The organism is Candidatus Acidulodesulfobacterium acidiphilum, assembly GCA_008534395.1.
Lineage (GTDB): Bacteria > SZUA-79 > SZUA-79 > Acidulodesulfobacterales > Acidulodesulfobacteraceae > Acidulodesulfobacterium_A > Acidulodesulfobacterium_A acidiphilum.
On sequence record SHMQ01000009.1, the window covers coordinates 1 to 57,671 of the forward strand.

At 35.7% G+C, this 57,671-nt stretch carries 49 protein-coding genes (1 of these 49 running past the window's edge); 1 reads left to right on the forward strand and 48 read right to left on the reverse strand.

Translation table 11 applies throughout. The annotated features are described in order from the left end of the window. Window positions 1–181 precede the first annotated feature (181 nt). The 45 genes from nuoH to EVJ48_04375 form a co-directional block, all read right to left on the reverse strand. Window positions 182–1,168: an NADH-quinone oxidoreductase subunit NuoH gene (nuoH, locus tag EVJ48_04155; protein ID RZV39540.1), complete on the reverse strand. Its 987-nt coding sequence runs from the start codon at window positions 1,166–1,168 to the stop codon at window positions 182–184. 14 nt (window positions 1,169–1,182) lie between these two features. Continuing rightward, window positions 1,183–3,306, reverse strand: coding sequence for a 2Fe-2S iron-sulfur cluster binding domain-containing protein (locus EVJ48_04160; protein RZV39541.1), 2,124 nt, complete (start codon window positions 3,304–3,306; stop codon window positions 1,183–1,185). A gap of 9 nt (window positions 3,307–3,315) precedes the next feature. After that, window positions 3,316–5,223: a dihydropyrimidine dehydrogenase subunit A gene (locus tag EVJ48_04165; GenBank protein ID RZV39542.1), complete on the reverse strand. Its 1,908-nt coding sequence runs from the start codon at window positions 5,221–5,223 to the stop codon at window positions 3,316–3,318. A gap of 13 nt (window positions 5,224–5,236) precedes the next feature. Further along, on the reverse strand, window positions 5,237–6,436 hold the full coding sequence (gene nuoD / locus EVJ48_04170) for an NADH dehydrogenase (quinone) subunit D (protein ID RZV39543.1): 1,200 nt from the start codon (window positions 6,434–6,436) through the stop codon (window positions 5,237–5,239). A gap of 19 nt (window positions 6,437–6,455) precedes the next feature. Further along, window positions 6,456–6,989 carry an NADH-quinone oxidoreductase subunit C gene (locus tag EVJ48_04175; GenBank protein RZV39544.1) on the reverse strand — a complete coding sequence of 178 codons (534 nt, stop codon included), beginning with the start codon at window positions 6,987–6,989 and terminating at the stop codon, window positions 6,456–6,458. Between the two features lie 19 nt (window positions 6,990–7,008). Beyond that, window positions 7,009–7,521, reverse strand: a complete 513-nt coding sequence (locus EVJ48_04180; GenBank protein ID RZV39545.1) for an NADH-quinone oxidoreductase subunit B — start codon at window positions 7,519–7,521, stop codon at window positions 7,009–7,011. After that, window positions 7,512–7,892: an NADH-quinone oxidoreductase subunit A gene (locus EVJ48_04185; GenBank protein RZV39546.1), complete on the reverse strand. Its 381-nt coding sequence runs from the start codon at window positions 7,890–7,892 to the stop codon at window positions 7,512–7,514. Before EVJ48_04185 ends, EVJ48_04180 begins: the two co-directional genes overlap by 10 nt. A 151-nt stretch (window positions 7,893–8,043) precedes the next feature. Next, window positions 8,044–9,609 carry a leucyl aminopeptidase gene (locus tag EVJ48_04190; GenBank protein ID RZV39547.1) on the reverse strand — a complete coding sequence of 522 codons (1,566 nt, stop codon included), beginning with the start codon at window positions 9,607–9,609 and terminating at the stop codon, window positions 8,044–8,046. Between the two features lie 25 nt (window positions 9,610–9,634). Continuing rightward, window positions 9,635–11,542 (reverse strand): acetate--CoA ligase, encoded by a 1,908-nt coding sequence (gene acs, locus EVJ48_04195; protein ID RZV39548.1) that lies wholly within the window; start codon window positions 11,540–11,542, stop codon window positions 9,635–9,637. 39 nt (window positions 11,543–11,581) lie between these two features. After that, window positions 11,582–13,369, reverse strand: coding sequence for a methyl-accepting chemotaxis protein (locus EVJ48_04200; protein ID RZV39549.1), 1,788 nt, complete (start codon window positions 13,367–13,369; stop codon window positions 11,582–11,584). 122 nt (window positions 13,370–13,491) lie between these two features. Continuing rightward, window positions 13,492–14,838: a sigma-54-dependent Fis family transcriptional regulator gene (locus tag EVJ48_04205; protein ID RZV39550.1), complete on the reverse strand. Its 1,347-nt coding sequence runs from the start codon at window positions 14,836–14,838 to the stop codon at window positions 13,492–13,494. A 1-nt stretch (window position 14,839) separates the two neighbouring features. Then, complete coding sequence (locus EVJ48_04210) at window positions 14,840–15,994, reverse strand: PAS domain-containing protein (protein RZV39551.1); 1,155 nt, start codon at window positions 15,992–15,994, stop codon at window positions 14,840–14,842. Between the two features lie 61 nt (window positions 15,995–16,055). Beyond that, window positions 16,056–17,321: a transcription termination factor Rho gene (locus tag EVJ48_04215; GenBank protein RZV39552.1), complete on the reverse strand. Its 1,266-nt coding sequence runs from the start codon at window positions 17,319–17,321 to the stop codon at window positions 16,056–16,058. A 24-nt stretch (window positions 17,322–17,345) separates the two neighbouring features. Then, window positions 17,346–18,350, reverse strand: a complete 1,005-nt coding sequence (locus tag EVJ48_04220; GenBank protein RZV39553.1) for a GGDEF domain-containing protein — start codon at window positions 18,348–18,350, stop codon at window positions 17,346–17,348. Between the two features lie 114 nt (window positions 18,351–18,464). Continuing rightward, complete coding sequence (locus tag EVJ48_04225; protein RZV39554.1) at window positions 18,465–19,100, reverse strand: dephospho-CoA kinase; 636 nt, start codon at window positions 19,098–19,100, stop codon at window positions 18,465–18,467. Window positions 19,101–19,139: 39 nt separating this feature from the next. Beyond that, window positions 19,140–19,895 (reverse strand): peptidoglycan editing factor PgeF, encoded by a 756-nt coding sequence (gene pgeF / locus EVJ48_04230; protein RZV39555.1) that lies wholly within the window; start codon window positions 19,893–19,895, stop codon window positions 19,140–19,142. Next, window positions 19,892–20,839: an RluA family pseudouridine synthase gene (locus EVJ48_04235; protein ID RZV39556.1), complete on the reverse strand. Its 948-nt coding sequence runs from the start codon at window positions 20,837–20,839 to the stop codon at window positions 19,892–19,894. Before EVJ48_04235 ends, pgeF begins: the two co-directional genes overlap by 4 nt. Then, window positions 20,830–22,377 carry a 2,3-bisphosphoglycerate-independent phosphoglycerate mutase gene (locus tag EVJ48_04240; protein RZV39557.1) on the reverse strand — a complete coding sequence of 516 codons (1,548 nt, stop codon included), beginning with the start codon at window positions 22,375–22,377 and terminating at the stop codon, window positions 20,830–20,832. Before EVJ48_04240 ends, EVJ48_04235 begins: the two co-directional genes overlap by 10 nt. A gap of 68 nt (window positions 22,378–22,445) precedes the next feature. Further along, window positions 22,446–23,816 carry a tetratricopeptide repeat protein gene (locus EVJ48_04245; protein ID RZV39558.1) on the reverse strand — a complete coding sequence of 457 codons (1,371 nt, stop codon included), beginning with the start codon at window positions 23,814–23,816 and terminating at the stop codon, window positions 22,446–22,448. Between the two features lie 122 nt (window positions 23,817–23,938). Further along, on the reverse strand, window positions 23,939–24,331 hold the full coding sequence (rsfS, locus tag EVJ48_04250; protein RZV39559.1) for a ribosome silencing factor: 393 nt from the start codon (window positions 24,329–24,331) through the stop codon (window positions 23,939–23,941). Beyond that, window positions 24,294–24,971, reverse strand: a complete 678-nt coding sequence (locus tag EVJ48_04255; GenBank protein RZV39560.1) for a nicotinate-nucleotide adenylyltransferase — start codon at window positions 24,969–24,971, stop codon at window positions 24,294–24,296. The genes rsfS and EVJ48_04255 overlap by 38 nt, the downstream gene beginning before the upstream one ends. Before the next feature lie 39 nt (window positions 24,972–25,010). Next, on the reverse strand, window positions 25,011–26,321 hold the full coding sequence (locus tag EVJ48_04260) for a glutamate-5-semialdehyde dehydrogenase (GenBank protein RZV39561.1): 1,311 nt from the start codon (window positions 26,319–26,321) through the stop codon (window positions 25,011–25,013). Between the two features lie 11 nt (window positions 26,322–26,332). Then, window positions 26,333–27,523, reverse strand: a complete 1,191-nt coding sequence (gene proB, locus EVJ48_04265) for a glutamate 5-kinase (protein ID RZV39562.1) — start codon at window positions 27,521–27,523, stop codon at window positions 26,333–26,335. Between the two features lie 74 nt (window positions 27,524–27,597). Continuing rightward, window positions 27,598–28,629: a GTPase ObgE gene (gene obgE, locus EVJ48_04270; GenBank protein ID RZV39563.1), complete on the reverse strand. Its 1,032-nt coding sequence runs from the start codon at window positions 28,627–28,629 to the stop codon at window positions 27,598–27,600. 453 nt (window positions 28,630–29,082) lie between these two features. Beyond that, a complete protein-coding gene (locus EVJ48_04275) occupies window positions 29,083–29,340 on the reverse strand; it encodes a 50S ribosomal protein L27 (protein ID RZV39564.1) in 258 nt (85 codons plus the stop codon). 51 nt (window positions 29,341–29,391) lie between these two features. Then, on the reverse strand, window positions 29,392–29,706 hold the full coding sequence (gene rplU, locus EVJ48_04280) for a 50S ribosomal protein L21 (GenBank protein ID RZV39565.1): 315 nt from the start codon (window positions 29,704–29,706) through the stop codon (window positions 29,392–29,394). An 82-nt stretch (window positions 29,707–29,788) separates the two neighbouring features. Further along, complete coding sequence (locus EVJ48_04285; GenBank protein ID RZV39566.1) at window positions 29,789–31,231, reverse strand: hypothetical protein; 1,443 nt, start codon at window positions 31,229–31,231, stop codon at window positions 29,789–29,791. Between the two features lie 15 nt (window positions 31,232–31,246). Further along, window positions 31,247–33,223 (reverse strand): ABC transporter ATP-binding protein, encoded by a 1,977-nt coding sequence (locus EVJ48_04290; protein RZV39567.1) that lies wholly within the window; start codon window positions 33,221–33,223, stop codon window positions 31,247–31,249. 17 nt (window positions 33,224–33,240) lie between these two features. Next, a complete protein-coding gene (locus EVJ48_04295; GenBank protein ID RZV39568.1) occupies window positions 33,241–34,443 on the reverse strand; it encodes a hypothetical protein in 1,203 nt (400 codons plus the stop codon). Between the two features lie 78 nt (window positions 34,444–34,521). Further along, window positions 34,522–35,325 (reverse strand): LpxI family protein, encoded by an 804-nt coding sequence (locus EVJ48_04300; protein ID RZV39569.1) that lies wholly within the window; start codon window positions 35,323–35,325, stop codon window positions 34,522–34,524. Between the two features lie 19 nt (window positions 35,326–35,344). After that, on the reverse strand, window positions 35,345–36,115 hold the full coding sequence (locus EVJ48_04305) for an acyl-ACP--UDP-N-acetylglucosamine O-acyltransferase (protein ID RZV39570.1): 771 nt from the start codon (window positions 36,113–36,115) through the stop codon (window positions 35,345–35,347). 119 nt (window positions 36,116–36,234) lie between these two features. Then, on the reverse strand, window positions 36,235–36,717 hold the full coding sequence (fabZ, locus tag EVJ48_04310) for a 3-hydroxyacyl-ACP dehydratase FabZ (protein RZV39571.1): 483 nt from the start codon (window positions 36,715–36,717) through the stop codon (window positions 36,235–36,237). A 6-nt stretch (window positions 36,718–36,723) separates the two neighbouring features. Beyond that, entirely contained in the window at window positions 36,724–37,776 is a 1,053-nt protein-coding gene (gene lpxD, locus EVJ48_04315) for a UDP-3-O-(3-hydroxymyristoyl)glucosamine N-acyltransferase (protein RZV39572.1), read from the reverse strand. 54 nt (window positions 37,777–37,830) lie between these two features. Next, window positions 37,831–38,358, reverse strand: a complete 528-nt coding sequence (locus EVJ48_04320) for an OmpH family outer membrane protein (protein ID RZV39573.1) — start codon at window positions 38,356–38,358, stop codon at window positions 37,831–37,833. 52 nt (window positions 38,359–38,410) lie between these two features. After that, entirely contained in the window at window positions 38,411–41,155 is a 2,745-nt protein-coding gene (gene bamA / locus EVJ48_04325; GenBank protein RZV39574.1) for an outer membrane protein assembly factor BamA, read from the reverse strand. Window positions 41,156–41,315: 160 nt separating this feature from the next. Next, window positions 41,316–42,014 (reverse strand): ABC transporter ATP-binding protein, encoded by a 699-nt coding sequence (locus EVJ48_04330; protein ID RZV39575.1) that lies wholly within the window; start codon window positions 42,012–42,014, stop codon window positions 41,316–41,318. Between the two features lie 54 nt (window positions 42,015–42,068). Then, window positions 42,069–43,304: a lipoprotein-releasing ABC transporter permease subunit gene (locus EVJ48_04335; protein RZV39576.1), complete on the reverse strand. Its 1,236-nt coding sequence runs from the start codon at window positions 43,302–43,304 to the stop codon at window positions 42,069–42,071. 43 nt (window positions 43,305–43,347) lie between these two features. Further along, window positions 43,348–44,835: a lysine--tRNA ligase gene (gene lysS / locus EVJ48_04340; protein ID RZV39577.1), complete on the reverse strand. Its 1,488-nt coding sequence runs from the start codon at window positions 44,833–44,835 to the stop codon at window positions 43,348–43,350. Between the two features lie 186 nt (window positions 44,836–45,021). Beyond that, a protein-coding gene (locus EVJ48_04345) for a peptide chain release factor 2 (GenBank protein ID RZV39578.1) occupies window positions 45,022–46,156 on the reverse strand; the annotation gives its coding sequence in 2 pieces (ribosomal slippage) (window positions 45,022–46,059 and window positions 46,061–46,156; 1,134 coding nt in all). Between the two features lie 41 nt (window positions 46,157–46,197). After that, window positions 46,198–47,775, reverse strand: coding sequence for an apolipoprotein N-acyltransferase (gene lnt / locus EVJ48_04350; GenBank protein ID RZV39579.1), 1,578 nt, complete (start codon window positions 47,773–47,775; stop codon window positions 46,198–46,200). A gap of 2 nt (window positions 47,776–47,777) precedes the next feature. Next, window positions 47,778–48,620 carry a nucleoside triphosphate pyrophosphohydrolase gene (locus EVJ48_04355; GenBank protein RZV39580.1) on the reverse strand — a complete coding sequence of 281 codons (843 nt, stop codon included), beginning with the start codon at window positions 48,618–48,620 and terminating at the stop codon, window positions 47,778–47,780. Window positions 48,621–48,650: 30 nt separating this feature from the next. Then, on the reverse strand, window positions 48,651–49,358 hold the full coding sequence (locus tag EVJ48_04360; protein ID RZV39581.1) for a phosphatase PAP2 family protein: 708 nt from the start codon (window positions 49,356–49,358) through the stop codon (window positions 48,651–48,653). A 4-nt stretch (window positions 49,359–49,362) separates the two neighbouring features. After that, complete coding sequence (gene ybeY / locus EVJ48_04365; GenBank protein ID RZV39582.1) at window positions 49,363–49,929, reverse strand: rRNA maturation RNase YbeY; 567 nt, start codon at window positions 49,927–49,929, stop codon at window positions 49,363–49,365. Beyond that, complete coding sequence (locus EVJ48_04370; GenBank protein ID RZV39583.1) at window positions 49,844–52,162, reverse strand: HDIG domain-containing protein; 2,319 nt, start codon at window positions 52,160–52,162, stop codon at window positions 49,844–49,846. Before EVJ48_04370 ends, ybeY begins: the two co-directional genes overlap by 86 nt. Next, complete coding sequence (locus tag EVJ48_04375; protein ID RZV39610.1) at window positions 52,149–52,988, reverse strand: PhoH family protein; 840 nt, start codon at window positions 52,986–52,988, stop codon at window positions 52,149–52,151. Before EVJ48_04375 ends, EVJ48_04370 begins: the two co-directional genes overlap by 14 nt. Window positions 52,989–53,366: 378 nt before the next feature. Here EVJ48_04375 and EVJ48_04380 point away from each other — a divergent pair, with 378 nt between their 5' ends. Continuing rightward, window positions 53,367–54,524, forward strand: a complete 1,158-nt coding sequence (locus EVJ48_04380) for a hypothetical protein (GenBank protein ID RZV39584.1) — start codon at window positions 53,367–53,369, stop codon at window positions 54,522–54,524. Here the strand turns inward: EVJ48_04380 and murJ are convergent. The 3 genes from murJ to leuB form a co-directional block, all read right to left on the reverse strand. After that, entirely contained in the window at window positions 54,521–56,077 is a 1,557-nt protein-coding gene (murJ, locus tag EVJ48_04385) for a murein biosynthesis integral membrane protein MurJ (GenBank protein RZV39585.1), read from the reverse strand. The two genes, EVJ48_04380 and murJ, sit on opposite strands and share 4 nt — an antisense overlap. A 66-nt stretch (window positions 56,078–56,143) precedes the next feature. Beyond that, window positions 56,144–57,187, reverse strand: coding sequence for an aspartate-semialdehyde dehydrogenase (locus tag EVJ48_04390; GenBank protein ID RZV39586.1), 1,044 nt, complete (start codon window positions 57,185–57,187; stop codon window positions 56,144–56,146). A 128-nt stretch (window positions 57,188–57,315) separates the two neighbouring features. Beyond that, window positions 57,316–57,671 carry the 3' end of a 3-isopropylmalate dehydrogenase gene (gene leuB / locus EVJ48_04395; GenBank protein ID RZV39587.1) on the reverse strand. The gene runs 724 nt beyond the window's last position, so the window shows 356 of its 1,080 coding nt (coding positions 725–1,080); the start codon falls outside the window, past its right edge; the stop codon is at window positions 57,316–57,318.

Consider the following 57,671-nt stretch of genomic DNA (forward strand, 5'->3'; position numbering starts at 1 on the left):
CGTCGCCGTTAACGTTAAGATGAGGAAAAGCCCTGAATCTTTCGGCTATCCTTAGATGCTCCTTTGGATACTGAAACGTTACGGGTTTTTGAAAAAAAGTTTTAATAGTCGTTTTAAGACCTATTAAAAAATTTTTAGAAATCTCCAAAATAGACTTTTCTTGTTTCCTGGTATTCATTTGTTATCCTTTAAGCAAAACCATTACGAATCCTGTCACTATTATATTTGCAAGAGCTATAGGAAGCAGAAACTTCCATCCGAAATCCATAAGTTCATCATATCTAAGTCTTGGATATGTCCATCTCAGCCATAAATAAATAAGTATTATAAAAAACACTTTTATCAAAAACCATGCAACCGGCGGTAAAAAAGGTCCCTGCCAGCCGCCCAAAAACAATGTTGTAATTATCGCACTGTTAACCACCATTTGGGCATATTCCCCTATGAAGTAAAAAGCAAATTCCATACTGGAGTATTCAGTGTGAAAACCTGCTACAATTTCACCTTCTGCTTCTCCTATATCGAACGGAACCCTGTTCATTTCAGCAGTAGAAGCAATCAAATACAACAAAAATCCGACAGGTTGATACACTATAAACCACATATGCGACTGTTCGGAAACTATTTTTGACAAACTTAAGTCTCCTGCAATCATTATTATACCCACTATTGAAAGAACAAGTGCTATTTCATAGCTTATCATCTGGGCGGCAGTTCTTATACCCCCAAGGAGAGAGTATTTGCTGTTAGACGCCCAACCTCCTATAACTACCCCGTAAACACCTAATGATGTCAGTGCAAGAATGAAAAGTATTCCGACATTTACGTCCGTTATTTGAAGAGGAACCGTATGTCCCATAATTTGTATGGGAGCGCCGAACGGAATAACCGCAAAAGTAGTTAAGGCCGGTATTACTACTAATATTGGGGCTAAAATAAACAAAAACTTATTTGCGTCTTGGGGTATAATATCTTCTTTGAAGAATAGTTTTATTCCATCCGCTATAGGCTGTAAAAGCCCGTGAAATCCGGCCTCCATAGGACCCATCCTGTTTTGTATCCTTGCTGCTATTTTACGTTCTAAGAGCGTTAAATAAGCAGCGGACAATAGCAGTCCTGCAAAAACTATTAATATTTTAATAACTTCAGCAATTAGCCAAAAAAGCATGTTTATAATACCCGTTAATAATACAGTTTTGTTTTATCGTTATAGTAAAATTTACTTCTACCTTTAATTTTATTGTAATATATCACGTTTCCGTTTTTAATGGAATTCAAAAAATCTTCTGTTTCGTTAAAATTATAAGCAATATTCATATTTAACGAAATTTTGGTAAATATATCGGTTAAATTATATCTGTAAATGCCAAAATTAAATTCGTTATTAACGTTTACAATTTTACCTTCGAAATTTTCATAATATGTATTTTCTTCCTCCAAAAAGTCTTTGACCGGCATAACCACATCCGCCATAGCAGACAAAAGGCTCGTTTTAGAAGAAAAAACGGTTAAAAATTCTAAATTGGAACTGTAGCGTATTATTTCTTTTCCGTAATCGTCGTCCTGCAAGTCTCCGATATATACGAGATTTTTAATTCTGCCTTTATCCATGCCTTCTATTATTTCTTTAAAACTGTAGGCATCGTCTAAAGGATAAACGCCTGCATGTAACAACCCTCTATAGTTTGAAGACTTAATTAGAGGAAACAAATAAACCGACTTTTCCAGCTCACGTAGAAATTTAACAATTTCCTGCAATATTAAAAAATCATTACTCATATTCATAGAAGACATTATGGAGTCGCCAATTACAAAAGATATACAACCTGCATCCGATATAACTTCTACGATAGATTTGCATACTTCGTCCATATCGGTTTGTTCTTTATGCAAGCCCATTTTCATTTTATTTAAATATGTATTAAAATAAGAACCGTCAATATCTTTTTTAGAGCAGGCAACGTCCTCAAATCTGGAAAAAGAACGAACTTTTTCTGCTTTTCCCGTTTTTGGATTTACTATAAAAAGTCTTCCTCCATGCTCTCTGCGCGTTTTTAAAATATCATATGCCGCAAACGGAATCTCATCTTCTATACTGCCAAAATATAATATAACTTCAGAATTTTTAATATCGTTTATATTAAAATTTTCTTCGGTGGGAAATAATTTTTTAAAATCAAATAAATTTTTTCTATATAGTTCTGAAGCGGCAATATCAAAATTCTTTATTTTTAAAGTATTCTTAATAAATTCTAAAGATGCTTTACCAGCGTTAATTGAAATATTCGGCGAAATCAAAACAGCTAAAGTCTCTTCTGCTTTATTAGCTTGAATAGCCTTCATTTTCAGACCAAACTCTTCTGTAGCTTTTTCTAACACAACTTCTTCCAATACAGTTTTTTTCTTGATATATGGATTAGCAATATAATAACTTTCGCAATCGCCGTTAATTGCAGGATAGAAAAAACCGGATTTGCAAAGATATCCTCCGAAAGGGGCATCCGTCCTGACTAAAGATTCATCGTGCGCGTATCTGTAATATTCTATTCTGCAGGCAGCCGAACATTTATCGCAAATCGACGAAAACGGATTTTCCTGCCAGTATCTTTCTTTAAATTTTGAAGGTTTTGAAACTAATGCGCCTACCGGACATACTTCAACGCAGTTGCCGCAATAATAACAGTCTAAACGGTCTGGTTCAACGGAAATTTCTTCAAAAGAACAGCCTTCCGCCGGTTTAGAGCCAAGCTGTGTTTTAGTGTCGGTTTTAAGTCCTATATAACCGTTATTCCCCTTGTCTTTCATCTGAAGAAACGGATTGCCGTACATATCGCCGCAAACTCTGATGCACCTAGAACACAAAACGCATCTTGTGGCATTATATTCTATCAAATCGCTTTTAAAAATTTTAGTCCTATCCGGATAAATTTTTTTATCTTTTTGAGTAGTTACCTTGAATTCAAAAGTTAAATCCTGTAAAAGACAGTCTCCTGATTTGTCGCAGACGGGACAGTCAAGCGGGTGATCCAATAACAGTTGCGAAATAAGTTCTTTTCTTATTTCCCATAATTTTTCTGTTTCAGTATATATTTCGTATCCTTCTTTAACTTTGGCGACGCAAGAAGGCAGAGGATTTTTTAAGTCTTTAACTTCCACGACGCAAACTCTGCATGAACCTATAGGTTTGATTCTCTTTAGATAGCACAAAACCGGTATTTTGATTCCCGCTTGAGAGGCAGCTTCTAAAATAGTCAACCCTGACTGAGTTATAATTTTTTTTCCGTTTATAGTAATTTCTATATCCATAATGATGTCCTAATCCTCAAACTTAACAAGCATAAGATAATAGCACCTCATACATCTTGTCGCTTCGTAAACCGCATCGTCGTTCGTAAATCCTTTATCTGCTTCTTCAAAACTTTTTATACGTTCTTTCACCGGCTTAATTATCTGTTTAGGCGCAAAATTTCCAGGTGGCATATCTGCATTTTTAATTACTTCGTTTTTATCGTAAACGCCTATAGCCTCAAATAGATTTTCAAAGAGACAGTCGTCTGTCGGAGTAAAAGTTCCTGTTCTTATGTATTGGTCAATTCTTCTGGCTGCGTTTTTTCCGTCTCTGTTTGAATCGACTATACTTATAGGTCCGGTTAATGCGTCGCCTCCTGCAAAAACACCCGGCATATCCGTCATAAACGTAAATTTGTCTGCTGCGATTGTTCGTCCTTTAATTATGTTTATTTCAGGTACGTCTTTTAAACAATCGAAATCCGGCACCTGACCTATTGCCATAATAAAATCATCCGTTTCTATATCAAAATCGGAATCAGGTATTTCAATAGGGCTTTTCCTTCCGCTTGCATCTTTTTCTCCAAGCTTCATTCTTCTGCATCTTACGCCTGTAACTCTGCCGTTTTCATAAAGAATAGCAGTCGGATTAGTCAAAAATTCAAACTTAACTCCTTCTTCTATTGACGTTTCAAGTTCGTCGTATGCCGCAGGCATCTCTTCTTTACTTCTTCTGTAAACTACGGTAACGTCTTTATACCCTATCCTTACAGCCGTCCTGCAGCAATCTATAGCGACGTTCCCGCCTCCTTCTATAATAACTTTTTTACCTATATCGATTTTTTCTCCAAGATTAACCTTTCTTAAAAATTCTACTCCGTCGAAAAAGCCTTTCAAATTATCGTTTTCGCCGGGCAGATTAATATTCTGTCCTAAATGCGCTCCTATTCCAAGGAATATGGCTTTAAATCCCTGTCCGAAAAGCTCTTTTATAGTAAAATCTTTCCCGAGTTTGCTGTTTAACTTATATTCTATTCCTGTGGAAAGTATATAACCTATTTCCGCATCTAAAAAATGTTTTGGAAGCCGAAATTTAGGAATTCCAACGTTCATCATACCGCCAAGGACAGGAAGAGCTTCAAATATAATAGGTTTATACCCCATTAATCTCAAGTAATAAGCGCAGCTTAAACCTGCGGGACCAGAACCGACTATAGCAACCTTAATATTATTATCTTTTATTTTAAAATCAGGTTTGTGATTAGAATAAAAAACTTCGTCTGCCGCAAATCTTCTTATTAAACAAATTTGAATAGAATCGTCTATATTTGCCCTGCGACAGTTATCCTGGCACGGATGAAAACATGTTCTTCCCAATATTCCTGCAAGCGGCGTGTTTCTTCTTGCCGACTGCAAGGCGTCTTCATACCTGCCGTCCCTGACTCTTTCTATCCAGTTAGGTATATCCAATTTTGAAGGACATCCGTTAATACAAGGTGCGGTGACGTGAGATATATAGTCGCCTCTTTTTATTATTTCTTTATTTTTTATTACTTTTTCAAAGTCTTCCCTGTAATTATCTATAAGCTCTACTACCGAAGTGGGTCCTATAGTTCCTACGGTACACTTAGAAGAAGACATAATCCAGTCGCACTGGTTCTTCAACCTATCAAGATCTTCAATTATGGCTTTTCCGCTGCAAATATTTTCTAAAATTTCCGACGCTACTGCAGTTCCGTGCGAGCAAGGAGTGCACACTCCACATGATATTTTCTGCAGTTCCTGCATATAACATCTGGCAAGGTCAACCTTATTATCATTTTCGTCCAATAAGGCAACACCCGTCCAGTTTAATACAGACGATATTTTTTTATGACCTGAGCGTTCAAAAAATTTCAGGTCTAACCTGTCGCTTAATTTGTCTATTATTTTCATAATTAATTTATTTTTATCTGTCAACTTCGCCGAGCAATATATCGACGCTTCCCATTATCGCAATTAAATCAGCTATCATATGCCCTTTAGTCATCTCGTTAAGAGCGCTTATATTACAAAACGACGGCGGCCTGACTCTCATTCTGTAAGGATAGCCGGAGCCGTCTGAAACTAGATAAAAACCTAATTCTCCTCTGGGATTTTCTATAGAAACGTAAGCTTCTCCTTTTGGAGGTTTAATTCCTTCCATACCGAATTTAAAATTAAAAATCATACCTTCCATAGTAGTCAATGACCTTTTCTTAGTCGGTTTAACGTATAAGGGATATTCGTCATGGCTTAAATATTCGCCTTCTGGAATATTTTCTACAGCCTGCGATATTATCTTAAGGCTCTGCCGCATCTCCTCTATCCTAATTACGTATCTGTCGTATGTATCGCCGTTATCGCCTATCGGCACTTCAAAATCAAAGTCTTCGTAACTGGAATAAGGATTTACTTTACGTACGTCGTATTTAACTCCGCTGCCTCTGAGAGAAGGACCAGTAAGTGCAAAATTTATCGCGCTTTCTGCCGAAATTATTCCCAAATTTTTTGTTCTTTCAAGCCATATTTTATTTTTAGTAAGAAGCGCTTCATACTCATTTACCTTATCTGGAAAAATCTTTATAAAATCTCTGGTTTTCTCAATGAAATCACTATGAAAGTCCATTGCAAGACCGCCTACGCGGAAAAAAGAAGGCGTCATTCTTTGACCAGTAATTGTTTCTATTATATCTAATATTAATTCTCTTTCGCGGAAACAGTATAGAAACTCGGTTAATGCACCCAAATCTACCGCATGCGTCGCAAGCCAGACGAGATGAGAGCTTATTCTGGTAAATTCGGCTAAAATAACGCGGACATATTCGGCTCTCTTAGGCGCTTTAACTCCACAAAGCTTCTCTACCGCCAATATATAGCCGAGATTGTTTGAGGCGCCCGCTACATAATCCATTCTGTCGGTAATAGTTTCAGCCTGATGATAAGTTTTATATTCTGCAAATTTTTCCATGCTGGTATGCAAATAACCTATTATAGGCTCTGCATGAATTATAGTTTCTCCATCCAATTGAACTAAAACTCTGAGAACTCCGTGCGTAGCCGGATGAGAAGGCCCTATGTTCAATACGAACTTATCATTTTCAATTAAAAAATCTTTCTGCGCAATCATAGTTAAATTATTTACAGTATTATTTAATTTGTTCTAAATCTACATAACCGGGAGCATCCATTTCAATATCCTTCGGTTCAGGTCTCTGCCTTAAAGGATAATCTTTAAGCAGCGGATGGCCGACCCAGTCGTCGGGATTCAAAATTCTTTTTAAATCAGGATGGTCTTTAAATTTAAGCCCAAACATATCGTAAACTTCTCTTTCAAACCAGTCTGCCGAATTATAAACTGAAGTCAAACTAGGATACTCAGGTTCATCTATTTTACTCCAAATTTTTACGAAAACTCTAAAATTATTTTTTATAGAATAAAAATTGTAAATAACCTCTATTCTTTCAGCTCTTTTGGGATAATCTACCGCAAATAAATCGGAAAGCATATCGAACTCTAATCTTGCATCGTTTTTTAAAAATAATGCAAATTGTAACAAATCTTCTCTTTTAATTCTTATATGGGTATCGCCGTTAACAATGTCTGAAGCGATAATAGATTTCGGCATTGCTTCTTTAATAACGGTTAATGCAAACATTATATCCATATCGTAGTCTTTCATTAGTATTTACTTATATTAATTAATATTTTTTATTGCTGTCTATATGTAATTTAGGCGGCTCTTCATGCTTTAAAGTGCCTTTTTCTATTTTTTCTTGAAGTTTTACTATTCCGTAAATAAGTGCTTCCGGACGCGGTGGGCAGCCTGGTATATATACATCTACAGGAATAATAGTATCGACACCCTGAACAATACTGTAAACATTAAAAAGACCACCCGAACATGCACAGTCGCCCATTGCAATAACCCATTTAGGATTAGGCATCTGATCGTAAACTCTTTTAACCATCGGTGCCATTTTATATGAAACTCTGCCTGATACTATTATTAAATCCGACTGTCTTGGACTTGACCTGAATATTAAACCCAATCTGTCGAAATCGTATCTTGATGATGCAACCGTCATCATTTCTATAGCGCAACATGCAAGCCCGAATGTTGCAGGCCATATCGACCATTTTCTGCCCCAAGAAACAATTTTATCCAATGAAGCGGTAATTATATTATCGCCGAGATGCTCTTCTATTCCCATTTAAGCGCTCCTTTTAACCATACGTAAAGCAGACCGATTACTAAGATTACTATAAATAAAAACATTTCTACAAACCCAAGTATTCCAAGATGCGAAAATATAACCGCCCAAGGAAACAGAAAAAGGGCTTCTATATCGAAAAGAAGAAAAAATATAGCTATTAGATAAAACTTTACGTCGAATTTAACGTGGGGTTCGCCGGTCGGCTCGACGCCACATTCATATGCTTTTAATTTGCCGGACTCATATGTCTTTTTTCCGATAAAATTAGATATTAAAATGGTAAAAACCGCAAATATAATTGCTATAACAAGCATTATAAATATGGGCAGAAAAGAAATTAAACCGTTATTGTTTATACTATTATTCATTTAATTAATAGTTAAGATCATATAGTTTAATGTTATTAATCTAAACTTTTTGAGTATATCATATGATATACTCAAAAATCAAGTTATAAAATTATAATTTATAAAAAAAATTTAAATAAATATATACATATGCATATATTTATATTTACTATTATAATTTATGCTGATTTAAATAATAAAGTAAAGTCCTCACTCCGACCCCTGTACCGCCCTTTGGATTATAATTAAAACCCGTTTTGGTAAAAGCAGGTCCGGCTATGTCTATATGACACCATTTAGCCTTATCGGGAACGAATTCTTCCAGAAACATTCCTGCCGTAATCGCCCCGCCGTATCTGTTGCCTACGTTTTTTAAATCTGCAATCGGACTTGAAAGTTTTTCCTTCATGTTATCGTCGAAAGGAAGTTCCCACATTCTTTCTCCGGTAATTTGGCTTACCGATATTATATTGGATATGAGGTCTTTATCGTTTCCCATAACTCCGGAAGTGTATTCTCCAAGCGCAATTACGCAAGCTCCTGTTAAGGTAGCAAGGTCTATAATTTCGTCAACGCCTAACTCCGACGTGAAACTTAAAGCGTCCGCCAAAGTCAGTCTACCTTCAGCATCCGTATTATCTATCTCTATAGTCTTGCCGTTTAAAGCCTTAACTATATCGTCGGGTCTTTGCGCTCCGCCGTCGGGCATATTTTCGCAAGCCGCAATAATACCGTGAACTTCTAACTCTAAATCGAAATTTTTAATATGCTTCATAATACCGAGCACGGTGCAAGCCCCCGATTTATCGCTTTTCATGGTAGTCATAAAATCAGCCGGCTTCAACGAAAGTCCTCCGCTGTCGAAAGTAATGCCTTTTCCGATTAAGGCGATTTTTTTGATATTTTTACTCTTAGGCTTATTTTTCGGCTTATACGTTAAATGAATAAATCTTGGAGGGTTTTTAGAACCGCGCGCTACTCCGTAAAATGCATTCATTCCTTTTTTGATTATCTCTTTTTCGTTAAATATTTCGCAATCTAAACCGCTTTCTTTAGATATTTTCGTTGCTAAATCTGCTAAATATTCGGGGGTTACGACGTTACCCGGCTCATTTACTATATCGCGAGCAAAATTAGCGGCAGACGCCGTTTTTTTACCGAAATCAAAACCTTCATCTGCAGTTTTAAGATTATCCTTAGAAGCTTTTAAGCCGTTAAAATGAATATTTATAACTTCAGGGTATTTTTCATCCTTGCCTGTTTTTGCCTTTCCTTTATCGATTAAAGCGCTAGACATATATTTTTTAAACTCGTACAAACCTAATTCGGCTCCCTCCGATATTGCCGCTGCCGAATAAAATAATCCTTTCTTTATATAGTATTCGCCGCTTAATTCCGGTATTATTACCGTTATTTCATAAGATTTGTTTGTCTTAGCAGTTTTAGCCGCCGCCGCAATAAAACTTCTTAAAGAGTCGTAATTAAATTTGTCCTTTTTATCTAATCCGTAAATTAATGAATAAACAGGGGATTCTATAAGAACGCTCTTTCCTTTTTTTGCTTTAAAATCTAAGCGTTTAAGTCTTTTATAAATAAATTCTAACTTCTTAAAATTTCCAGATTTTAAAAAACTATTTTCTTCTCCCTGAAAAACTCCAAAAACAAAAATATGATTTAATTCGCCTGATTTGCTTTCAGATAAGTTTTTATCGATTGAATCTGTTATTTTAAACTTCATTTTTTACCCTCCTAATTTTATTTTACTAATCTTCCTCGATGGTCGATAAATCTCCTTCGCTTATGCCCATTTCCCTAGCTTTTAAAACCCTTCTCATAATTTTACCGCTTCTCGTTTTAGGAAGAGAATCGACGAACTCAATCTCGTCCGGTTTTGCAATAGGGCCAAGCGTTTTCCCGACGTTAGCTTTAATATCGTCCATAAGAGCATCGGTTTTATCTATGCCGGGCTTCAACACTACGAAAGCCTTTATCGAATTGCCTTTAACATCATGGGGCTTGCCTATTACCGCAGACTCCGCGACCGCTTCGTGGGTAATTAAAGCGCTTTCTATCTCGGCTGTTCCCAACCTGTATCCCGAAACTTTAATGACGTCGTCTATTCTGCCCATAACGTAAAAATAGCCTTCTTTATCTTTCTTTGCGGTATCTCCTGCAAGATATACGCCGTTAAATTTAGAAAAATAAGTTTCTTTATATCTGTTTTCGTCTTTATAAATAGTCCTCATCATTGAAGGCCAAGGCTTTTTAATTACCAAATAACCGCCCTTGTCAGGTTCTTTGACGCTATTGCCGTTTTCGTCGAAAATATCTGCGTCTATTCCAAGAAAAGGTTTTCCGCATGAGCCCGGCTTTAGAGGCAAAGACGGCACAGGCGTTATAAGAAACATACCGGATTCGGTCTGCCACCACGTATCCATAATAGGACATTTTTCTTTGCCTATGTGCTTATAATACCAGCGCCAAACCTCAGGATTTATTGGTTCGCCGACGCTTCCGAGAATTTTAAGAGAACTGAGATTATGCCTGTTTGGCCAGTTTTCCCCGAATCTCATAACGCCTCTTATAGCGGTAGGGGAAGTATAAAATATATTTACGGCGTGTTTTTCGACTATCCTCCACCATCTGTCGGGGTAAGGATAATAAGGCGAACCTTCTACCATAAGCGTCGTAGCTCCGTTAATCAAAGGTCCGTAAATTATGTAGGAATGTCCCGTTATCCAGCCCGGGTCGGCGGCGCACCAGTAAGTATCTGTATCGTTTATATTAAAAACGTATTTTGAAGTTATATATGTTCCTACGGAATATCCGCCGTGAACATGCAATATGCCTTTAGGCTTTCCTGTAGTTCCCGACGTATAAAGTATAAAAAGAGGATCTTCCGCATCAAGCTCTTCCGTTTTAAGATAAGGGTTAGCTATGGGCAGTTTCATAAGTTCGTCGTAATAAAAATCCCTCGACGTATCCATAAAAACTTCTTTGCAGGTTCTTTTTACTACGATAACGGTTTGAACGACCGGAGCTTTAGTTACCGCTTCGTCGGCTATTTTTTTAAGCTCTACGACCTTACCGCCCCGGAAGGCTCCATCTGCTGTAATAAGCAGCTTACTCTGAGCATCTAATATTCTGTCTTTTAAAGCCATTGCCGAAAAACCTGCATAAACTACGCTGTGTATTGCCCCTATTTTTGCGCATGCCAGCATGCTTATGGCGATTTCAGGTATGTTTGGAAGATAAATAGTAACCGTATCGCCTTTTTTTATTCCAAAACTTTTTAAAACGTTTGCAAACTTATTTACCTCTTTATATAAAGAGAAATAAGTATAAACCCTTTCTGTACCGTCTTCGCCTTCCCATATTATCGCCAGCTTATTTTTTCTAAACGTCGTTATATGCCTGTCTAAAGCATTATAGGCTATATTGGTTTTGCCTCCCGTAAACCATTTATAAAAAGGAGGATTTGATTGATCTAACACTTTATCCCAGTGTCTGAACCATGACAACTGTTTTGCAGTCTCGTCCCAGAATTTTTCGTTTTCATTTATGGAATATTCATGAAGTTTTTCATAATCTTCAACATAACTGTTTTTTAATGTTTCTTTAGACGGAAAAAAGATATCCTTCTCCTGAGACAGACTGTCAAAAGTACTCATAAAGTAAATCCCCCATAAAGTAAATTAATTTTTATTAAATTAATATTTAAATTTCTTTAATATACCGATTAATTTTTCGAGTTCTCCGTAAATAGAAGCAGCCTCCTTTGCCGTATTAGAAGATTTTTCGGAATTAGACACCGACAGAGTGGAAACCGTCTCGATATTCTGGGAAATCTCGTTGGTAGCCGCAGTCTGCTCTTCCGAAGCGGCGGCTATGGAACTTATCTGGTCCGTTAAAACCACAATATTTTTTTCTATGCTGTCAAGCGATTCTCCGGCTTTTGAAGCATAACCGACCGATAAATCTACTTCGCTTAAAGTCTTATCCATAGAAGTTTTAGTATTTTGAGTGCTTTGCTGCATCGTCTGGACTTTCGCTGCTATTTCTTTTGTGGCCTTCACGGTTCTTTCGGCTAATTTTCGTACTTCGTCCGCTACTACGGCAAATCCCCTGCCGGATTCTCCGGCGCGGGCAGCCTCTATAGCGGCATTAAGAGCAAGCAGATTAGTCTGGTCGGCTATATCGTTAATAACCGATATTATTTCCCCTATTTCAAAGGAACTCTGCTCTAATCCGTTTATCAAACTGCCAAGTTGCTGAGTAAGCACGGCAACATTTTTAATGCCGGATATTGATTTTTCTACTATATCGAAACCGCTCTTTGCGCTGTCGGATGCTTCTTTTGCAACGGAACTTACATTCTGGGTATTTTTTGCAATTTCCTTAATGGTCTGCGACATTTCTTCCGAAGCCGCCGCAACATGGGTTGCAAGCTCCGCCTGCTCCTGGGCTTTAGCACTTATTTCATCTACGTGCCCCTCTATAGTTGTGCTTACGTCTACTATTGTCATAGCTTCTTCGGTAATAGACTGCACTATTTCCCTTATATCTATAATAAATTTATTAAATTTATTGGTAACAGCCGTTATTTCGTCATAAACCGAATTTTTAAAAACATTACAACTGGTACAAATTTTACTGCCTTCTTCTCCATATCTATCTTGATGAACATCCCAGCATCTGTCTTTTAATTCATTTTCTTCTAGCTTGCAAGCTTTGCTTCTTCTAAGCTTAATTTCGTTATTTTCCAAATAATCCATTTGTATTAACTTACTTAAATCTCCATCGCCCCTGACAATTTCGTTAAGCTTGTCATAAAGTTTTCTTATAGGCTTTTCAAAAATAAATTTTAAAGCAAGAAAAATTATTATTACAAAAAGAATAATGAAAATAATTGAAATAGTAATCATATTTCTCATAAAAATATTCGAAGCGTCAACCGCGTTTTTTAGAGAATACACAAGTTCGACGCCGCCTAAAACGGTTCCCTGCTTGACGGTATGGCACATAAGGCAGTCTATGCCCCTCGACATCTTTTTTGCAATAAAAGGAACGCCTATTTTTAAATATTCCTGTCCGTTTTTTTTGAAAGGTTTTATTATCTCTTTTTTTGAGGCGAGTATTTCTTTGTCGAATTTAGTTTTAGGCATCTCCTGTTTTAAACCGGGTCCAAATTCTTTATTGACGGGATTGCCCCTTACTAACTTAAAATATTTAATTCCCTTGATTTTCCTGTATATTTTAAATAATTGGCGCCTGTCGGATTTATTTGCAATGGTACCGTTAAGCATCATGGCGTTCAAACTGGAAAGCATTGTTTTTGCCGTAACTATCGCATCTAAAGAAGTAGTTTTTACGGACATCTTATTTTGAAAATATAAAGCATAATAAGTTAGCGCAAAAAGCACCAGCATAGATGTTATCGTAGTTAGGAAAATAAGTTTAGTTTTAATAGAAGTCTTCTTAATTATAGATAAATTCATACAGGCACACTCTCCTTAAGGTATAACAAATTATTTTATTAAAACCACAGTGTTTATATTTTAATCCAATAAAAAAAAATATGTTACAATTATTTTTTAAAACAATAAATAAACTTAATTAGTTAAATTTTTATACCGGCAAGTTTCCTGTAAACCGACCTTTCGCTTTCGCCTATAATATCGGCTATTTCAGCTCTCGTATGCCCCTTGGAAAGAAGATAGCTTATGTATTTCTCTTCTATTTCTTTAATTGGTATTTTTTTTACAAACATTGCAAACTCGTCTCCGCAGTTTAAATTCTTGTTTCCGGCAATCTCTATTTGAATAGCGTCGTCCGTAATTTCTTCTTTACCTTCGGATAAAACTATAGACCTTTCTATTACGTTTTTCAGTTCCCTTACGTTTCCAGGCCAAGCGTAATCCATTAACTTATTTAGCGCAGATTGTGAAATAGGTTTTGAATACTGAACTTTATTTTCTTTGGTCATAAAGTAGTGCGCTAAATAAGGAATATCTTCTTTTCTTTCCCTTAAGGGCGGAAGTTCTATAGTAAAGCCGCTTATCCTGTAAAACAAATCTCCTCTGAATTTCCCCTCTTCTACCATCTTTTTTAAATTTTTATTCGTTGCCGTTATAATTCTGCTATCAATAAAAATATTTTTCGACGAACCTACCCTCCTGAAACTTTTAGTATCTATTATCCTTAAAAGTTTAGCCTGTATTATACCGCTTACTTCGCCTATTTCGTCTATAAACAGCGTGCCTTTGTCCGCATATTCAAGAAGTCCTTTTTTAAGAACATCTGCGCCAGTAAAAGAACCTCTTTCGTGTCCGAACAGTTCGGATTCGAAAAGATTTTCTGACAAATTGCAGGAATCTACTATTATAAACGGTTTATCCCTCCTTGAAGATAGCCTGTGTAGAAGATTTGCGCTAAGTTCTTTGCCAGTTCCTGATTCTCCCGATATTAAAACGTTTAAATTAGATTTTGCCGCTACTGTAATATCGTCGATAACCTTAGCGGCGGCTTTAGATTTTCCTATAAAAAATTTTTTAAATATTTCTCTCTTAAAATAAGAGGCGTAATTTTTAAGCTGTAATTTTTCTACCAGTTTTTTTAAGGTTATACTGAGCTCTTCTAGACTTAAAGGTTTTACTAAATAGTCGCATGCCCCGATTTTCAAAGCCGATACCGCCGAATCGACACTGCCGAATGCGGTAAGAATTATAATCTCTATGTCTTCCGACCTTGACTTTACGGTTTTTAATAATTCTATGCCCGTTTTTCCGGGAAGTTTTAAATCCGATATAATAATATTAAAAAAATCTTTTTCCAATCTGTCTATAGCTTCTTCGGCCGAATTTGCGGAATCAACGTCATAACCTTCGTTTTTTAAAAAATCGGAGAGAATTTTTCTGTAATTGATATCGTCATCGACTATAAGTATAGAAACTGAGTGGTTGTCCATATTAAATTTCTTTATTTTCCGAAAAATTTTTATTAATTGGAATTTTTATAGTAAATTTGGTTCCGTAATCAAGTTTTGACCTGACCTCTATTGACCCGCCCAGAGATTTAACAATGCTCATAGATATAGACAGACCAAGCCCTGTGCTTGCAGAGTTTTTTCTTTTAGAAAAAAACGGGTCGAAAATTTTTTTAATATCTTCCTGCGCGATACCGCAGCCATTATCGACTATTATTATATAAATATAATCTTTTATTTTTTTTGTTATAAAATATACTATTCCTGTTTCTTCGCGAACGGCTTGCACGGCATTTAAACCTATATTTAATAAAACCTGCCTGAGTCCGGCTTCTGAAAAACTTATAAGCGGGATATTGCCGGCAAGGTTCTTTTTTATCATAATATTCTTTTTCCCCGCCGTGAAAGAAATAAGCGCAAGCGTTTCTTCTATTGAATTGTTTACGTCGACTATATCGCCGGCATTGGAAACCGGACGGGATAAAGTAAGGAGTTTTTTTGTAATATCTTTGCATCTTTCAATTTCATCCTTCATTAATTCAAAATATTTCTTTATATCGCATCCGCCTTCTTTCATTATATTTGCAATATCCTTATTTTGAATAAGTTCGGAATTACCGGCGCATATTTTTATCATGTCTATAGATGCAAGTATATTATTGAGCGGATTATTTATCTCATGAGCGACTCCTTCCGCAAGAAGTCCTACTTCGGACAAACGCTGGGAAAGATTAAATTTTAAGTGGGCGTTGGAACCGTTTCCGAGGCATCTCAAAACCTCTACGGCATATCTTTTTCCGGTTTTTTCGTTCGTATAAGGTGCAGAATTTATCTCTACGGCAATTTCCTTACCGTGTCTTCCGTAATGGCCGTGTATAACTTTTACGGTCTTGCCTTTTTTAATAACTTCTTCTATGGAGCAGGATTCAAGCAGTGGATCGCAAGGTTCATCCCTAAAATGACTAACCTTATAACAATATCCTCCTATTATTTCGGAAGCCGGCATGTCTGAATCATTTATAAAACGCTTATTTGCATATACTATTTTATAATTTTCGTCTATAACGATAATACCGTCGCTTATATTATTTAAAATATCGGCGGCATTTATCGGCATATCGGCATTTTCTTTAAACATACATATAAAGTACAATAATTCAATTTTTGGATACGTAATTGAATTTCATTTCCTCAGCCTATCATTGATTCATTAAATTTAAAAAGTCGGCGTTGGATTTCGTATTTTTTATTTTGTCTAGCAAAAACTCCATTGCTTCGGGAGTATCCATAGTTGACAGTAGTTTTCTTAATATCCATACCTTTTTTAAATGGTCCTTATCTACAAGAAGTTCTTCTTTTCTCGTGCCTGATTTATTTATATCTATTGCCGGAAAAATTCTTTTTTCAGAAAGTTTTCTATCTAAATTGACTTCAAGGTTACCCGTTCCCTTGAATTCTTCAAAAATTACTTCATCCATCCTTGAACCGGTGTCTATTAAAGCCGTAGCTATAATAGTCAAGCTTCCGCCTTCTTCTATATTTCTTGCCGCTCCAAAAAATCTTTTAGGTTTATGCAGCGCATTCGAATCTACGCCTCCGGATAATACTTTTCCCGAAGACGGTATAGTAACGTTATATGCCCTTGCAAGCCTCGTAATAGAGTCAAGCAAAATAACTACGTCCTTTCCTGCTTCCACCAATCTTTTTGCTTTTTCTATAACAATTTCCGCAATTTGAATATGCCTCTGAGGCGGTTCGTCGAAAGTTGAACTTATAACCTCTCCGTTAACCGATCTCTGCATATCGGTAACCTCTTCCGGTCTTTCGTCTATTAAAAGCACCATAAGAAAAATCTCTTTGTGATTCGCATTTATTGCGTGCGCAATATCTTTAAGCAGCATGGTCTTGCCTGTTCTCGGAGGAGCGACTATCAGCCCTCTTTGCCCTTTACCTATAGGAATTAATAAATCCATAAGCCTTGTAGACATATTCTTCGGGTCGAATTCAAGATTTATTTTTTCTTCGGGATATAAAGGCGTCAAATTATCGAATAATATCTTTTCTTTCGCAATTTCCGGATCCTCGAAGTTTATACTCTCTACTTTCAAAAGCGCATAAAATCTTTCGCTGTCTTTGGGCGGCCTTATAATTCCGCGTATAGTATCGCCGGTTCTTAATCCGAATTTTCTTATCTGCGACGGAGACACATAGATATCGTCAGGACCATGAAGATAATTTGCTTCAAGCGATCTTAAAAAACCGTATTGATCAGGTAGAATTTCTAAAACTCCTTCTCCGGAAATCAATCCGTTTTTTTCCGCCTGCTGATTCTTTTCAGTTTCTGCTTGAAGCAGAGCGTATATCAGATCCTGCTTGCGCATACCAGATGCGCCTTCTATATTGTAATCCTTGGCTATTTGCAGCAGTTCGTTAATTTTTTTTACCGATAACTCCTTAATGTTCATAAAGAACTCCTTTAAAAATTATTTTTATATAACAGCCCATCTTTTTTCTCTTTTTGCATCTATTCGACGACCTTCGGCAATATCGAGAATAGTTCTTTCGTTACTGCCGTCCCCGGGAAATTCTGAAACGCCGGCATTCAACGATAAAATTTCCTGACCGTCTTTTTTAAAAGAATCTTCGGTTTCGTCGAATACTTTTTGAATTATCGTATTAACCTCTTCTTTTCCGATATTTGGAAATAATATTATAAATTTATTGCCATACCTTGATGCAGTATCGAATGCTCTCATATTTTTTTTGATTATATTTGCTATAATAGAAATATTTTTATCGCCCGCCGCATGCCCGCTGACGGAATTTAACTTGTTTAGCTGATTTATGGAAATTAATCCAACGGATAACTTACTGCCGTCCTTTACCGCTTTTTGCATTTCCTGAAACAGTTTTTCATGAAAATACTTAAAATTATTCAGTCCCGACACGTAATCTACCTGGGAACAATCCCTCATTACTTGGATAGACCTCTCCGAGTTTAAAATATATGCCAGAATGGCAAAAAAGGTATCAAAAACTTTAGCTTTATCAAAACAACAATTTTTAAAACCTTTAATGGAATATGTTATAACAAAATATGAGTCCGAATATGGCGTCTTAAGTTCATAAGCATAAAGTTCCGAAACGTTTTCATGCTCAAATAAGACTTTGTATTCATCGTATTTTTCCTTTTCTTTTTTGAAATCTATAAAAAGTCCTCTTTTCAAACGGCTTAAGTTTTCGATAATTTTATAAGGTGGATTCTCGTTAATTTTTTTAATAAAAAAATTGGAATAGCCTCTCGATATTTTAACGCTTTCGCCGGAATCGTATTTTTTGTGCAAAAACATAATGGCGGCTGCGCCAAAAGAATATTCGAATGCAATATTTACGAAATGCATAATCTCTTCTTTCGTTTTTTTTTGCGAAGCAAATTCCATAAGTTCTTCTATTAATTTATATCCTATATCTTCACAATTTTTATTCTCTTCCATAAGCTAATGTCTCCTTTTCTCATTCTAAATTATATTCAAAAAGCAAATATGTCGATTATTTACGTTATTTTTATGGAGCTTATTTAATTTTATTTATTATTTTATTTTTAAGTATTATATCTTATTGGAAACAGGTATATTTATCGAGATAGATTTTAGTTTATCTCCGTATATATTTTTCAAAAATTTAACAAAATATTCAATTTGAGGAATTAAAAAGTTAAATCCGAAATTATTGTTTATTATAAAATCTGATTTTTTAATTTTTCCCTTCTGATTCAATTGATTTTCATCTCTTTTTACAAAGTCTTCTATATCGAATTTTTTATAAGACCGCATGAGCCTTTTTGAAAAATCGCAGGTTACTACGACTAATTTATCTAAATTTTTATAATATCCCGATTCTATGATAACTGCTCCTTCAATAACGGCTGCGCTTTTACCGCTTTCGGCAAGAAATACTTCTATATTTTTCCGTAAAGCAGGATAAACTATATCTTCTAAGATTTTTTTCTTTGAAATATCCGAAAAAATTATGCCGGCAAGTATCTTACGGTCTATATCATAATCTTTATTTAAGATTTTATTTCCAAAAAAATCAACAATTTTTTTATACTCAAAGCTATTTTTTTTATAAATTTTTTTTGCCTCTTCGTCAAGATTTACCGTTAAAAAACCAAAATCCTTAAATAAATTAAGAACGGCAGTCTTGCCGGAGCCTATAGAGCCGGTCAATCCTATTTTAATCATCTATTTTTATTATTTATAAAGTTCCGTAATACTTAATCTTTAATTTGCTATCGAGATAAAAGAAACCTGCCTTTTATCGGTCTTATTGCGTCTGTAACTAAAAAAATCTTCGTTTTCAAGAGTGCATTTATTTATGTCGTAAACATTTTTGCCGCTTAAGCCGTTTAAAATTAATTCATTTTTAATATATGCTTTTAAGTCGAAAAAAATTTTACCTTCATCGGCGTTTTGTTTAAAAAATTTAATATTTAAATTATTTTGTTTTAAAAATAAATTCAAAAAATCTTCTTTAACTTCATAGCATTTTTTACATATCGAAGGACCTATAACTGCCAAAATTGAACCTGCGTTTATATTGAATCTGTTCGTCATTATATATAAGGCATTTCTTACTATCCCGCCGTAAGTGCCTTTCCAACCCCAATGCACGGCGCCGACGGCTGCAACGGTTTTTCCTGTAAAGCATGCGAAAAGCACCGGCACGCAGTCTGCCGTCCTTATACACAAAACTATGCCTTTCCGTCCTGTAAAAACGCCGTCTGCATCTCCGTAATCAAAAAAATTGCGTATATTTTTTTCGTTTTCTTTAAATTTTTCGTCTAAAACGTTAATATTTATACCGTGAGTCTGTTTGACTTCATATAAATAATCTTCGGAAACGATATTTAAAAACTCTTTTCTTGCCGATCCGCTTGCAGGATTCGCAGGATTAAAATCGATAGAACCGTTCAGAAAACCATATTTGACGCCAAATTCTTCAAGATTCAAATCGTTTTTATTTAACTTATAAATCATAATAGCGTATTTTTATCGTCTAAATCATCTAATAACCAGAGCATATCGTTAGGAAAATTTGCTTTTAACACAATTTTCTCTCTATTCGCCGGGTGCGGAAATTCCAGCATGTAAGCATGAAGCATCTGTCTTTTGACAAAATTTAAACTTTTATATCTGTTTTCTATATCCTTTCTTTTATAAAGTTTGTCTCCTACTATAGGATAACCTGTCCCAAAAAGAGAGACTCTTATCTGATGCGTTCTTCCCGTTTCAGGCAAAACCTTAAGTAACGTCGCAACACCTCTTATATATCTCATATTTTCATAGCGGGTAAGGCAGTGTTTCCCCGTTTCTTTTTTATCCATTGCCATTTTAATCCTGCTTCCGGCATCCCTTTTTATAAACCCCTCTATACATCCGCATTTTTGAGTTATAATGCCGTAAACCGCCGCAAAATAAGTTTTTTTAATTTCCCTATTTTTAAAACTTTCCGCAAGAGCATTATGCGCAAAATCGTTTTTAGCTATAAGCATAATACCCGAAGTATCTTTGTCCAACCTGTGAACTATCCCGGGTCTTTCTACTCCTCCTATTCCTGAGAGATTTGATATCTTACCAATTAAAATATTAACAAGGGTATTGTCGTAATTCCCTTTTCCAGGGTGGGACGAAATGCCTGCAGGCTTATTTACTGCCGCAATATATTCATCTTCATAAATTATTTCTATATCTCTGTCGAATATCTTTATTCCCGGTTTAATTAATTCAGGTTCCTTAAAAACTATCAGACTACCTTCTTTTAATAAATAGGCAGGTTTTTTTACTGCGGCTCCGTTTACTTCTACCGCACCGCTTAAAATCAGCTTTTTAATGAAAGTTCTTGTTTTATCGGAAAATTTTGCAGATAAAAAAACATCCAATCTTACTGCCTGTCCTTGATAAATAAACGAAACTATTCCCATAAAACGCGGCCGGTCATTTCGGCCGGCACTTCTAATCCTATTAACTTTAAAATGGTCGGCGCAATATCTGCAAGCCTACCCGGCTTTAAAGGTGAAATTTTCTTAAAATCGTTTGAAACTATAACGAACGGTACAGGATTGAGAGTATGATTAGTCATAGGCTCTCCGTTATCGTCTATCATGGTTTCCGCATTGCCGTGGTCTGCAGTTATGACGCATATGCAGTCTTCGAGGCTTAAAATTACGGGTATTATCTCACTAATTACCGAATTGACCGCCTGAACCGCTTTTATGGCGGCATCGTAATTACCGGTATGCCCTACCATGTCGCAATTTGCAAAATTACACACTATTAATTCATATTTATTTGATTTTATCTTTTCTATAAGTGCGTCTTTAATTTTAAACGCGCTCATTTCGGGTATTAAATCATATGTTTTAAATTCTCTCGGAGAAGGTATAAGCAACCTTTCTTCGTTTTTAAAAGGCTCCTCTCTGCCGCAATTAAAAAAATAGGTTACATGAGCATATTTTTCGGTTTCCGCTATCCTGAATTGGTTAAAACCGCAATTCGATATAACCTCTCCCAGAATATTTAAATAATTTTGAGGTTCTATCATATATTTATTTTTAAAAGAGTCATCGTATTTAGTCATAGTAATAAAATTTTTGACGGGTTTGAACTGTCCTCTGGAAAAATAATTAAAATCGTCAAAAGTAAGCGACATAGTAATCTCTTTTGCCCTGTCTGCCCTGAAATTAAAGAAAAAAACGCCGTCGTTTGCTTTAATTCTGCCGTCGTTTTCCGCGCCGTTATCAATTACTATCGCCGGCATAAATTCATCCGTAATACCATTGTCGTAAAATTTCTTTACGGCTTCCAACGGATTGCTGATTTTTTCTCCTTTTGCCTGAGTCAGCAAATTAAAAGCGACTTCAACCCTGTCCCAGCGTGTATCCCTGTCCATAGCATAGAACCTTCCGCAAAGCGTCGAAATAAATACTTTACCTGCATAAGGCTTTATATGCTCCATTAGTTTGTTAAGAAAAATCGGCGAACTTTGCGGCGGAGAATCCCTGCCGTCCAAAAAAGGATGAATATAAATTTTTTTTATTCCGTTTTTATAAAAAACGCCCGTCAGGTATAATAAATGATTTAATTCTGAATGCACGCCGCTTTCGGAAAGAAGACCTATAAGATGAACCGTGGAATTCCCCTTTTTTATTTTTTCGATAAATTCCGATAAGGCGTCGTTAGTTTTAAGTTTATCCTCTTTTATAAGCAGGTCTATTTTCGTTAAATCCTGCATGATTACACGACCCGCGCCTATGTTGGAATGTCCGACCTCGGAATTACCCATAGTATTTTCCGGCAATCCAACATCCAGACCGTGCGCCTTTAAAGTAGTGTACGGATAATTTTTAAAAAGTTTTTCGATAAATTCAGGTTTAGCGTTTATTATTGCATTTCCTTTAATCTTTTCGGATATTCCGAAACCGTCCATTATTATCAAAACGGCTTTTTTAAAATTTTGCATTATTTGTTACCTATTAAGAGTTATATTATTCATACGCACGGCCAATACATAAAATTCCAAAACGTTATCTATCCAAGTATAGAAGAAATATTTTTTTCATCGTCTTTGGCTGCGACTTCATATAACGTGCCGGCAGTTTTAATATTATAAGTGTTCCATTTATTGCAGGAAGGACATATAGACGAATAATTATAAGATGTATAACCGCAGTTGGAACATACAAAAGGCAGTTTAACGGGATAGTTATTTTTAAGGGCTTTTCTAAAGTTTACCGATGCGTCGTTATATTTTCCTCTTTTAAAATAACATTCTGCGAGCAGTAAATTTAAGGCGTTATCCTTAAAAATATTAGCCGGAATTAAAGATAAAGTTTCTATAGCGTCGTCTATCATCTCCAACCTTATATACAATTTTCCTAGAAAAAGCCTGTATTCCCATCTTTCAGGATTGTCGTAAATAAGCTCCTGATAAAATCTTATTATATTTTCGGGGTGATTGGTCTTAATCGAAACATCCTCTATTTTTATTGCGATAGCTAAATTAGACGTTTTAAGAAATGCCTTTTCCCATAATTCAAAAGCTTCGTTTATTTTTTCTTTTTTTATTAAAGCATCACCCAGAGACAAATAAGCCGGCACAAAATTTTTGTCCTGACTAAGCACTTGATTGAAACGCTTCATTGATCTTACCGTATCGTTTTCGGTTTCTAGAAGATATTTGCCGAATTCATATTTTAACCCCAGCATAACCTGTTCTTCTTTTTTGTTTATATCTTTATCTTTAGACTGGGAAAGAAAAAGTTTGGACATTCTGTATGCGTTTTTCCATTCCTCTTTTTTTATAAAAATATCTTTTAACTGGGATATGGCGTAAAGATCGTCTGATGAATATTCAAGCGCTTTATTGAAATAAAAAACGGCTTTATCGTACTCTTTATTAAGTTTATAAAGATTACCTGCTTCATTTAGCGCGGTAACATTTTCTTTTTCTATTTCTAATGCTTTATTCAAGGCATTTTCCGCTTCCTTAATCTTTCCTTTATGTTTATATATTTTTACAAGCAGAAGATACGCCCCTATATTATTCGGATAATTAATTGAATACTTTTTTATTAAATCTATTCCCTTATCGTACTGTCCTTTAATGTATGCTTCAAACGCTTTATTTACGGAATTGTCAAGCTCGGTTTTTATATACTGCTTTCTTTTATAAAATATATTTTTAATCTGAACTATAGAATCTTTTAAAACGTTTATTATTAAAATAATCGCTATTCCTATCAGGAATGCGGCGAATATGTAAATTATAAGATAATTATGGATAACGTAAAGTTTCCCCGGGGCATAATGGAGAGGAATCCTCTGAGGATTAAGGGCATAAAGATATTCAAAAAATGCGACTAAAATAAGAATCGCTACTATGACGGTTATTATATACATATTTGACGTCTGCCTTTTTTCTATATATTTATATACATCATTTATTACGGTTTATTTGCCGCATATACACTCATAGCCCTTATTCGTTTACGTTTAAAAATAACTTTATAACGTTTATATTTTTAATTAACGTTTAAGGTTTCGCCGAACGAAGATTCCACTATTAATTCTTTAGCCTCCGGCCACAAGCCTTCTATATTATAATAATTTCTCAAGTCGTCGTGGATTAAATGAACCATAATACCGCCGTAATCGATGACTATCCATCTTGCGCCCGGCGTAGAAATTCCTTCCTGTCCAAGAGGTTTTTGTTTGAAAGAAGACAGCAGGTTATCGGCTATCGTGTTAAGGTGTCTGTCCGAAGAACCGCTTGCCACGAATATAAAATCGGTAATGCTTGAAATTTTTCTAACGTCTAAAACTATTATATCACGGGCTTTTTTTTCCAAAAGAAAATTTATTACGGCCCTTACGTCTTTATTTGTTCTTTTTAGCGGTTTTCTGTTTTGATTCATATAGTTTATTTTTTATTATATAATTAATAACGCCGTTTGGCAACAAAAAGAGGTTTGAAATATTATTTTTAAAATTATTTCTTATAACGGTAGAAGAAATATCGAGTTTAGTCGTATTAAAAAAATAAACCGCTCTTTTTTCGTCTATAACGATTTTTTCCTCTTTTAAATCAACTTCGGCATCTTCTTTTAAATTATCGGGTAAAAAATCGATTAGCTTTACTAAATTTTTAAAACCGTATTTCGGTCTGCCTGCTACTATAAAATCTATCGTTCTCAATATCGCTTCGGCATTCTTCCAGCTTTTTAATCCTAAGAAAGCATCTGCTCCTGCTATAAAATATAAATCGTCGTCTTTATATTTTTTTTTAAGCTCTACTATCGTATCGTAAGAATATGAAAATCCGCCTCTTTTAATTTCTATATCCGAAACTTTAAATTTTTGCTCGCCCTTTATAGCTATTTCCGCCATTTCGAGTCTTTTTTGCGGATGAGCTTCGGCGTTAATATTTTTATTGGACGTTATATTTGTAGGAACGAATATAACCTGGTCCAAAAATTTTTCCGCTATTTCTTCGGCCGCCCTTAAATGGCCGTAATGTATAGGATTAAAGGTGCCTCCGAAAATTCCTATTTTCATAATTTAAATTTTTTCGCCTTTACTTAAACTGACTTAACCTTAAGTTCTTTTCTGATAATTCCCGAATACTACGAATTTAGTGGTAGTAAGTTCTTTTGCCCCCATAGGTCCGTATGCGTGAATCTTAGAAGTAGATATGCCTATTTCCGCGCCCAGCCCAAGCTCGAAACCGTCGTTAAATCTGGTGGAAGCGTTTACAAGTACGCAGGATGAATTTACTTTTTTTATGAATTCAAGCGCTCTCGTATAGTTTTCCGTCATTATGGATTCGGTATGGTTGGAACCGTGAAGCCTTATGTGTTTTATGGCTTCGCCGATATTTTTAACGGTTTTAACCGCCAGCGTAAGATTGAGGTATTCCGCATCCCAGTCCGCATCGGCGGCCGGAATTATAAAATTATACCTGCTTTTAAAAATATTCATTATCTCGCCGTCAACTCTTGTTTCAACCTCATTCCTTTTAAGTTCGTCAAGCATTGCAGGCATAAAATCGTTCATAATATCGGAATGGACTAAAAGCGTTTCTAAGGCGTTGCAAACCGAAGGCCTCTGAACTTTTGCGTTAATTATAACGTCTATCGTTTTTTTTATATCGGCGTATTTATCGACGTATATATGGCAGACTCCCTTGTCGTGTTTTATAACCGGAATTTTAGAATTTTCGGTTACGAAAGAAATAAGCCCTTCGCCGCCCCGCGGTATTATAAGGTCTATATATTTTCTGAGCGATATCATTTCGGTTATAGCAGATCTGTCGATATAAGGGATTATGGACACGGTTTCCGGGGGAAGACCATTAATCCTGAGGCTTTCAGAAACTATCGAAGCAAGCATTTTATTGGAATTTATAGCTTCCGAACCTCCCCTTAATATTACCGCGTTGCCGGACAAAAGGCACAAAATAGAGGCATCTATGGTAACGTTAGGTCTCGATTCGTAAATTATTCCTATTACGCCGAGCGGTATTCTCATCCTGCCGACCATTAGCCCATTAGGCCTTACCGCCATATTTTCTATTTCGCCTACCGGATCTTTAATCTTCATTACGTCGTCGATAGAATTAAGCATCGAAGAAAATACTTTGCCGCTAATAAAGAGCCTGTCTATCATCGGTTTGCTTAATCCCGCCGCCTTTGCGCTTTCTACGTCCTTCTCGTTTTCGGCTTCTATTGCTTTCCTGTCTTTTATCAAAAGATCTTTTAGCGTGGATAAGACGCTAAGTTTCACGGCGGAACCGGCTTCCGCTATTTTGCCGGAGGCATCGCGCGCCTTTTTGGCGATTTCTTCGATAGAAACGGTTTTATTATTATTTTTATTTGTATCTATATTAATTCTATCATTATCTGTCATATTTACTCCTTTTATATATTTGCGACCATCTTGTCCTTATGCACGACGAGGGAAGAAATGTTGTCTTTTCCGAATTTAGCTTCTATCTCTTCAGAGCTTAACCCTTTTATTTTTTTAATATCGTCCGAATCTAAATTGGATATGCCTTTAGACAAAACCGTTCCTTTTTCGTCCAATACGTAAACTCCGTCCCCTTTTTTAAAATCGCCTTTTATTTTTATTATTCCGCCGGCAAGAAGGCTTTTGTTTTGATGCGCAATAGCTTCCACTGCCCCTTTATCTACGATTATTTCTCCGGCTTTTTCCATTCCAAATAAAAGCCAGTGCTTTTTTTTGTTAATTTTATTGCCGCGCGAAGAAACTACCAGCGTTCCGCACAATCTGCCTTTTGCTAAAGAATCCAAGCTTTTTTTATCTTTGCCGGAAGCTATAACGGTGTCTATACCCGTGCTTGCGGCGATAAAAGACGCATAAAGCTTAGACTTCATACCTCCCGTTCCATGAGCGCTTTTAGACCCGTCTTTAAAATTTTTTATATAATTTTCTATGTCGCTTATAACTTTAACGGGTTTTGCGTCCGAATAAACGGCTGGATTTTTATCGAAAACCCCTTTTACATTCGAAAGAACTATAAACAGGTCGGCGCAAACTAAGTTCAAAACAAGCGACGACAAATAGTCATTGTCGGAAAACTTTATCTCCTCGTAAGAAACGGTATCGTTTTCGTTTATTATAGGAATCACTCCGTTGCCGAGCAGTTCATTTATAGTATTTCGTGCATTAGTAAACCTTTTTCTGACGGAAACGTCCTCTTTGGTTAAAAGAATCTGCGCCGTTTTAAGTCCATATTTTTTAAAAAACGAATCGTAATTTTTCATTAAAACCGGCTGACCGCATGCGGCAAAAGCCTGTTTTTGGGGAATGGAAAAACTGCCGGTTACCGGTTTTATGTCAAGCAAATCTTTTCCGGCGGCTATGGCACCCGAAGAAACAAGTATGACTTCTTTTTTCTGCAATATAAGCGAATGAACGAAAGCGCAAATTCTTTTAAAAGAATGAGGCGACAGTTTTCCTTCTTCGTCCAAAAGAACCTGAGTGCCTATTTTGATAACTATTCTTCTTTTAGAATCGAGATATTTTTTAAAATTATCTTGGATGCCTTTAATTCCTTTAGTTTCGGTAGGTTCGTTATTTTTTTTCACTTATATATCTAATTGCAATTGCTTATTTAATTTATTATAAGATAACAATATGATAATTTTATAATATCTCATAATTATACCGCAATATTTTTTTTATTTAAAATTAAATTTAATTCGTTTTTAAGTTCCTCTATTCCCGCGCCGTAAGCCGCCGATATAAAATACACCGGAATATTTTGTTCGGAAAAAAACTTGGTTGTTTCTTTAATAATTTTATTTAATGTCCTTTTGTCCGTTATCAGGTCTATCTTATTTACAGCCGCTATCCGTTCTTTTTTGAGAATATTTTCGTCGTATTCGGTTATTTCTTTAACTACCGCTTCATATGAAGCCTTAATTTCTTTAAACGTTCCTATTTCGATAAGATAAAGCAGTATATTGGACCTTTCTATATGGCTTAAAAACTTAAGCCCGAGACCTGCGCCTTCGGAGGCGCCTTCTATTATACCCGGAATATCTACTATAGTCAGCGTTTTAGCAGACTCTTCAGGATTATCTCCGGCATAAACGCCAAGGTTAGGGGTTTTTGTCGTAAAAGGATACGGCGCTATTTTTGCATGCGAACCGGTAAGTTTAGATATAAGGGTGGACTTGCCGGCATTTGGAAAGCCGACTAAGCCTATGTCGCCCAAACTTTTAAGAACGAGGCGGACTTTTCTGGTTACGCCCGGTATGCCCGGCTGGGCAAAACGGGGTCTTCTCTGCGTTGACGACTTAAAGAAGGTATTGCCTTTTCCGCCGATACCGCCCCTGAGCAGAACCGTTTCTTCGCCGTCTTTAATAAGGTCGGCCATTACTTCGCCTGAATCGAAATCTACGACCGTAGTGCCGACCGGCACTGTTATCAAGATATCATCCCCGTCTCTGCCTTTTTTGTTATTCCCCTGACCGTTTCCGCCCTTTTCGGCAATATATCTCGGTTTATACCTGAAATCCAATAGGCTTGTTATATTATGAGAAGCCTTAAATATAACGTCGCCGCCTTTTCCTCCGTCGCCGCCGTCAGGTCCGCCTTTAGGGATAAATTTCTCCCTCCTAAAGCTTACTGCGCCCCTGCCGCCGTTTCCTGAAGCAATCGTTATTATAGCGTTATCGACGAATTTCATTATAAAATTTTTTTATGCCGTTATTAATGGCAATTTTTTAAATATTTAATTATTTTATTTAATTATTGAATTATTGAAATTAGTTTCAGCGTTAATTTTGAGAATGATAATGATATAGATATAAATAATATATATAAATATAAATTTATTATAACGCATTTATTGCTATATAAATCGCATATGGAATAGAGATAACAATAGCGCAATAAGAAAATGCCGAGAGAAACACTGCCGCCATATTTAATATATATTCGGGATATTGGATTATTTTTTATACTTTATTCTTATTTGGAAAAATTCGGTTTATATATATGTATGGTTAATGATTAAAGAAAGGAATGTGAAAAGCCGATATCTGTATTACTGCGGAATATTTTAACGAAGTAAAGTTTCTTAAGTCAAATTTTATATATCGCTTATATATACTTATATATAAACAACTTAAACTTATAGTTATTCCGCAGGTATAATACTGACGAACTTTCTGTTATTTTTTCCTATATGAAATTTTACGAAACCTTTTATTATAGAATAAAGCGTGTAGTCTTTGCCTTCTTTAACAAATTTTCCCGGATGAAAAGACGACCCTACCTGACGAACTATAATCTCGCCCGGTTTAACTAACTGGCCTCCGAATCTTTTTACTCCCCTTCTTTGTCCCTGACTGTCTCTGCCGTTTCTGGAACTTCCGCCTGCTTTTTTATGCGCCATAATATCACCTTTTACTTAAAAAATAAATAATATATAATATAAGTTTATAATTTATGCTATGCCCGTTATCTTGACTTCGGTAAAATTCTGCCTGTGTCCTCTTTTCTTTCTTTCGTCTTTACGGCGTTTCATTTTGAAAACTACTATTTTTTTTGCCCTGCCGTTTCTTACGACCGTTCCCTTCACGCTTTTATCCTTCAAAACCTCTTTATCGGTAACCAATAAGTCGCCGTTTTTAATTGCTATAGGCGTAAAAGTTATCTCTTCGCCTTTTTCTTTTCCTACCGTTTCTATTCTTAAGATGTCTCCCTGCGAAACGACGTATTGCTTTGAGCCGGCATTAATAACGGCATATTCTTTACTCATAACAAATCCTCTTTAGCTTAAAAATTTAAGGAAAATTAAACCACACATATAAACTTGAATTATTAATTTTAATAGGTTTTGATTATTTTGTCAACGATTTTTTTGCCTTTTTTTTATCCTCGCTTTTTAACGACAGCAAATAGCCTTTATAATTCAGATACTCAAGGTTCCTAAGGGAAACGCCTTTATTGCGGGCTATAAGGTTTAAACCGTTTTTTCCGGCAGAATCGGCAGATTTATCGTTAAACAGGTAATCGGCCAACGCGTTATATAATTTCAAGGGAGAATCAATCTGTCTTCCGGCGGAATTCTTTATAATCTCCTCCGCCGCTTCCGAAAAATTTTGAACGTATCTGCCAAAAATTACCGGCTTCCCAAAAATTAAAGGTTCGAGAAGATTATGCCCGCCTGACGGAATCAAGCTTCCGCCTACGAAAGCGGCATCGCATATGCCGTAAACCATCAAAAGCTGTCCTATAATATCTACTAAAATGACGACGACTTTGTTTTCGGACAAACCGCAACTATTATTATCTTTAATATTTTTAATATCTTTAGAGTCGTAATGAGAGGAATAAATTGAAGAAAGCTTATAGAGTTCTATTTCGGGTAAGTAATTATTTAAAAGTTTGTAAACCTCGTCGAATCTTTCAGGATGACGCGGAGCGACAAAAAGAAAAATTTTATTTTTATGGTTAAGCTTGTTTAATTTTATTACTGAATCGGCAATTAACTCTTCTTCCCTTTTATGAGTGCTTCCAGCCGCTATAATTTTTGCGTATTCCGAATTATTATTTTTATATTCTATGAATTTTTTGAGTATCGCGGTTTTTTCGTTTATATCTCCTGCAATAAGGGATGCATCCATGTCGAATTTCATATTGCCGGTTTGGTGCATATTTTCTTCCTTAATTCCAAGAGACGCAAATCTTTTGCAATACATATCGGATATACATAAAACAGAATCTATCTTTTTAAAGATATAACCAAAAAAGAATCTGAAACGGATATAATTTTTATAAGACTTTTCCGATATTCTTGCGTTTATTAACGCTATGGGAATATTTTTTTTATTAAGAATATTAAATAAATTAGGCCATATTTCAGTTTCTACCGAAATAAACAAAGACGGTTTTATCAGTTTCAAAATACTGCTTACGGAAAAAAGAAAATCGTAAGGAAAATAAAACGTTAAAACGTTACCGTTGTTTTTATAAAGATTGTCCGCAAAATCGAAACCTGTTTTCGTGGTAGCGGAAAGGTATATTTTCTTGCCGTATTCCGACTGCAATAAATCGATAAAATTTACCGCCGCCCTCATCTCCCCAAGCGAAACGGCGTGGATCCAGACTCCTTCCTGAAAAGCCTCTTCCTTTAAAGGCTTGAAAGCGGAAGGGAAAAATTTATATAAGTAGCCTTCGCTTCTTTTATTTTTAGCGAGATTAAAAAAAGTTAAAGCTATAAAAAAAAATGGAAATAAAAACAATAAAATAATATTATAAACTGTGAATAAAACTTTTTCCATACATATAAATAACGGCTATTCCATCTGTTTTAAAAGAAGATTTTTATAAATTCCGTCCAATTTTATTAAATCCTCATGGCTTCCGCTTTCGGCTATTTCGCCTTTTTCGAGGACATAAATCGTATCTGCATGTTTTACGGTGGATAGCCTATGGGCGATTATAAGGACTATTTTATTTCTGCACAAACCGCCATATAGTCTGCCATGCGAATCTGCTTTACCTGAACCTGATATTTGATTTATTGTTCCTTCGTCTGCGTTTGAGGTTTTGTTAACAGCTTCTCCGATGCCATCTTCTTCGTATCCGAACAGCGCCCGCTGGATTTTCTTTTCCGATTCTCCGTCCAAAGAAGAAGTAGCTTCATCAAGTATAAGTATGGGTGCGTCCTTTAGAAACGCCCTGGCGATTAAAATTCTTTGCTTTTCTCCGCCGGAAAGCCTTAATCCCGCTTCATCTACTATCGTGTCGTATCCCTGGGGAAGATTTTTAATAAATTCGTCCGCAAATGCCAACTTTGCGGAGTTTACTATTTCTTCCATACTTTTGCCGCTCGTTCCGTATTCTATATTAAATTTTACGGTTTCGTTAAAAAGAACGACGTTCTGGGAAACGTAAGATATGGAATCCCTTAAATCTTTTAAATTAAACTCTTTTATGTTTATTCCGTTAATGTCGATTTCGCCGGAAGACGGTTCGTAAAAACGCGGAATAAGCATCGATATCGTACTTTTGCCGGCTCCCGAAAAACCCACTACGGCGGCTATCTCGCCTTTATTGATTTTTATGTTTATATTTTTAAGGTCGAAATGCTCGTCGCACGCTTTTCCTCTTTCTTCGTTTGAGCCGCCGGAAATATCGTTTTTTATATTATCTTTGGCATTATTTTTATCATTATCTACGTTATTGACTGTATCGCCTTGTCCGCCGCAAAAGTCGTAACCGAAATATAGATTTTTTATTTCAAGGATGTTTATATCTTTTGGAACTGGCTTATTTCCTCCGGTTTCCTCCTGCTTTTCGTCTAATATGCCGAATATTCTGGTGCCGGCGGCTATGCCTTCCTGAAGGCTGTTGTTAAGCCTCGACAAACTCTTTACCGGCTCGTAAAGAAGGAGGATAGCAGTTAAAAAAGAAAAGAAATTGCCCGGCGTATATCCGAATTTTATAACCTGAAGTCCGCCTATAAATATTATAACGGCAACCGAAATTCCGCCTATAAGTTCTACGAACGGCACTGTAAGCCCCCTTATTTTCGTCATCCTCATAAAAAATCTGTAAAGATTGTCGGAGAGCTTTTTAAATCTCTTTATTTCAAAATCTTCCATATTATAGGCTTTCACCATTCGCAAACCTGAAATGGTTTCGTCTAAAAACTTCGTTATGTTTCCCATTTCGTTCTGCGTATCGGTGCTTGTCCTGCGCGCTTTTTTTCCCAGAAGCGTTACCGGAAATATTACTAACGGAAACAAAATCAAAACGGCTATGGCAAGATAAAAATCCATATAGAATACGACGATTAAAAGAACTATCATAGTAAGAATATCTTTCATAACGGCGCTGACGGTGTCCGATACCGTTCTTTGAATGATATTTATATCGTAGGTTATTCTTGCGATAAGTACGCCCGTAGGTATTTTATTTAGCTTTGAAACAGGCAGTTTTACTATTACCGAATAAACTTCGTCCCTGAGCGACCTTATTATATTCTGCCCTACCGACCCCGTATAGTAAAACTCGGCATAGTAAAAAACATTTTTTACTAAAAAGATTAATATTACGAGCAAGGGTATAAGTATAAGTTCGGTATAGCTTTTAGTAATAAATATATTATTAATAAGCGGTTTTACTATATAAGCAAGCGCTCCGGTAAGAGCGGAAACTATAGCCATGCTTATTACCGCCATAATAAGCTTTTTCTTATAAGGCAGGATGTAAGGAATAAGTCTTTTTAAAACCGATAAATCCTTTTTCATATTTTTTTTATTAAACATTTTAATTTTACAGGAAATTATCCTATTATTCCTATTATTTTATCATAAATTATGCCTGCCGACGCATCAAAAGGATCGACGCCGGCATCTTCTAATGTAGAAACTACGGAGGATATTTTTTTTAGCGCATTTTCTCTGTACTCTTCGTCTTTTAAAAATTTATCGGCTTCCTTAAAAACGTTTTCGGGGTTAAACTTAAATTCTATCAGTTCGGGAGCAACCTCTTCTCCCGCAAGTATGTTTATGAGTCCTGCATATTTTATTCTCACTAATATTTTAGCAAGAATATAGGTTAAATAGTTTAAATAATAAAATATTATTACGGGCTTGCCGTAAAAACAGGCTTCTAAGGAAGCGGTGCCGCTTGCAGTTATTATTAAATCGCTCGAAGACAGGGCAAAACCTATTGAATCGGTAAATATATACATATCTTTTTTTAAGGCTGGACTGTTTTCTACCGCATCTTTAAAATAGGAAAAATCAATCCCTTTTCTGAACGGAAAGATAAAGAAAGCTTCTTTATAAGCCGATTTTATCCGTAAAACGGAATCGATTATCCTTTGCGAGTGATATTTAAGTTCGGTTTTCCTTGAGCCGGGCAGAAAAGATATAATCGGATATTTTCCGTTCAAGAGTTTTTGCATTTCGGCATCTTCGGATAAATTTGCAGACAAAACGTCTTTTTTGTTTAAGATATATAAAGGGTTGCCGAAATAATAAGACTCTATGCCCTCTTTTTTATAAATATCCTTCTCGAAAGGAAAAATAGTTATAACGAATTTTATATATTTTTTAATAAATTTTATTCTGCCGTAACGGGATGCCCATATTTTAGGAGGTATAAAATAAACTGCGGGGATTTTAAGCTTATTTGCCAATTTTGCGATTTTAAAATTAAAGGAGGGAAAATCGACGAGAATAATTGCATCTGGTTTGTTAGACTCTATCCATAAATATAAATTTTTTAACACTTTTTTTATCGTTTTTAACTTTAAAAGCACTTCGGTGAAACCCATAACCGATAATTCTTTAATATCGGCTATCAACTCGGCGCCGGCGCCGGCGCTGTTTTTTCCGCCCATTGCGTAAATATCGACGGATATGCCATCATCGTCAAGTTTCTTAATCTTTTCAATCTTTTTAAGCGACGATATTAGTCCGCCGGCAAAAACGTCGCCGGAGGGTTCGCCCGAAACTACTAGTATTTTATGTATTTGCATGATATTTGTTTATAACTGCAACCTTTAATTATGAACTATATAAGGATTAACATATATTGCGGGGTTAAAAACGACGGCTTAAAAAATATATACGGCGATATCTTCGGAATCGGCCTTCTTAATAAATTCATCTTTCCTGATGACTATAGTATTGCGTTCAAAAGCAAGGCAAGTCGCGTTTACCGAAATTATCGATTCTAAAGTATCGAGTCCTACTGCCGGAATGTCGAATCTTAAATCCTGGTTTGGCTTATTAACTTTTACGACTACGGCGCCCCCGTTTGCAAGTTTTCCGCCCCTTATTATCGCTTCGTCCGTGCCTTCTATGGCTTCGAGAGCCATTACCGATTTATCTTTAACTACCGCCGTCTGCCCAATATCCGCCCCTGCAATCAGCATTGCCGCGTTTTTTCCGAACTCTATATCTTCTTTTTCTTTTTTATTGGGCGGCCTCTTAGATGCGGCTCCAGACGGCAAAAAAACTGAAGAGATATATTTCGTCTGAGGAACTATGGTTATTCCTTCCTTTTCCAAAAATTTGCAAATAGCATTAAGTATGGTGTCGTCTTTTTTGTCTTTAAGGGACAAGAAAAGGGTTATTGCCTTGATATCAGGTTTGACTTTTTTAAACATAAGGGTTTTTCTGACTTTACCGGCCATTATAACTTCGCTGACGTTTTCGGATTTAAAAAAATTAACTAATTTGCCGAGCTGTCCGACGCTGACGTAAATAATCTTGTCGGCGCGATATGCAAGTGATTTGTCGGCTTCTTCTTCGATTGCGCAAACCTTCACCGAATAACCAGCCGATTTTAATTCGTCGATGTATATTAGCGGAAACTCGCCGTAACCTGCGATTATACCTATATTTTTATTTTCCATATTTTAAAACTTCCGCTATTTATCTGGTAATACCTCTTCTGGAATCGGATATAAACGAAGTGAATTTTTTTATTTTTTCGGTTTTTCCTATTTCCTGCTCTATTCTTTCTATAGCAATTTTAACCGTAGCTTTCGACCTATAAACAATTTTATATGCATTTTTTATCTGTTCTATCTCTTCTTTGGTAAAGCCTCTTCTTTCCAATCCTATTCTGTTAATTCCGTAAATTTTTGCCCTGTCGCCGGAAGCAACGAGATAAGGAGGAATATCCTGTACGACCATGGAACCGCCCGCTATAAGAACGGATTCGCCTATGCGGACGAACTGATGAATTGCGCAAAGACCGCCTAGTATCGCATAATCCTGAATTTCTATATGTCCTGCAAGGGTAGCGTTATTCGCAAAAATATTCCTGTTGCCTATAGTACAGTCGTGAGCTATATGCACGTGCATCATGAAAAGATTACCTTCGCCCACTACTGTAACTCCGTTGCCGGTTACGGTGCCGGGATTCATAGTTACGTATTCTCTTATTATATTGTTATCGCCTATAATAAGTTTAGTATTTTCGCCTTTATACTTAAGGTCTTGCGGAACCGAACCTATAGAAGCGAATTGAAATATTTTATTTCCGTCGCCGATCGTAGTGTTGCCTTCTATAACGACGTGCGGCGCAATTTGATTATTTTTGCCGATTTTCACGCCGCTTTTTATAATAGTATAGGGTCCGACTTCGGTCGATTCGTCTATTATGGCTCCTGGATAAATTATTGCAGTTTTATCTATCATATTTTAATTTCGTATTCCATTTTTATTTTTTTATTGTTTCTATTTAATATCGGGGACAGAATTGAATTCTGTCCTGATACATTTTGCGTTAGTGTCCGAATTGAATTCCTGCACTACATTTATTTCGGCATAAATGTTGCCATTAGTTCTGCTTCGGCGCAGATATTTCCTTCTACTTCGGCTTTGCCTGAAAAAACCCACACGAACTGTTTTCTTTTAATAAGTTCGACTTTTAAATACACCGAGTAACCGGGTAATATAGGTTTTCTGAATCTGGCCTTATCTATTCCCATAAAATAAGTTAATTTGTTTCTTAAATCGTCATTTTCTTCCGTTTTATAAGCTAAAATGCCGCCCGCCTGAGCAAGAGCCTCTAATATTAATACTCCTGGCATAACCGGATAACCCGGAAAATGCCCCTGAAAAAAAGGTTCGTTTATAGTAGTATTTTTAACGGCGATAATAGATTTGCCTTTTTCTAACGATACGACTTTATCTATCATAAGAAAAGGATATCTGTGCGGTAAAAGATTTAAAATTTCTCCTATGCCTATTATTTCGCCGTCTTTCAAAACGCTTTTCTTTTCTTCTTTTTTTTCCATTTTTTTTCAATCCTTAGTTTTTGAAATTTCCTTTAATTTCTTATATAATTCCGGAAGTTTCTTAAAAAGCACTACCGAGTTGCGCCATTCTTTTATAGGAAAAGCGGGCGAACCGGATAAAATCTCGCCGTCTTTTATATTGCCCGATATTCCCGACTGAGCCGCTATCATAACGTTGTTTCCGACTTCGATATGTCCGGCTATACCGACCTGTCCGCCTATAGTAACGTTATCGCCGATTTCAGTACTGCCCGCAATTCCTGTTTGAGCCGCTATAACGCAATTTTTACCTATTATTACGTTGTGGGCAACCTGAACTAAATTATCTATTTTTGTTCCCGCTCCGATTTTGGTAAAATCTACTGCGCCTCTGTCTATAGTTGTATTAGCGCCTATTTCTACATTGTCCTCAAGCTCTGCATATCCAGTATGGATTATCTTAACGTAACCGGATTTGCCTCGTGCAAAACCAAAGCCGTCGCTGCCTATAACGGCTCCTGCATGTATTATACAGTTATTGCCTATTTTAGAATCGTCATAAATCGTAACGTTGGGGTATATTAGGACGTTATTGCCAATATTTACTTTATTTCCGATATTTACGTTAGACATTATCCTGCAATTATCCCCTATAGAGCTGCCTTCGCCTATATAAACTCCTGGATAAATTACGGTATTTTCACCCTTTTTTGATGTTGCTCCTATATAATATCTATTTTGGAAGTTTTTCCTGATATCATTGTAATCTATTTTATTTTTTTCGTCGATAAAATTTTTAAAAATTTGCGTAGCTTGTGCAAAAGAAAGGTATGAATTTTTGGAATCTAAAATTATAAACTTAACTTTGGAAGGTAATTCACTTTTTAGAGACTCATAATCCATAATAACAGCGCAAGCTTTGGTATCAATGAGCTGCTTTAAATATTTATGTCCGGCGGCAAAAGAGATTTCGTTCTCTTTTGCCGCTTTAAGCGAACCTATTCCTGAAACGTCTATATCGTTGATATCACCTATAACTTTGTTAAAAGATAAAGAAGATATTAAATCTTTTAAAAGCATAAATATAAATAAATATTATAAATTTCTGAAAATTAGTTAAGATTTTATTTTTATTTATTTTGCATTTATCTGCCGTAAAACTTGATTGGTTATATCTATTGAATTAGCTCTGTAAACTACGCTTGGTCTGTCTATGACTAAAATATATCCTTCTTTTTTTGCAATAGAGTTAATAATCGACGTGGCTTTATTGACTATTCCCTTTAGCAATTCAAATCTTTTTTCGGACATAACGCCCCGAATATGTTTTTCCTGAGCGGAATAGTTTGATATATCCGTTTCAAATTCTCTGGTTTTTTTTGTTTTTTCCGCGGCGGACATTATAGAACCGTTATTTTTTAAATCAGCCTGAATTGCCGCAATTTTTTTTCTCATGGCAAGAAGCCTTCTGCTATATTTGGAAGCTAACGCTTTTAATTCACTGTTTGCAGCTTTTCCTTGGTTGGACATTGCAATAACTTTCTGCATATTAACGACTGCAATGCTTGAACCTGCCGCATTTGCTTTGACTGAGCCAAAAATGATAGTTGCCGCTAACATTAAAAAAACTGCTAAACTTAAATTGAAAATAATTTTTTTCATAAAAAATCTCCTTATTTATATTTAATTTTATATTTGCTGCCTTTTCTCATTTCTAAATACCAGGAAGGCCTTCTCCAAGACTAAACTGTATTCTTGTAGAATTATTACCGTTAATGGGCGACCCAAGTATCTTGCCGTAAGTGATAGTAATGGGTCCAAACGGAGAATACCAGTTAAAACCAATACCTGCCGCCTGAACTAAACTTATAGGAAAGACTGGCTCGCTTTGCAGCCAAGCATTACCTGCATTCCACCACAAAAATCCGTAAAATTTCATCCGTTTTAGAATAGGTATAAAATATTTTGCCTGAACGGTAAACATTTTAGTGCCGCCGACTAAATTTCCGTCTTCCGACGGACCTACCGAGTCATACATAAAGCCCAAAAGAGGATAATTGTTCATTATGCCGCCGACAAAAAACCGTTGGTATATAGGAAGAGGGTAAGAAGAGTTAGTTCCCGTTATATAGCCCAACTGAGCCCCTTGCATAAAAGAAGTTCCCCACCACAACGGAATGTAATGATTAGCCTGAATTACGTATTTAACGAAATCGTCGTTTCCGCCTATAGGAGGTCCGGCATAACTTACTCTAAAACTGTCCATATCGCCTGCCGTGGGTACTATAGGATTATTTAACGTATTATAAACCGTCGTCAAAGAAACTTCGCTTGTAGTAACCTTCCCCTGCGGTAAAATATTTGTAAGACCCTGTATGATAACGGAATTATCCTGCTCTAACAAGTACCTAAAATATTCCGTCAATACGTTGCCGTATAAAGGATAACCGAAAGTTACCGAACCGCCGACCGAACGGTATGCAAACTCGTAATACAGAGAGTTAAACGTATCGTACAAAGAAAGGCTTGCCGACAACGGTCTTGCGAAAATATACGTAAGATACGGCTGAAGTACATTAAAACTGTACGACTGATAAGGACCGCCCGCCTGAACGTTAATAGATGCGGAAATTCCGGTTCCGAACAGGTTGGATTCCGATATAGACGATATAGCCATAAAAGACGTAGCCGAACTGTAGCCGCCCCCTATGGTAAATTTACCGGTACTCTGTTCTTTTACATGCACTTTGACGTTTAATATATTCCTGCCCGGCACTTTTTCCGTAGTTATGGTAACATGCTTGAAATACATCAAGTTTTTTAAATTCTGCCTAGATATTTTTATTAGCTTAGGATTGTATTTCTCGCCGGGAAAAAGCACGAGCGCCCTTAAAATAACGTAACTGTATGTAATATCGTTTCCGGTAATAGTAATCTTACCGAATTTGGCGATTTTACCTTTGTGAACTATCAAAGATACCAATACCGAGCTGGTCTTGCGTTTTATCTTAATAGACGGCTGTACGTTTGCAAAAGCATAACCCTTATAGGTAAAGTATTTAGTTATGCTTAAAATTTCTTTTTCTATATTTTTCCTGTTAAATATCGACCCCGGCTTTGTTATTATAAGTTTTTGCACGGCCTGATATTCTTTGGAATTTTTCTTGGTTCCTTTTATCGTAAGATTAACTTTAGATACCCTGAATTGAGGTCCCTGCACTATCCTTATGATAATAGTTACGTATTTTTTATCTTTTGAAAATATAAACAGAGGTTTTTTTACGCTGACTTCAATATATCCGTGATTATAATAAAAACTTAAAAGTTTAATAATCTGCGTATTTAATCTCGCTTTTTTAAATTTTCCCGCCCCCGTTATCCATGTAAGAAGGTTAACCGTCTTAATGCCCATAACCGATGCAAGCTTTCCGGAAGTAAACGATGTATTACCTCTGAATTCAACTTTGTTAACCATTACCGGCTGATTTTGTTTTATTGCAAAATCAACGGATACGTAGTTTCCCGGAAGAATTTTCTTCTTCACTTTTACTTTAGCGTTATAATAGCCTTCGGCAGAATATACAAATTTTAATATTTTTAACGCTTTATCGATTTCATACGAACTGTATGGTCTTTCCGGTTTTACGTTTATAATTTTTTTAATTTTTTTAACGCTTACGGAACCGTTCCCCGTGTATTTTATAGACTTTATAAGAGGTCTTTCCGATACTATAAAGGTTATTATAAGCTGATTTCCATGAGGCTTAACGTTGACTAAAACATTTTTAAAATATCCGGTTTTATAAAGTTTTTTTACGCTGTCGTTAATTTTTTTAATAGAATATTCCCCGCCTTTATTAACTTCAATGCGATTCATTATAAAACCTTTACCTACTCTAACATTTCCTTTGACTCTTACGGCATATATAATTTTATTAAAAACAGTCTTTTTGATAGTCTTATTTTTTTCAATATTGCCGAATATAAAATTAGATACTTTTAATGACAACAAATTGACGTCTTTATCGAACTGCATTGTACCGCTACCGGATAAATTAACGGTTTTAGACTTATAAACATTCGATACGTCTATAAACATAGCATGGACGGTAAAATTAGAACCGAATCTCGAAATACTTCCCGTTATAATGTAGTTTGAATGATAAACTATGCCGAGCTTTTTTATCCGGACTAAGTTTATTTTTTTATCGTAGTTAAAGTAAGGTTTAGTTTTTAATTTAGTATAAGCAAAAACAAAATAAGGCTTTCCTGAATTTAAATATTTTTTAAAACTTTCGGCAAAAGATTTTTTTATGGATGTTAATGAGGGGGAGCCTTTCTGATAAAAAAAACCCGTCCAGACGTTTTTATTGTTCAGTGCCGCATAAGCGTTAATAGAATTTAAAATTAAAACGCCGGCTATAATAATTCCTAAAAATACTTGCTTAAAAAATTTCATTTTAATAAACTATCAAATATTAGAATTTATGTCAATTGAAAAAGGTGTCAGATTAATTTTGCGCATCATCTTTTATCTTTAATTATTTTTTTTCGTATACGCAAAATAAAATCTGACACCTTTTTCCAAATTGGAAAGCCAGAATTCAATTCCGGCACCATCACAAATTGACCTCTTCTATTAACCCGTTGGAAATTTTAATTTTACGGCTCATCATGGCGGAAAAATTTGCGTCATGAGTAACTATAGCAAGGGTTTTCCCATATTTTTTATTAAGTCCGATAATTATTTCATGAAGTTTTTCGGCATGTCGCGGGTCGAGATTGCCGGTAGGTTCATCCATTAATATAACCTCGGGAGAGCATACGAGCGCCCTTGCAATTGCCGCTCTCTGCTGTTCGCCGCCGGAAAGCATATAGGGTTTAAAATTAAGTCTTTTTTCAAGACCCATTTCGCAAAGATAATCCTTAGCAATTTTAAACGCCGCATTTTTGTTTTCTTTCCTTATCAGTAACGGCATTGCCGCATTTTCTAAACAGCTGAACTCATTTAAAAGATAGTGAAATTGAAAAACGAAACCTATATTTTTATTTCTGAAACGGGCAAGATTTGCGTCGGAAAGAGAATAAACGTCGGATTGTCCGAAATATTCGATACTGCCCGAATCAGGCTTAAGAAGCGTTCCCATGATATGCAGAAGAGTGCTTTTTCCGGTACCGGATTCTCCGGTAATAGCAACGGTATCGCCTCTTTTTATTTCAAAATCGGCTTTGTTTAAAATATTTACGGTTTCATTTCCGGCCTTAAAAATCTTGACTATGTTTTTTAATGAAACGGCTGAATTGCTTTGTATATTCATAATTTACAATTTTGACGGGGCAGAATTCAATTATACCCCCGTAGTTATAATTCGCTACTCGTATCTGACGCCTTCGGCCGGGTCTATTTTACCCGCTTTATAAGAAGGATATAAGGTTGCTATAAAACTTAAGAATATTGAACAAAAACCTATAACTACAAATTCGCCGGCTGTCATCCTAACGGGAAGCGCGGTGATGTAGTAAACCGACGACGGCAGGCTTATTATATGATACGTTTCTTCCAAATATCCTATTATAAATCCGGATATGAGTCCTAGGGCGGTTCCTATAGACCCTATAATAAGACCCTGCGCGATAAAAATAATCATTATATCTTTAGACGAAGCTCCTATGGATTTTAATACCGCTATATCTTTTCTTTTTTCCATAACGACCATTATAAGGGTTGAGATAATATTGAACGCCGCCACTAAAACTATAAGGAACAGGATAACAAACATCGTAAGTTTTTCTAATTTTATAGCGGAAAATAAATTTTTATTTAATTCTTCCCAGCTTAAAGCGTAATAAGAAGATGCCGCCGTACCCGCGTTTAATTTATCTGCAATTTTTTTCGCAAGCGCATTAGCCGAACCCAATCTGTTTAATTTAACTTCAAGTCCGGTAACTGTGTTTGACGAAAGTCCTATAAAATTCTGGGCGTTTTTGACGGATATAAAAGAAAAAGTTGAATCGTAATTATACATTCCGCTGTTGATTATACCGCAAACGGTAAATCTTTCGGTCTTAGGCATAACGCCGAAAGGAGTGATGCGCCCTTCAGGCGAAATGATAGTAACCCTGTCTCCGACCGAAACTCCGAGATTTTGCGCTAAAACTTTGCCGAGAACTATTTCGTTTTCGTTTTTAGCGTTTAAACCGGACAGACTGCCTTTTATCAAATATTTTTTTAAATCGGTAACTTTTTCTTCGGAATTTACGTCTATGCCTCTTAACACACTGCCGGTAGAGGTGCTTGACGAAGTTATCATAACGTCCGTGTATATAAAAGGAGAAACGTCTTTTACGCCTTTAACCGAACGTATTTTTTTTACAGCGCTTTTATAGTTGTTTACAAAGCCGTTATAATTTAAAACTATGACCTGCGACTCTATGCCTATTACTTTTTTTTCTAAAGCATGGTCGAATCCGCTCATTACGGATATAACCACGATAAGAGCCATTACTCCTATAGTTATTCCCATTATGGATATTAAACTGAGCAGGGATATAAAAGAATTATTCTTCGGCTTTAAATAATGCAGGGCTATTTTAGTATGAAAACTCATTATTATAATAATACTATTGATTTCGTTGATTTTGCAAGTTTATTTATTTAACGGGTTTAAGCAGCGGAAACAATATGACGTCCCTTATGGAGCTAGAATTCGTCAAAAGCATAACTACCCTGTCTATGCCTATTCCGCAACCCGCGGTAGGCGGAAGTCCCTGCTTTAAAGCTTCTATATAATCGTCGTCCATTTCCGCCGGCAAGCCTTCTTTAATTTTTATTTCTACCTGCATTTTAAAACGTTCTTCCTGATCGAGCGGATCGTTTAGTTCCGAAAACCCGTTGCCTATCTCTCTTCCGGCTATAAAAAGCTCGAACCTTTCAGTCACCGAACCGTCTTTATCGTTTCGCCTAGCAAGCGGGGAGCTTTCTACCGGATAATCTGTAATAAAAGTAGGATTCATAAGTTTAGGCTCTACCGTTTCGTCGAATAGAATAGTTAATAATTCTCCAAGACTGTCCGTTTTGCTTATACCTGGGGTGTTTCTCTTCGTTAAAATATCGAAAACTTTTTCTACGGTATCTATTTCTTCGGGTTTAAACCCGCCTATGTCTACTAAACTATCTTTAAGTTTAATTTTTTTAAAAGGCGGCTTAAAATTCAATTTTTCCGTTCCATAATCTATTTCGTAATTGCCGCAAATTTTTAACGCCAGTTCCGACATCATTTTTTCGACGAATTCCATAAGAGAATTATTTTCGGAATAAGCCGTATAAAATTCCAGCATCGTAAACTCCGGATTATGCCGGACGGATATTCCTTCGTTCCTGAAATTTCTGCCTATTTCGTAAACGCGGTCGAATCCTCCTACTACTATCCTTTTTAAGTATAATTCCGGCGCTATTCTCATATAAAGTTCTAAATTAAGAGCATTATGATGGGTTTTAAAAGGTCTTGCGGTGGCTCCGCCAGGATTAGCTTGCATCATGGGAGTTTCTACTTCGAGAAAATCGTTCGCGTCTAAAAAAGATCTGAAAAACCTTATGGTTTCGGCTCTTTTCTTAAAAATTTCCCTGACTTCCCGACTTGCTATTAAATCTACGTATCTTTTTCTAAAGCGGACTTCGATATCTTTGAGTCCGTGCCATTTTTCGGGAAGAGGGAGTAAAGACTTCGTTAAAATATGAATACTTTCTACTTTGATAGTAAGTTCGTCGGTTTTCGTCCTGAAAAGATGTCCTTTGACGCCGCAAATATCACCGGAATCGATATAATCTTTAAACAGCTCGAAATCATTTTCCGGTATCCCGTCTTTCTGAATATAGCACTGGATTTCTCCAAAGCCGTCCCTTATCCTAAAAAAAGCCGCCTTGCCAAAACTTCTTATAATAATTATCCTGCCTGCGGTTTCTACTTCTGCCCTGTTGCTTTCAAAAAAATCTTTATCGTTGCCGCCGAATTTTTCTATTATATTCTTTATATTTTCCTTCTTTTTAAAATCGTTTGAAAAAGGATTTATTCCTTTTTCTCTTAATTTATTTAATTTATCCAAGCGATTATTTTCCAAAATATTTAATTCCTGTTCCATTATATATCTCCTTTGTCAATTTTTCCCATTCATAAATTGATAAACGAAGGGATTGCTTCACTATCGTTTACAATGACTAATACGCGCAGAATTGAATTCTGGCTTTCCATTTTGATACAGTGCCAGAATTGAATTCTGGCTTTCCATTTTGTGACGGTGCCAGAATTGAATTCTGGCACCGTAATATTATGCTCTTACGCCCAACAGATATGCGCTTATAAATTCGTCGATGTCGCCGTCAAATACACTTTTATCGTCGTATATGGTGACCCCAGTCCTGTGGTCTTTAATGACTCTGTTTGGGTTGAGGGTATAAGACCTTATCTGCGAACCCCAAGATATCTCTTTTTTTGTTTTGTTTACCTTATCTTCTTCCTCTTCCTGCTTTTTTTTGTAATAGTCGTAAAGTCTTGCCCTTAAGAGTTTATATGCCGAATCTTTGTTTTTATGCTGAGACCTTTCGTTTTGACAAGCTACTACTATGCCTGTCGGGATATGTGTCAGCCTGACGGCTGAATCGGTAGTATTGACGTGCTGTCCGCCTGCTCCGCTGGAACGGTAAGTGTCTATTTTAACGTCTTTTTCGTCTATAACTACGTCGATAGAATCGTCTATCTCGGGATAAACGAATACGGAAGCAAAAGACGTATGCCTTCTTTTATTTGCATCGAAAGGAGAAATCCTTACTAATCTGTGAACGCCGCTTTCCGCCTTAAGATAACCGTAGGCATATTTACCGTGGACGGTAAAAGTAACGCTTTTTACTCCAGCTTCTTCGCCTGCATTAAACTCCATTATTGCCGTTTTAAATTTTCTGCGCTCCGCCCACCTTAGATACATTCTTAAAAGCATATTTGCAAAATCCATGGATTCGGTACCGCCAGAACCTGCATGAATTTCCACTATAGCATCTAGTTTGTCGTCTTTTCCGGAAAGAGTAGTATCCATTTCTAAAGAGGATACGCTTTTTTCTAAAGATTTTACGCCGGCGAAAATTTCTTCTAGCATTTTTTCGTCATTTTCTTCTATAGAAATATCGTATAGGTCTTTTATGTTTTTAAACTCTTCGTAAACGGAATAAAAAGTTTTAATCTTATTTTCAATAGCCGATTTTTCTATCAATATTTCCTTAGAATAGCTTATATCTTTATAAAAATCTTCTTTTGAAGAAATTTCTTCTATCTCTTTTAGTCTTTTTTCGGAAATATCTACTTCAAAGCGCCCTCCGCAGTTTTTCTAATTTTTCTTCGAGGGTTTTCAGGCTTCTTTCCAAAAAACTTACGTTAAAAAGCGAATCGCTCTGTGCTGAAGCTATAGACATTTAAAAAACCTCCGGATAAATATATCTTTTTAAATTTAACTTTATTTTTCTCTATAAATATTTAATGCAGGAAACAGTTTTAATATAAAAATATATAACATTGAAATTATAAAAACAAAATCCGATATATATGCAAATATATTACCATATAATGCAAAAAAAGTCTTTCTATTAATTAATTTAACGTAACCTATCATATAAGTACGCTTAAATATCGCGGTTTCATCTAAAATTTTACCGACCGGCGATATTATTCCGCTTATGCCCGTATTTCCGGCGCGGGCAATAAACCTTTCATTTTCTACCGCAGGAAAAACGGTCATAGACATATCCTGATAAGGAGCCGATGTTTTGCCGTACCATGCATCGTCCGTAATACTCACGAAAAGATTTGCGCCTTTTTTTGGAAAATGCCTTACAAGTCCGTCAAAATAAGCTTCATAGCATATCATGGAACCTATTTTTAATTTGCCGTTTTTTAAAATCCTGAACTTTTTGCCCGCCGTAAAGTTTCCTATACCCGCTCCCTTTAAAATATGCGCGAGAAAAGGCAGCTGTTTCTTTAACGGTATATATTCTCCGAAAGGGACTAAATGATGTTTATCGTAATAATAATACCTTCCTTTGTCGGTAAACATATAGTCCCTGTTATAATAATGGTACTTAAAATTAAAAAATTTAAATCCTATAGCGCCAAAAACCATATCTATTTTATGCTTTTCGGTAAATCTCATAACCTTGTTCCAGTAAAAAGGATAAACCGATATAATATACGGGAGAGCAGTTTCAGGCCATATAACCAGCTTAGGTTTATATTTTAAAGACTGCTTGGTCAATTTAAGATATATATGCGTCGTTCTTTTTTTAGTAATTTTCCATTTTTGGAACATACCTATATTTCCTTGAATAAGGGCGACCCTTAAAGGTTTTTTATGTTTAACGAGTTTATTTATCGAATATATATTGTAATAACCGTATAATATAACTAAAATAAAAACCGATATAACAAAAAAAAGCTCAAATAATGCCTGTTTTTTTGAAAACCTGTTTTTTTGAAAAATAAAACTGAATATTGAATAATTAATCAGAACTATTATAAAAGATAATCCGAAAACGCCGATAATATTGGAAATTTGTATAAAAGGAATATTTAAATACTGCGAGTATCCCAAGTTTTCCCATGGAAAACCCGTTAAAAGCTTAGATTTCAAAAACTCGAAAAAAACCCAGTTTGAAGGTATTAGAATAAAGCTTAATTTCTTATATCGGTTTAATATAATCTTTGAAAAACCGGCAAACAGAGCTACGTAAAGAGCAAGATACGAAGCAAGAAGAATAAGCGCAAAAACCGCTATATAGTAAGGAAGGTCGCCGAATTTACTTACGGTGTAAACTATCCAGTAAAGTATAATTACGTATGAAATTATACCTGCAATAAAACCGTATAAGAAAGATTCTTTAAAACCCTTAGATTTATGTACGGCGTATAAAAGAGGGATTAATGCAATCCATGCAAGAAATTCAAGGTTAAAAACAGGAAATAAAAGGGCTGTTATAACGCCGGACAAACCAGCTAAGCATAGATTTTTTATTTTATCGTTCGTTAATATTGTCTTCATTATTATGACCCTCTTTTAGATGATTCCCATAACTCGTCCAAGCTTGCGGCATCTAATTCCGAAAGCGGTTTTGCAGCTTTTTCCTCAATATATCCGAATCTTTTTATAAATTTATCCGTGGATTTATTTAAAGCCGAACAGGGATGTATATCTAAAAGCCTTCCCATATTTACTATTGAAAATAGAATATCGCCGTATTCTTCGGTTATTTTATTTTTATTTCCGTCTTTATCCGTATTCAAGTTATTACCCAGTTCCTCTTTAAATTCTTCTATTTCTTCATATACTTTTTTTAAAGCCTCTTCGGCGTCCGCAAAATCTAAACCCTGCCTCTTAGCTTTTTCCTGAACCATATATGCCCTGTGCAGAGACGGCATGGATTCAGAAATATATACAGACGGTTTTTTCGGAACGTCCGGTTTATTTTTCGATTTTTCCTTCTTTTCTTCCCCTTTAATCCTTTCCCAATTTCTAAGGATAGCGTCTTCAAGGCATTCGCCTTCTTTCAAAGAAAAATTTTCGTCGAAAACGTGAGGATGTCTTCTTATAAGTTTTTTGTTTACCGTCTCTATAACGTCGTTTATAGAAAACTCTTTTTTATCTGCATATATGTCCGATAAAAAAACAACTTGAAGAAGAAGGTCGCCGAGTTCTTCCATTATTTCGATTTTATCGCCGGAGCCTATAGCCTCTACTACTTCGTAAGCTTCTTCTATAATATACGGTTTTAAGGTTTCTTCAGTCTGCTTCCTATCCCATGGACAGCCGGTTTCCGACCTTAATTTTTTAACTATTTCTATAAGCTCGTTGAGTTTATAGGTTTTTTGCTTTTCTTTTGCAGACATTATTCTCCTTATTTAAAATTTTTACAATTATTAAAAATAAAACAGCTTAAATATAAGCACGGTAATTAAAATTCCTATAATGCTTCCGGTTAAAACCTCTATTTTAGTATGAATTCCGCTGCTAATTCTGGAAAGAGCTATCGTTAGCGCAAGAATAAACGTAAGCAGGGAAACTACAGGATTTAAAGTCAAAAAAGATACTATAAGCCATATAGAAAAGGCTATAGCGGCATGGCCGCTCGGAAAACCTCCCCTTAAGGGTGTGCCTTTATTAAACATAGCCTTTATTATTATAATTCCTACAAAAACAATCGATATAATTATTACGGATATATCGGAACCTTCGGTTTTAATCATATTTATCGTATAGTATATCAAATAATAAAGGTATTTGGAAAAAATTATGTATCCGACTACGAACGAACCGAAGGCGGATAAAAGAACCGCGCCGGCGGCTAAATTTTTAACGGCGGCAATTTCTTCAGAATGCTCTTTGGATATAAAATCGGCAAGATATTCTATGGAAGTATTAAGAGTTTCCGCAAATAAAACAAAAAAAACGGAAACAAGGACGAATAAGATATCTATTTTCGATACTTTTAAAAAAAGAGCAAGTATTATGGCGGCAAGAGCTACGGAAAAATGTATTTTCATATTTTTCTCGGTCTTGGTAGCTAAAATAATGCCCTCTATAGCGGCGTTAAAAGATTCCAAGCGGCTCTGCGTTGTTTTTTTCATATAATTACAATTTCCAGTTTAACTCTTTATATAAAAAATTCTGCATATTTTTCATATCTTCATCATAATCTTCATCGTCTAAATTCATTTTGTGTTCTTCGTCGTGAACGTATCCGAAAAGGTGAAGAATACCGTGTATAACAAGCAGAGCGATCTCCCTGCGAAAACCTTTTAGGTAATAATATCGGGGTCGGCTTTCTTTATTTTCGTCTTTATATTCGTAATTATCGCCGTTCAGGGATATCCACTCTGATTTTTCCCAAAACTCGCGGTTTTTGAGGTAGTTTTTTTGCGCAACGGACGGCGATATATATATTTCGCCGATATGATAAACGCCGTTTTCCCATTCTTTAATCTCAAACGACAGTACGTCGGTAGCTTTATTTTGATTCCTGTAAGTTTTATTCAATGTTTTAATATAATTTTCTGAACAGAAAATTATATCTATTTCATAATAACCGCAATAAAGTTTGTTTACGGAATTTTTAACGATATAGCGGACTAACCTTTGGTTTATTTTCGATTTTCTCTGAATATCCGTTATATTTATTATCGACTTTGCCTGCTTCACTTTTATCGGCTCCTCCGGTCTGCCTGTCTATATATGGAATTCTTTGATGAAAAACGGAATTCAAAACTTTCACGAAAGCATCGCCTATAATATGAAGATCTTTCAGCGTCAATTCGCATTCGTCAAGCTGTCCGTCGGTATAAATTCTATTTATAGTTTTTCTGACCATCTGTTCAAGTCTCGACGGCGATATATTCGACATCGATCTCGATATAGCTTCTACGGAATCGGCCAACATAATTATTCCAGCCTCTTTAGTCTGCGGTTTTCTACCTGCGTATCTGAAAGCGTCGCTTGAAATATGCGCACCTTTATTTTCGTTATACGCCTTTTCGTAAAAAGACCCTATCATAGAAGTACCGTGATGTTCGGCGATTATGCTTTCTATTTTATTTCCTAGTTTATATTTTTTTGCAAGTTCCTGTCCGTCTTTTACATGCGAAGCTATAATCAAACTGCTCATAGTTGGAGAAAGTTTGTCGTGCGGATTTTCGGAATTTACTATATTTTCTATGAAATAGTTGGGCTTTGTTATTTTCCCTATATCGTGGTATAGGCTCGCAACTCTCGCCAGAAGAGGGTTGGCTCCCACAGCCGTAGCGGCAGATTCCGCAAGGGTAGAAGTCATTATCGAATGCTGGTAGGTGCCTGGAGCCGCTATAGAAAACTGCCGGAGCAAAGGGTTGCCGGCGCTTGAAAGTTCAAGCAGTTTAAAATCGGTCGTAAAGCCGAATATGCTTTCCAAAACCGGAATAAGCCCTATAACCATAATAGAAGAAATTACGCCTGATAAAAAAGCCGAAACGACGGCATAAAGAGTTTGAACGTTTATAAGATTAAACCCTATTAACGCAAATGCCGATACCATTACTACGTTTATCGAACCCGTAATAACGCCGGCCCTTATTACTCTTCCCCAAGAAGAGAAGTCGAAAACCTCATAAGACGCTATAAAACTTCCGGCGAACGTATATACCATAAAAAAAATAGAATTTTTAAAAATTATAGAAGTCAATATTGAGAAAAGCGCAATATAAACAACCGAAACTTCCGAATTTAAAATTATCCTTACAAGCATTGGTCCAAAAGCGAAAGGAATCAGGTAATATAAATCGTTTTTATCTATAAAAGGGAAATATAAAGCAAGCGCGTTGGAAAATATAATTCCCGCTTTTATCAATAATATCGAAAAAAGTAAAATCGTGATAACAAAAAGTATATTTTTGAAATCTAACGTCGTCCTGAATTTTTTTATGTACTTGAAAGGAAAAATATATGATAACCACAAAAGTGTAGTTATTACCAAAAACAATCCTATTAAAGACGGTATATTATTTTTTAATTTAAATTTAGAATCGTACGTATTTAATTCAAGCGCTTTCGACTTAGCTATCAGCTCTCCCGCCTTTATCAGGAGCGAGCCTTTGTTTACATGTATAAAAATAGGTTTATTTTCTTTTTTTATTATTTCTATTTTTTTTAGCGTAAGATATTTTGAGTAAACTATATCCGGTTTTATAATATTGTAAGAAATATCGTAAATATACATACGCATATAATTAGGCAGGAAATATAAATATTTTACGGTATAATAATAAGCGAAACTTTTTGCTTTTTTGGCAGTAAAAAAAATTTGAGGATAGCTTACTATTTTTTGTGTATCCGTTACGGTGTTTTTTATTTCCATGTTTTTGCCCGACGACGGCAGTTTAGAAATAACCCCCGTTTTGTAAACGCTCGAAACTATATTTAAAACATATTTTTCTAAGTTTTTGTTGTAATTTAAATAATAAAATTCGTTAAGAACGTTTTTATTTAATTTTGCTCCTAATTTAGACTCGAATATGTTTTCCGTAATACTTTGATTTTTCTTATCGGGCTTGTGTTCGTCTTTATATGTTCTTGCTAAGGAAAAGGATTGTTTTATTCTCCTATTTATATTTGTTTTAATTTCAGGATAATAAAAATAAACATCGGGGCTTTTGGCAATCTTCTTTTTTAAAATTGCGTTGGTTGCTTTTGTATTTACATATCTAAAATTTCTTTTGGCTATTATCGTTTTTGTTGCTATCTCTCCTGCTTTATACTTATTTTTTATAAATTCCAAACCGTTATAAAGCAGAAAAGTCAATAATACCGAAGCTATTAAAAGAATGATTAAAAGAGCGGAATAACGGCTTTTGATTTCGATAGAATTATTTTTTAAAAATTCTAAAAATTTAGTTCTTTTCATATGCTTTTATTATATCGCGGACTAATTTATGTCGCAGGACGTCTGTTTCGTCAAAACTTACTACTTCTATGCCGTCTATATTTTTTAATATCTTGCTTGCTTTTATAAGGCCGGAATCTTTATCGGAAGGCAGGTCCGTCTGGGTAATATCGCCGTTTACTACTATTTTAGATCCGGAACCTATTCTGGTCAGCATCATTTTCATCTGTTCGTTAGTAGCATTTTGCGCTTCGTCAAGTATTATAAACGAGTTATTTAAAGTCCTTCCTCTCATAAAAGCTATAGGAGCGATTTCTATAACATCCGTTTCTATAAGTCTCATAGCTTTTTCAAACTCCGTCATTTCATAGAGTGCATCGTATAGCGGACGCAAATACGGATTTATCTTTTGCGCAATATCTCCAGGCAGGAAACCTAATTTTTCTCCTGCCTCCACAGCAGGACGAGTCAAAATTATCCTGTCAAAAACTTTATTCTGAAATAAAGATATAGCACAAGCCATTGCAAGATAAGTTTTTCCTGTTCCTGCAGGACCTATGCCGATAACTACGTCGCTTTTAAAAATTGCATCAGTGTATTTTTTCTGATTTGGAGTTCTCGGAGTTATATTTTTCTTTCTTGGAGTTAAAAGAATAGACGGATATAAATGAGCGGCTACGTTAATTTCCGGACTGTCTATTTTTAATTTAGCCAATCTTTTTAAATCTGCATCGGCTATAGTTTCGTTTGTTTTAAACAGATTTATCAAATCCTTTATAAAAAAAACGGCGGTACGTATATTCTTTTTTAATCCTTTTACGATTACCGTATTGCCCCTGACCGACATATCAACGTCGAACTCAGATTCTATAAGACTTTTAATGCCGAAGGAAGGATTTGAAAATTTATTGAAAAGTTCTAAATTTTCAAGCGCTATCCTCTCGGTATCGTTCTTTTCATGCTTTATCAAGGTTAAAGAACCGCTTTCGGCCTTTAAGCGTTTATCGTCTCTGCGCAAATTTTATTTTTTAATTACCTCTTAAAAAAATATACGAAAAATTATACAATATTACTTATATATTGTATAATTATAATAACTTAAAAATTATCCGCATATTTCGATTATAACATTATTGTAAAAAAAGTCAAAAAACTATCTGCGGCGACTGAATTCATACTGCGCTGCCGCAAAACGGATAACAAAACAGTTATAAGGAATATATAAATGAACTTAAATAAAAAACATATATTTTTATTAACCGTCTTGATCACGGTTTTTATTGCGGGAACATATTTTTCGATGAAATTTATTTTTTTTCCGTCGCCCGTTTCGGCAACGCGGAATAAACGAATAAAAATTAAAAAACCTAGTTTTAATCAAATTATGGGCATAAAAACGGTAAAACCCAAACTTTCCAAAACAATCGAAAAACTTGCAAAAAAAAAGCGGACTATTAAAACTTTAAATTTGAAAGTCTATAGGCCTGATATTACTAAACCGCTTGATTGTACTAATCTTGACGTATTTCTTTGTACGGTAAAATATTTGCAATATTTAAAATATCTTCCCATTTCTTTAACGCCGGGAGGCAAATATAAGTTTGCATTTCCTTTGCAAAAAAAACTAAAAAAAATTGTTTATTCTTACGCTTGGAATGAACAAAATCCTTTTATTATCGGTTCTATTGCAAGATATCTTAACGAATCGGGCAGGGTTAAAGATTGGGGATACGACAGACCTGAAATAACGGACAAACTTTTATGCGAACTGGAAAAAAGCGCCCGAAAAAAACAGTTTAATCGGCAACCGTGGGACTGGATATTAGTAAAACAGTCGAAAACTAACGAGAAAGCAGAGTTATACGAAAACGGCCGTATAATTTTTTCTTTTCCCGTTAATACCGGCATACTAGGGTTAACGCAGGACGGCACCTGGTATGTTTTTTTAAGGCTTCCAGACACCACTATGACCGGACTTTTTCCTGTGCCTATTACGAAAAAACTTTATGCGTCTTTAAAGTCAAAACATTTTAAAAACATAGAGTGTTTGGACGGACATCCGGTCAAACTGGTTCATTATTCCGATTCCGGAATAAAATATATAGACTATTTCCATAAAAGCGTAGCTCTTCACTATATGCATCGCAAATATTACGGTTTTCCTCAATCGGCCGGATGCGTCGAACTTTCGGAGCAAGACGCCCTTCTATTATATAAGCAGATAGGCTATGGAACTATAGTAACCGTCACGGGTTCTACTATTAGCAAAAAAAATAATAATGCCGCTAAAAACGATGCCGAAAATAAAACAAATAGAACGGTACTAACAAAACAGCCTTTAGAAAAAATTAAGAATAAGAAAAATAAAAAATCGAAAAGTTAATTTTTTTTAGCAATTATGTTTTTTAATATATCTGCAGAATCGTTCTTAAAAATTAGCGAAGCGGCTAAGTAAATAATTAATCCTGCGGCTATAGAAATTAAAACTACCGATAACCGGCCAAAATGCATTTTATTTGAAGCCGCTATTATCAATTCAACTGCAACCCCCATAACTAAACTTGCCGCTAACGTTTTCAGGAAAGATTTAAAAAAAGTTGTTTCTAAGCCTATACCTTTCCTGCGATGCAGTTTTCTCAAAAGAAACAGATAATTGAAAATTAAAGAAATACTGGAAGCCAGCGCAAGTCCGTATACTCCCATCACCCGCATAAGAATAACCGCAAATACGATATTTATAAACAATGAAATTATCGCCGCATTAACCGGCGTTTTAGTATCTTTCATAGAATAAAAAACGGGGACCACCGTTTTTAAAAGCGCAGACGCCCATAAACCTATTATAAAAAACAGAAGAACTCCGGCAGTTTTTTGAGCGTCTGCCGCATTAAACAACCCGTGCATATATATTAATTTTACGAGCGGGCTTCTTAAAAGTATTAGCCCTATGCTTGACGGTATTATAATAAAAAACATAAGCGAAGACGCAAAATTAAAAGCTCCGTCCACTTCTTTTATATTATTTTTTGCAAACGAAGCGGAAAGCGTAGGAAAAATAGCGGTCTGCATAGCTATTGCAAAAACTCCGAGAGGAAACTGATAAAGCCTGTCGCCGTAATAAAGATAAGATATACTGCCGGAAGGAAGAAAAGAAGCAAGGAGCGTATCGAAAACGAGATTAAGCTGAATTACCGCCATACCTAAAAGCGAGGGGGTAAGCAGTTTAAAAACTGCCTTTACGTCCGAACTTTTAAAATTAAACTTGAAACCGAGGCGTATTTTCTTTTTTTTAATATAATAAATCTGGGATGCAAGCTGAAGCGCTCCTCCTATCATAACGCCCGTCGCAAGAGCAAAAATAGCCGGGTGAAAAAACCGCTTTAAAAAAACTGCCGATAATATAAGCGCTATATTTAATATTATCGGATACATTGCGCCGGGAGCATAAGAACCATGAACGTTTAACGCTCCCGATAGAAAGGCGGTAAGTCCTATCAAAAAAATATACGGGAACATGACCTTAGTTAGAATAACCGCAAGATTAAACTCAAAAGGTTTACCCAAAAAGCCCGGCGCAGTAACGGCTACAAAAACAAACGAAAATAAAAATCCTATAAGAGAAAGGAATAAAAGGATAAAAAAAAGTATCGCGAAAACGGTTTGAAAAAGGTCTTCCGAATTTATTTCGCTTTTTTTGACCAAACTTTCCGAATATACGGGAATAAAAGAAGCAGATATCCCTCCTTCTCCGAAAAGCCTCCTGAACAGATTGGGTATCCTGAACGCAACAAAAAACGCATCGGTCGTAATTCCGGCGCCGAAAAAGTATGCAATGCAAACGTCTCTAAGTAAACCCAGAATTCTGCTTATTAAAGTAAAAAACGAAACTACGGATAAATTTTTAATTATCTCATGGTTTCGCAATTTTAAAGACATTATTTAAATACCTTGAGCCTGTATAGAAAAAGGTTTTTTTGCTGTTATATTGAAGGATTAAAGGTATTAAAGATATTTTTTAATTAAAATTTCCGCTATCTGCACGGCGTTTAAAGCCGCTCCTTTCCGAACGTTGTCGGCTACTACCCATAAATTCATGCCGTTAGGAATGGAAAAGTCCTTTCTTATCCTGCCGACATATACTTCGTCGTTTCCTGCGACGTTAGTCTGGTAAGGATAACGCTCTTCTGGATTCTCGCTTAATACGTCGTCTATAATTTTAACTCCGTTAGTTTCCGAAAGCATTTTCTTTATATCTTTAATATCGAAACTTTTTTCCGTTTCGATATTAACGGATTCGCCGTGTGAGAAGAAAACCGGAACTCTCACCGTAGTGGCAGACACGCCTATATTTTCGTCATGCATTATTTTACGGGTTTCGTTTACCATTTTAATCTCTTCTTTGGTATATCCGTCGTCTGCAAAAACGTCTATTTGAGGAATACAGTTAAAAGCTATTTGCACGGGAAATTTTTCCGGAAATATATCGCCTTGCGCATTTATAATGCCTGTAGTCTGGTAAAAAAGTTCGTCCATAGCTTTTTTGCCGGCTCCCGAAGTGGATTGGTAAGTCGATACCACTATTCTTTTTATCTTATATTTGTCGTGAATCGGTTTGAGTGGAACTAGCATCTGAATGGTCGAACAGTTAGGATTTGCGATTATATTTTTTTTGGAATAATATTTTATATCGTCGGGGTTAACTTCAGGTACGACTAAAGGAACGTCTTTGTCCATCCTGAAATAAGACGTATTGTCTATAACTACCGCTCCTTCTTTGGCGGCGATAGGCGAAAATTTAGCGCTAATCTGGCCTCCGGGACTCGACAATACTATGTCTATATTCTTCTTTTGAAAAGAATCTTCCCTTAAGGCATCGACTATATATTCGTCGCCTTTAAAATCTATAGTTTCTCCGATAGAATTTTCCGATGCAAAAAGATAGAGTTCTCCTACCGGAAAATTCCTCTGCTCCAGTATCTCTAAAAACTCCCTGCCGACAAGACCCGTAGCTCCCGTTATGGCAACATTATATTTTTCTTTTTTCATATTGTGCTTTCCAATTTTATAAAAGGCGTCAGATTAATTTTCCGCTGTCAACTATCATATTAATTCACTTTTTCATAAGCTAAAAATAAAATATGACACCTTTTACTCATGTTATTTTATCCAAATTTTTATTTTTTTAATTCTTCAATTACGGCAAGACCCATTTCTTTTGTGCCCACAAGTTTTGTTCCCTGTTCTTTTGAATAGATATCGACAGTCCTATAACCGCTTTTGATAACTTTTTCTACGGCTTTGTCAATTTTGTTTGCAAGCTCGTCCATATCGAAACTGTATTTCAACATCATTGCGACCGATAATATTGCGGCTAAAGGATTTGCTTTATTCTGTCCCGCAATATCCGGAGCGCTTCCGTGAATAGGCTCATACATGCCTTTTTTGCCGTTAAGGCTTGCTGAGGGCAGCATACCTATAGAACCGGCTACCATAGAAGATTCATCGCTCAAAATATCGCCGAACAGGTTGG

Coding starts and splice junctions, on each gene's coding strand:
- EVJ48_04335 (RZV39576.1), bottom strand. CDS start 43,304: ATGAGTTTTCATACTAAAATAGCCCTGCATTATTTAAAGCCGAAGAAT.
- EVJ48_04380 (RZV39584.1), top strand. CDS start 53,367: ATGAACTTAAATAAAAAACATATATTTTTATTAACCGTCTTGATCACG.
- nuoD (RZV39543.1), bottom strand. CDS start 6,436: ATGATTGCGCAGAAAGATTTTTTAATTGAAAATGATAAGTTCGTATTG.
- EVJ48_04205 (RZV39550.1), bottom strand. CDS start 14,838: ATGGACAACCACTCAGTTTCTATACTTATAGTCGATGACGATATCAAT.
- EVJ48_04260 (RZV39561.1), bottom strand. CDS start 26,321: ATGACAGATAATGATAGAATTAATATAGATACAAATAAAAATAATAAT.
- EVJ48_04320 (RZV39573.1), bottom strand. CDS start 38,358: ATGAAAAAAATTATTTTCAATTTAAGTTTAGCAGTTTTTTTAATGTTA.
- EVJ48_04275 (RZV39564.1), bottom strand. CDS start 29,340: ATGGCGCATAAAAAAGCAGGCGGAAGTTCCAGAAACGGCAGAGACAGT.
- lysS (RZV39577.1), bottom strand. CDS start 44,835: ATGGAACAGGAATTAAATATTTTGGAAAATAATCGCTTGGATAAATTA.
- fabZ (RZV39571.1), bottom strand. CDS start 36,717: ATGGAAAAAAAAGAAGAAAAGAAAAGCGTTTTGAAAGACGGCGAAATA.
- EVJ48_04235 (RZV39556.1), bottom strand. CDS start 20,839: ATGGGAATAGTTTCGTTTATTTATCAAGGACAGGCAGTAAGATTGGAT.
- EVJ48_04210 (RZV39551.1), bottom strand. CDS start 15,994: ATGTTTAAAGAAAATGCCGATATGCCGATAAATGCCGCCGATATTTTA.
- lpxD (RZV39572.1), bottom strand. CDS start 37,776: ATGCTTTTAAAAGATTTAATATCTTCTTTATCTTTTAACAAAGTTATA.
- EVJ48_04300 (RZV39569.1), bottom strand. CDS start 35,325: ATGGAAAATAAAAATATAGGTATAATCGCAGGTTACGGCGAGTTTCCG.
- EVJ48_04215 (RZV39552.1), bottom strand. CDS start 17,321: ATGAACATTAAGGAGTTATCGGTAAAAAAAATTAACGAACTGCTGCAA.
- EVJ48_04245 (RZV39558.1), bottom strand. CDS start 23,816: ATGTATATAATAACCGTCATAGTAGCGATTCTTATTTTAGTCGCATTT.
- rplU (RZV39565.1), bottom strand. CDS start 29,706: ATGAGTAAAGAATATGCCGTTATTAATGCCGGCTCAAAGCAATACGTC.
- bamA (RZV39574.1), bottom strand. CDS start 41,155: ATGAAATTTTTTAAGCAAGTATTTTTAGGAATTATTATAGCCGGCGTT.
- EVJ48_04255 (RZV39560.1), bottom strand. CDS start 24,971: ATGAAAATAGGAATTTTCGGAGGCACCTTTAATCCTATACATTACGGC.
- EVJ48_04240 (RZV39557.1), bottom strand. CDS start 22,377: ATGCAAAATTTTAAAAAAGCCGTTTTGATAATAATGGACGGTTTCGGA.
- EVJ48_04285 (RZV39566.1), bottom strand. CDS start 31,231: ATGGAAAAAGTTTTATTCACAGTTTATAATATTATTTTATTGTTTTTA.
- EVJ48_04165 (RZV39542.1), bottom strand. CDS start 5,223: ATGAAAATAATAGACAAATTAAGCGACAGGTTAGACCTGAAATTTTTT.
- EVJ48_04290 (RZV39567.1), bottom strand. CDS start 33,223: ATGTTTAATAAAAAAAATATGAAAAAGGATTTATCGGTTTTAAAAAGA.
- EVJ48_04220 (RZV39553.1), bottom strand. CDS start 18,350: ATGGAAGAGAATAAAAATTGTGAAGATATAGGATATAAATTAATAGAA.
- EVJ48_04375 (RZV39610.1), bottom strand. CDS start 52,988: ATGTCGGTCAGGGGCAATACGGTAATCGTAAAAGGATTAAAAAAGAAT.
- EVJ48_04180 (RZV39545.1), bottom strand. CDS start 7,521: ATGGGAATAGAAGAGCATCTCGGCGATAATATAATTACCGCTTCATTG.
- EVJ48_04190 (RZV39547.1), bottom strand. CDS start 9,609: ATGAAGTTTAAAATAACAGATTCAATCGATAAAAACTTATCTGAAAGC.
- nuoH (RZV39540.1), bottom strand. CDS start 1,168: ATGCTTTTTTGGCTAATTGCTGAAGTTATTAAAATATTAATAGTTTTT.
- EVJ48_04360 (RZV39581.1), bottom strand. CDS start 49,358: ATGAAAAAAACAACGCAGAGCCGCTTGGAATCTTTTAACGCCGCTATA.
- EVJ48_04295 (RZV39568.1), bottom strand. CDS start 34,443: ATGCAAATACATAAAATACTAGTAGTTTCGGGCGAACCCTCCGGCGAC.
- EVJ48_04390 (RZV39586.1), bottom strand. CDS start 57,187: ATGAAAAAAGAAAAATATAATGTTGCCATAACGGGAGCTACGGGTCTT.
- EVJ48_04185 (RZV39546.1), bottom strand. CDS start 7,892: ATGAATAATAGTATAAACAATAACGGTTTAATTTCTTTTCTGCCCATA.
- obgE (RZV39563.1), bottom strand. CDS start 28,629: ATGAAATTCGTCGATAACGCTATAATAACGATTGCTTCAGGAAACGGC.
- EVJ48_04160 (RZV39541.1), bottom strand. CDS start 3,306: ATGGATATAGAAATTACTATAAACGGAAAAAAAATTATAACTCAGTCA.
- EVJ48_04200 (RZV39549.1), bottom strand. CDS start 13,369: ATGAATTTATCTATAATTAAGAAGACTTCTATTAAAACTAAACTTATT.
- EVJ48_04370 (RZV39583.1), bottom strand. CDS start 52,162: ATGAAAAGAACTAAATTTTTAGAATTTTTAAAAAATAATTCTATCGAA.
- acs (RZV39548.1), bottom strand. CDS start 11,542: ATGAGTACTTTTGACAGTCTGTCTCAGGAGAAGGATATCTTTTTTCCG.
- murJ (RZV39585.1), bottom strand. CDS start 56,077: ATGTCTTTAAAATTGCGAAACCATGAGATAATTAAAAATTTATCCGTA.
- lnt (RZV39579.1), bottom strand. CDS start 47,775: ATGAAGACAATATTAACGAACGATAAAATAAAAAATCTATGCTTAGCT.
- EVJ48_04305 (RZV39570.1), bottom strand. CDS start 36,115: ATGATAGATAAAACTGCAATAATTTATCCAGGAGCCATAATAGACGAA.
- pgeF (RZV39555.1), bottom strand. CDS start 19,895: ATGATTTATAAGTTAAATAAAAACGATTTGAATCTTGAAGAATTTGGC.
- rsfS (RZV39559.1), bottom strand. CDS start 24,331: ATGAATCAAAACAGAAAACCGCTAAAAAGAACAAATAAAGACGTAAGG.
- EVJ48_04330 (RZV39575.1), bottom strand. CDS start 42,014: ATGAATATACAAAGCAATTCAGCCGTTTCATTAAAAAACATAGTCAAG.
- EVJ48_04355 (RZV39580.1), bottom strand. CDS start 48,620: ATGTCTGCAAAAGAAAAGCAAAAAACCTATAAACTCAACGAGCTTATA.
- EVJ48_04175 (RZV39544.1), bottom strand. CDS start 6,989: ATGAAAGACTACGATATGGATATAATGTTTGCATTAACCGTTATTAAA.
- EVJ48_04225 (RZV39554.1), bottom strand. CDS start 19,100: ATGATTAAAATAGGATTGACCGGCTCTATAGGCTCCGGCAAGACTGCC.